This window comes from Adlercreutzia sp. ZJ304 (assembly GCF_011039075.1).
GTDB lineage: Bacteria > Actinomycetota > Coriobacteriia > Coriobacteriales > Eggerthellaceae > Adlercreutzia_A.
Genome location: NZ_JAAKEG010000009.1, coordinates 1 through 57,671, shown reverse-complemented (window position 1 = coordinate 57,671; position 57,671 = coordinate 1). Strand labels below are relative to the sequence as shown.

Sequence of the window (57,671 nt, the reverse complement as noted above, 5' to 3'; positions counted from 1 at the left end):
CATAGTTTTATTGGCTATAAGCGTAGGGGTATCCGCCATTGTTGTTACATCTACTGGTCTACAGCGCCAATTTGCCGAGGCAGAAACACCAGATGCGCAAACGCAAACTTGCACTCACATATTCCAGCCAGATACTAAGTTGGTTCATCACGACGCTGTAACTTACGAAGTGCAGCATCCGGCAACATATGAGACTGTTTCTGTACCACACACAGTTTGCAATATCTGCAATGAAACAATAGATGGCAAAACAGAAGAGCATCGCACATCAACAGGACATAGTGGCTACACCACAAATGTCCCCATTGCAGAAACACATCAAAAAACTAAGGAATGGACAGAGGTAGTAGTAGCAAATGAAGCCTACGACGAATTAGTAACCGAAACAGAAACCTGCACATCTTGTGGTGAAGTTAGGGCGGTAGAACAATGAATAACGCCGCTAAACTTACACGCAAAAACAAGATGATACGCTTTGGCTTATCAGCTCTTTTAGTTGCAAGCTGCATTCCTGTCGTTGCTCTATCGAGCATACAGGCGGCTGAAGCTGCCGCTGCACTTCCAACTAAGCTCGAAAACGGAAGATTCAACTATCCGATATTGCAGAGTGGCACCTCAGATGCGTTTACTAATAAAAATTGGAATTATCTACCTTTGCAGAATTTCTCTTATGACGGAGAAATTTGGTTAGACGATGTACCAGATGAAGACTTTGGATGGGACAGCTACGACATAGATATGGAGTGGTTTTACCACAAAGGTTCAAGCACCGATGAATATGGAATTTGGCCCTCACATGGTGTACGAATACAAAAATCCGAAGGTAATCAATACGCTTTACTGTTTGGTAATGATGGATACTCGCAAAGCTCCACAAATTACTGGAAAGGCTATGCGCTAAGCATGGAGCAAAAATTAGCAACTACTCCAGGAACACTATTTGTTTGGAAATTCAAACATCAAGCCCGAAATGCTACCCATGCTGAAAATGTATATATGACTATTGGATGGAATAATGCCGTAAAACAAGGAGCTTATAGAATAAGCCAAAATGTAGATAAAAGAGGTGCACTCGGATACGTTGGCACCACTATGACAACATACTGCCCAAGCAAAACATCGAACTATGCTCAGGGTGCTTATTGGGAAACATATCAGGGAAAATATCTTGTGCCTGATGGGCAAACGAGAACAAGTTTTGAAATATCAACCGATAGTTCAAGTACTGGCTCGATGATCGACGATGTTGAAATTGTTCCCTATGCTCCCCTAGTCTATAACCTGAATGGTGGCTCAAGTTCCAGCATCGTTACCAACATCTCTCAAGCACGCGCAAGCAACTATGCAGGCTATTTCGAAGAAGGTAAATCGCATACATTAACGTCTGCTAAGCCGACCAGAAGTGGCTATACATTCCTTGGATGGTCGAAAACAAAATATGGAGATATAAACAATAAAGCTACTTACAACAGCATTAAAACAAACATCGTATCTTCTGTAACAATTGCCGCAGGAACAAATACCATATATGCGGTATGGGGCAAAAATCCCACTGTCAGTTTTTACGACGGCATAGGTTCAGCGCTTAAAAGTCAAACGGTAGCATTCGGCGGAATACCTACTGCACCCGAAATTCCTAAACGTGAAGGCTATACGTTCGTAAATTGGGACAAAGAGATTACACGCACATACGAAAACACACAAATAACCGCGAAATGGGAAGCTAATAAATACGACATAGAATTCTGTGCAAACGGCGGGTCGGGAAGCATGCCAGTCCAACACATGACATACGATAAAGATGCAGAACTACTGCAAAATTTATTCAATAATAGCGAATCAACTTGGCAACGATGGAACACAAAACCCGACGGTACGGGCGATACTTACGCAAACAAAGAAAGTGTATCTAATTTATCTGCTACAAACGGTGCAGTTGTAAAACTATACGCCCAATGGGCAGATAATTGCATTGTCACATTTGATGACGGCTGGGGAAATACATTAAAAACCGAACCATTAAAGCCGGGACAAAGTGCTACCCCACCTGCACCTCCAACCATTACCGGCTACATATTTGACAGCTGGACCGATGGATACAAAGAAGTTGTAGAAGATTCAACCGTATATGCAAAATGGATTCCAATTAACTATCACATAACCTTTGATGCGAATAGCGGCTGCGGACAAATGGATAGACAAGCAATGAAATACGACGAGAGCAAGCCTCTTAACAAGTGTAGTTTTCAGCGCGATGGATGGATTTTTACAGGATGGAATACCGACATGAAAGGAGAAGGTATTTCCTTTGCAGATGCTCAATGGGTTAATAATTTAACAGATAAAAACGACGATGACATAACGTTATTCGCACAATGGACTCCCCTTGAATACGACATAGTATTTAACCCAAACGAAGCATATGGCGATATGCCTGCACAACATGAATATTTCGATCAGCCAGACACGCTAAATTATTGCAAATTCACCAAACCGGGCAATACCTTTCAAGGATGGGCATTAAGCAAAGATGGACCTATCGTCTTCAAGGATGGTGAAAATATCTGCAATATAGTAGAAGAGGGAACCAACACTGTAGAGCTTTACGCAGTTTGGCAGGAAAATGCACCTGTCCTTATAACCTACAAAGCGGAAAACCCAAACCAAACAAGCATCAACAATGCTTGCGAAGAATTGCTACCCAAAAGCGGATTAGCAAACGGCGCGCAAGCTATATCGAATACAGGATATAAGTTTCTTGAATGGCACGACATAGCGGGCAAAACAATAAGTACAACATCGAAAGTATTACCAGAGAGAAACTCTGATGGGCTTTATACAGCTGCAACATATATCGCAATATCTGAACCAATTGAATACACGATACGATATAACGCCAACGGTGGAATAGGAGACATGAGCTGCACAAAATGCGTTTACGACGAGCCGTTCAATATTGCTAGTAATGAATTTTCTCGTGAAGGTTACGAATTCTGCGGATGGAGCAAAAATCGTAGCGGAATAACTAATTGCTACGAACCGGGAGAACAAACTATCAATCTAGCTAGCAATGACAAAGCTGTAGTAAATCTATATGCAAAATGGAAACCGATGAACGCAGCCGACACAAATACACCAAACGAATCGGAGTTGCCAAACAATCCAGAACTTAAAGATGAACCGCAAAATACCTATGTCCCCGATCAGCCTAGCGACCCTGCAGAAAAAGGTGAAATAACTGACCAATCTGTAGACCCAGTGTCTTTAGACGCTTCCATAGATACCTTTGGAGATCCCACTATAAATACCGGATATGGTCAAACAGCCAACAATGGCGCAGTAGCCACATCAAAAATAGGAGAAACCTACGACAAGACAGGAGATTCCTCCCAAACAATAGTCCTATTCGCAATTCTGGTCACAACTATTGCTGCAATAGGAATAATTTACGGACACATATCTTTAAAAAGAAAAGAAACATGGTAAAGCGCAGCTACAAAATAAAAGCTGCACTAGGATTTTCTATAGCGGGATTATCTTTTGCGCTTTTAGGATGTGTACTTGCATGGCTGCTCTGGTGCGCTAGCAACTCATACACTGTGCCTAACCCCAATTTTCCAGAAGCGCAAGATGCTGAAGGATTTCCAGAGATAGATTGGAATTATTGGCAGAGCGTAAATCCAGATGTTATTGGCTGGGTAAGCATACCCGGAGCTGACCTTAGCTGCGCTATAGTACAAGCGCCTACAGATAATCCCACTTATTATTTAGAGCATGACATACGTGGCTACGCCAATTACCATGGTTGCCCGTACTTAGATGCAGACTGTGCAGAGCTGGGATTAAACAGCCAAAACGCTGTAATATTCGGACATAACATAAGAAATGGGAATTCCATGTTCGCCACATTTGCTAACTATTCTCAAGAAGAATTTGCTCAAAAACACTCTATAGTGCTGCTGCAAACCCCTGAATGGAAGAAAGTTCTACGAATTTCAGGCGCATCTATAGTAAAGGGAAATCAGCGCACAAAACGAACGTCTTTCGATACCCAAGAAGATTTTAATCTGTGGTTTTCAGAGCGCCTCGATGAATGCTGCGTAAAACTACAAGATAGCATACCCTCATCATGCATTACTTTTGTTACTTGTAGCTATAACCGATATTCAAACGAAAGAACTCTTGTCTATGCTGCAGTACAATCTGACAAATAATTCAGCGCACAACGACGCGCATCCATATCAACTTCTTGCAGCTGCTCTATGCTTTCCACACGCTGAACCTTGTGCTTTTCCATAGCATCTTCTACGCAAGCTGCTATATCCAAAAAAGAGCACTCTCCTTGCAAAAAAGCCCCAACAGCAACCTCGTTTGCAGCATTCATTACTGCAGGTAAAGTTCCACCTGTTTTGCCAGCCTCTCTAGCCAATGCAAGACAACGGAAAGTCTTAGTGTCAGGTGCAGCAAATTCCAAACTACCAAGCTCTCGGAAATCTAGTGGAGCTACAGGAGCATCCCAACGCTCAGGATAAGAGAGCGCAAATTGTATAGGAATACGCATGTCAGTAGTACCAAGATGAGCTTTAACGGAACCGTCTGTATACTCCACCATAGAATGAATTGCACTTTGCGGTTGCACTACCACCTCAATGCGTTCGTAAGGCATATCGAATAGATGATGCGCCTCTATAACTTCTAAACCTTTATTCATCAACGTGGATGAATCAATAGTTATTTTTGGTCCCATATTCCAAGTTGGGTGCGCAAGCGCCTCTTTTGCAGTTACATTTTTTAGCTGGTCGGTAGTCATACCCCTAAAAGGACCACCAGAAGCTGTAACCCACAAACGCCTAACATGGCTTGCTTCTTCCCCCATAAGGCACTGATATATTGCACCGTGTTCTGAATCTATCGGCATAAGACGACCGGGCTTGTCAGCCATAGGCATAAGCAAATCTCCGCCAACTACAAGAGACTCCTTGTTTGCTAATGCAAGCGTCTTGCCAGCCATTAAGGTTTTATAACTAGCACGTAATCCAGCCGCGCCCACTAATGCATTCACTACAATGTCAACACCATCTAGGTCAATCAAGTCTAAAGCATCATCTGCTCCAACAGCTGTATGCCTTACAGAAAACTTCTGTGCCTGACGTTGCATATCGGAAACACGAGTGCCACACGCTAAACCCACCACATGCAGCTTATCGGGATTTTGAGATACAACATCTAATGTTTGACACCCGATAGAACCCGTAGAGCCTAGTATTACAACCCCTTTAGAAGACATCATATGGAATGCAACCTCCTAAAATTAGAAGAAAGGCAGCCGAAACCGATGCCAAGAAAAGCGAATCGCATCTATCGAGCAGACCACCATGACCAGGCATTATGGTGCCCGAATCTTTGAAACCAGAATTGCGCTTAATACGGCTTTCCGCTAAGTCTCCCAAAACCTCTAAAAGACCGCATATAAGACCAAACAGCAATGCTGTAGGAATATCAAGATTTACACTTGGCACAAACGACATAACTACCCAAACAAGCATAGAGCCTACAAGCCCTGCCAAAAAACCTTCCCAACTCTTTTTTGGGCTAGTTCTTGGGGCTAACTTATGTTTTCCTATTTTGCTTCCAACGAAATATGCAAAGGCATCATTCGCCCACACGCTTAAAAACAGCAAAAACAATACAAGACCACCCCACGGCGGCTCAACCGACGCGCGTATAATCATTAAACCGCTAAGTAAAAGCCCAGTGTATGCGGCACCTAAAAAACTGACACTAACATCTTGAATGCGTGCACGCAGCCAAAAGACGTACCAAATAAGAAGCGCTATTAGCAACACTAGCGCAACCAACATGCCACCAGCCAAGCCACCGAAATACACCGCGGGAATAAACAGAACTGCCCCAGCTATTCCCAACATTTCATTTGGAAGTTTAGAGTCGGATCGCAACATGTAATAAAATTCACCAGCGCATATACCAGCCACCACCATTAGATAAATCATGGTTGGTATATTTCCAGCAAAAACGCACGCTATGGTAACTAGTGTATAAACAAGCCCTGTTCTAAAACGCACTTGAAGCCCAGATGGATTCTTCAATTTCTGGGGTGTTTTATCTAGTGCATTCTTTTTCATTTTCTGACGCTTCAGCGCACGCTGTTCTTTTTTTTGCTGCTTGGCAGCTGCCTCGTCAGGCGTAATATCATAATGCCAAGGCGGTCCTACAGGAGCCTTGTTTGAACTGTAAATAATCGCCGGATCTTCGGGTTCGCGCCCATTACCAAGTTCTTTAGTCGTAGGTCGAGCACTAAATGCCCCGGGTTCATCCCCAGCCGCATCAGTTAATTCTCGCACACGAGTTTTAAGTTTTGCCCTAGCCTCACGCTGCAAATCGGTCAATTCGTCCGAAAAGTTATCAGCGCAATCAGCATCACTTTGCAAAGCCTCATCAATAGCTTCTGTTGTTTCTTTAGCCATTAGATGGCTCCAAAACGTCTATCGCGAGATTGGTATTCCAAAAGACAACGCAAAAATTCATAGCGATCAAAATCGGGCCAAAGCACCGGAGAACAAACAAATTCGGAATAAGCAGCTTGCCATAGCATGAAATTAGACAAACGCATTTCCCCACTTGTACGAATAAGTAATTCAGGATCGGGTGCATCGGCGGTGTATAAATACTTTTGTAATGCTTCTTCTGTGAGTCGCGGAAATTCCCCATGCGCACCTAACGCAGTTTCCGCATCGCGAATGAACTCATTCGCAGCATGCACTATTTCTGCCCTGCCTCCATAATTCACAGCCACAACAAGCGTCATACCGTCATTATTACAAGTCTTTTTCCAAGCAAGTTCAAAAGCTTCTCGTGTATCGGACGGAAGAATGGACAAGTCGCCTATAGTCATAACTCGTACTTGCTCGGCGTGCAATTCATCCACCTCAGCAAGCATGGTTTTAGCAAACAGGTTCATCAATCCTGAAACTTCGTCTTCGGGTCGCTTCCAATTTTCGGTTGAAAAGGAATATATGGAAAGATATCGAACGCCTAAATCGTTAGCACAGCGTATAGTTTCGCGGACAGCCTCGATACCAGCATTATGCCCGCGCAAACGATTCAGCGCCCGCTTTTTTGCCCAACGTCCATTACCGTCCATTATTACAGCAACATGCTTAGGTATACGCGCAAGATCTAAATTTGACGGATTGGCATCAATTGGAGGATCTGGAAATATGTAGTTTAGGTCTTTCAATACTAAAAATCTCTCTTACCAATAAGATAAAAGCAAATCCGCTGAAGCGTTATACTTCCATAACCTCAGCTTCTTTAGCCTTCAGAACCGCATCTACCTCGGCAACATACTTATCGGTCAACTTTTGCACCTGCTCTTCAGCACGGCGCGCTTCATCTTCGGGCAAGCCATCGTTTTTCTCTGCTTTCTCGATAGCTCCATTCGCATCGCGGCGCACATTACGCACAGCAACACGCGATTCTTCTGCATACGTGCGACAATTTTTTGCAAGCTCGCGGCGACGCTCTTCTGTAAGCTGCGGGAAAGGTAGACGAATTACAGAGCCATCGTTGTTTGGCGTTACACCTAAATCGCTCTCAAGAATAGCTCTCTCTATATCTTTAAGCGAAGACTTGTCCCACGGCTCTATAACAAGCATGTGCGCATCGGGAGTTTTTACTCCAGCCATCTGGTTTATAGGAGTGCGCACCCCATAATAGTCAACCGTTATACGATCTAGAACCATTGCATTCGCGCGTCCTGTACGAACTGCCGCAAAGTTATCACGCAAGGAATTTATCGCCTTTTGCATACGATCTTCAGCGTTCATCAAAATTTCTTCTACATCAGCCATTGCGCTTCCCTTCAGTCAATAGTGGTTCCCACATCTTCGCCGCGCAACGCCCGCTGTATATTGCCGCGCTTCGTAAGATCAAATACTATCATCGGTACGTTATTGTCCATGCAAAGCGAAGTTGCCGTAGCGTCCATCACGTTCAGACCGCGGTTTAATACATCCATATAAGTTATATGGTCAAAACGCATCGCATTTTCATTCTTTGCAGGATCGCTGTCGTAAACCCCATCCACCTTTGTAGCCTTCATCAAACAATCAACATCTAGCTCGCAAGCACGTAGCGCCGCTGTGGTGTCGGTCGTGAAATAAGGATTGCCAGTTCCGGCAGCTAATATAACAACGCGACCCTTCTCTAAATGCCGCATAGCACGACGGCGTATGAAAGGTTCGCTGACTTCTTGCATATTGATAGCGCTTTGCACACGCGAAAATATGCCGTGCCGCTCGAAAGCATCTTGCAATGCCAACGCATTCATTACAGTAGCTAACATTCCAATATAGTCAGCCTGAGCACGATCCATACCCTCAGCCGAGCCAGCTAGACCGCGGAAAATATTCCCTCCCCCGACAACAATAGCCAGCTGCACACCATCTTGCACTATATCGGCTATCTCATCAGCAAGATTGTTCACAACTTTGGGATCTATGCCATACCCCTGATCGCCTGCAAGAGCTTCGCCCGATAGCTTCAAGAGTACGCGGTTGTACCTATAACCGTCTGCCATGCGCACCGCCTTCTTATAGAAACATGTTTATATACATATTACCCCGAAACCCAGCAGTTCTAAACGCAATATGCGGAATTCCAACACCGGGTCCAATTTTTGAAATTGCCAAAGCGCACCCGTTGAAACCATTAACAACCTTAACAAGTGACGCATTATTGTCAAAATAACAACCTACAAATATAGCAACGGTTACATTTCAACATCGGCAAAATTGCATATATCTCATAAGCCATACCTATCGCGAAATAGGCGATATGCTGGCAATGTAAGGTTTGAAGACATGAGGAGCAGAGCCTTCACTTAAAGCGAAAGGCTGCCCGATATGTCTACTGATATGTCTAAATACATACAGAATTCAAACCAGATATACGCCGTATCAGCAAAATTGGGAAGGCAAAACGAAAGCCGCCCAATTCTGGTGATACGAAAAAGTAAAGCGAAGGCTGCAGCGCTCGTAATTGCAGCGTTAACACTAAGCGTTGCGCTCTTAGCATTCCCCAGTTTGGCATACGCACAAACAGACAACGGCACAAGTATTCAGCATCCCATAGCTGTAGAGCAAAACGCTAAAGCGCAATCTCCGCTAGACGCTGGCATAACTTTCGCAATAAATAAAGCATGCGGAATAGCTACAGAAGAGGGGGCAAATCTTTTGAACGCACAAGCAGATATGGTAAGCGCTGAAGTTAAGCAAACAGCGCAGAGCGCTTCAACGAAAACCCAGAAATCAGCAACCAACACCTCTGCCTCACCAACAACATCCCCGCCTGCGCAGAAAACCTATAACGCCAACACCATAAGCGCAAAGGGTAATACCGTGCCCTACATTGACACATACCTAGCAAGCGCAGCGCCATCTTCAGGCGCTGGACTGTGGATGGGATCAGACAGCACAACCGATGGAACTTGGGGATATTTCATAGGACACAACCCCGGATCTTTCCATCATGTTATGAACCTAACATACAACGACGCAATAACTGTTAACGACAGCACCGGTAATTCGCGAACATATTACGTGATAGATGTATTCACCGTGCCCAACAACGCCTACTGGGAAGATATACAAGAGCGTGTTAGCGGCTATGGCGAATCTGTAATTTTACAAACCTGCTGCGGCGATAACGCAAATTATCGAATTATAGTAGCCCGGTAACTGCCTGCCTAACACCCGGTAACTGCCTGCCTAACACCCGGTAACTGCCTGCCTAACACCCGGGCACGCACCCACGCGCCTCTAGGGCACGCCCTCAGACCCGCCTGACGCAAGAAACACACGCCTGCCCTAAGCCATGCGCACACCTAGAAAAATGTTGCCGAAAGCCACGGACCATATTCGCCAGTCCACATGCTTCCTAGCTGATCAAACACATTCGCCCAGTCTATTTCCACTCCAAAAAGCATCTCTAGGTAATGCTTGTTTTCAATGCCGCGTTCGGGCGCAGAAAGATTTGCCTGCGCTATCGTGTATGTACATGTTGGACACATAGTAATCACGGTTTGCGCACCAGTAGCACGAGCCTCGTCTATAACGCGCCAAACGCGCGAATTTGTAATATCGGCATCGTAGCTGGCTACCGCACCACCAGCACCGCAACACAGTGTTTGCCGCTTATGGTTATCCATTTCAAGCTGAGCAGCTTGCGGAACATACTTCACCATTAATCTTCGAATGGCACGCGCATTGCGGCAACTGCTTCTGTCGTGGCATGAATCGAAGAAAGTAATCGCATCGCGCGAAAGTGGCGAAAAACCGCTTTCGCGACCCTCAGATTCACGCTGCGCCGACAATTGCTCTAACAACTCGGGCAGAGGCACTATATCAATTCCGGCAGGCATGTCTTCCACAAATTCATCGGCGCAGCCGGGGCAAACCGTTACCATGCGCGTTATGCCAGCCTTCTGCATTTGGTCTATAAACTTAGCTCGCAGCGCCGCCGCACGCTCAAACATCCCAGCGCTCATCAGCGGACTGCCACAGCATCCATCCGACAGCGCCCACGAAACACCGCTTTCGGTAAGCCACGCTCCTATGGCACGCATTACATCTGGCGCATAACTAACAAGCGAGCATCCGGGGAAAAACAGCGTATCCGCAAGCCCCGGACCATGCTCGGCAGCCGCATCTAGGCTAGTAAATTCCGGATACCCTATACCATATATAGCGCGATATGCACTAAAAATATGCCATTCTTCGTCTACCATAACCAAACGCGAATCTTGTGCTGGCATTATTTCGGTACGCATAAACAGCTCGCGCCAAACACGCATATCTTCAGGCGCAAGCACATGATGCGGGCACTCTGCCGTACAATGCCCGCAAAAGCAACATTGGCGAAGCGCGTTATACATAGGATAGTCTTCATTAAGAAGCTGCATTAGAGCAGCTGGCTGTTCATCTTCAGGCAAAGCAACTATACGATCGTAAGCCGCCGCTATACGCCCTATATCTAGCCCCGGGCCTTCAAGCACTTCACAGCGGCGCGTACATTTCCCGCAATGCGAACACGTTAACTGGCGCGCACTAAATTGAATCAGCGCATCCATCTTCGCACTATGGATACCCTCGCTTTGCTTGTATGCAGCCAGAAAATCACGTACCGACATAGCGCCTCCAATCAAATCGTTTTTTGATTATATAATTTATGTTGCTTCGTTCGCCGAAATGGATGCGCAAATCTCAACTTCCGCGTTATTCTTTTCGAATAAAAACTGCGTAAAGGAGAATGTTCGATGAATGTCGTTTGCCTTGATTTAGAAGGAGTACTAGTACCTGAAATATGGATAGCCTTTGCTAAAACGGCAGGCATCCCTGAACTAGAACGCACAACGCGCGACGAGCCAGACTATGACAAGTTGATGGAATACCGCCTAGATATATTGCGCGAACACGGCTTAGGACTAAAAGAAATACAAGAAGTTATCGCCAAGATAGACCCAATGCCCGGTGCGCGCGAATTTTTAGATGAAGTGCGCCAAATTGCACAAGTAATAATAATCTCTGACACGTTTTCGCAGTTTGCCAAACCGCTTATGCAAAAGCTTGGCTTTCCAACTATTTTCTGCAACGAACTTGTGGTGAATGACACTACCGGCGAAATAACCGGATACAAGATGCGCTGCCCCGAAACAAAATTAACCACTGTGCGAGCGCTTCATCAAGCCGGGCTTCAAACAATAGCTTCCGGCGATTCGTATAATGATGTGGGAATGATCCTAAATTCGAAAGCCGGATTTTTCTTCCGCACAATAGACGCGCTGAAAAAAGAATACCCGGATGTTCCCGCTTATACCGAATATTCCGAGCTGCTACAAGCTATAAAGGCTGCGCTTTAAGCTATCAGAGCAAGATCGGCTTGCGCTGATATAAACCGGCATCGCAAAATCCTAATGAGCGATAGTAGTTTCTGGTGCCTACAGCGCTTATAACGTTCATCTCGGTATAGCCGCACGCCGCAGCCTGACTGCATGCCTGCTCTATCAGCTTGCGTCCAAGACCTAAGTGCTGCGCGCTTTCTCCACTGTGATGCAGCGCAGCCACTTTGCCGTATACATGCACTTCTCGAATCATTGCTTGGTCTGGCTGGATAGGAGCTTCGCGCTTGTCGCCTGTTTCGCACACTATGCCCGAATTTTCAGCATTAGCGGCATGTAATTCGCGAAATATATCCTGCAGGCGTTGCACAGCATGCTTATACGGTAAAGATAATCTTAAAAACGCAGCCAAATGCCCGTCTTCAGTTACCCATTGCAAAAAACGCTCTTCGCTTACGGTTGTCTGATAGCTTAGCGTCTCTAAACGCAGCTGTTCTGCGCACACATCGCTTACGCCTATTTCGCGAAGGCGCATCTCGGCTGGGCGCACCGGCGTAGCGTCGCCGTCTGCGCTTTGTTGCAAATGCGCCTCTACCATTTGGCGCAAATTCGTTTTCTTGTTGCCGGCAAGTATGTCTTTGGCTGATATATCGCGAATCATCCGCGATATGCGCGAATACGGACGTGTATTCATTACATCGGCAGCCAATAGACTTATCAGGTCTTCCTCGGCATAGGGTTGCCACGTGCCATTGCGCATCATTTCGCCCAACCTAGAACTTTCCACCAAACAACACGGATACAGCTTTAGCTCGTCCGGCTGAAAGCGCGGATCGCTCATCAGCGTTTCGTATTCAAGTCGCTCAGATTCTAGCGTGGCATTCGGAAGATTCACCATCATATGAACATGCGATTTAAACCCAAACAGCCGCATCAGCTCAAAGGCTTGCTCAATCTGGCGAATTTTTGTAGGTCTGCAACTTGCAGCCAGCACACGTTCATCCAAACTTTGAATGCCTACCTGCAGCTTCGTGCATCCCAGCATGCGCAAGAAAACCAAATTGTTCGGCGTAATTGTTTCGGGACGCGTTTCTACCACAAGCCCCACGCATCTATGAGCCGCGCATTCGTTGCGCATCTGCTCGTGTTCCAAATCGTCCAACGTGGCGTGTTGAATACTGCACGCACGTTGCCATGCAGGACTTTCGCCATACAACTGTCGCCAAGCATCGTTATAAGACAGCTCGCCTTCATTCACGCGATTCTGAACATGCGCAACTTGTTCGCGCAATTCTGCAGGATCGCAGGAAAGACCGCATTCCTCGTAAAAGCTACGACGAGCCGCATCTTCAACATTGTTTGTTCCCGCGTCGTTTAAGGCGCGAAACACCTGCGATATAAACCACAGCTGGTATTCACGCGGGTAGTCGCTCCATGTGCCACCCAAAACTATAAGCTCTACCTTGTCGGTAACATGACCCATATCTTCAAGCACGCGCAACCTAGCAAGCACCTGTATATACGGGTCGAAAAAACAGCGCTCGGCGCGCTGGCATGCAGGCTCGTCAGACAAATAGCTTTTCGGCATGCGTATATCGTTTGGGCAATACACGCAATCGCCCGAGCAACACCACGGCTTTGTAAGCACAGTTATAGTTGCCACGCCAGACGCAGTCCGCCTAGGCTTTGCGCGCAAAAGCCGAATAACTTGAGTATCTACAGCACCGCCTACAGGCGCACCCCAAGCATTCAACTTCTCTGGCTCTTCGCGGCGCATGCGCATGTAAGCGGGCAGCAAACGCTTCTTCGCCACAGTGCGCTTCCCATCGTGCATTTCCCTATTCCGAGCACGCACAAGAGAATCCAGCCATGCGCTGTCCAAAGCGCTTTTGTGCGCATCTTGTGTAGAGGCAAAGCCAGATTGTTCAGCCTGAACGGCATTAACTATTTTTCGCAGCGTTTTATCCATATTTCTGATTATACTTTGCAATGCATGCAACTTGCTAAAAGTGTGTGCGCGCATCGGGAAGGGTGCTGATTCGGGACGTGCCTCAGCACCCATTTTCTGTAAGAACAATTTAGCGGTATGCCGCACTGCTGCTGTTATGTGATAATTTCGCTATGGATATTTCTACCGCCATAAAACTAAGCGACTTAACCAGCGCTTTCTACACCGAAAATGCCAATTCATTTTCGCAAACGCGCACGCAGTCTTGGTCTGGCTGGCAGCGCGCGGTGGCGAAATTTAGCGCCGATGCGAATGGCGCACCAAAAGTGTTAGACCTAGCCTGCGGCAACATGCGTTTTCTGCAATTCTTGAACGAAACTTTCACTATACCGCGCAAGTTCGAATACTACGCCGTAGACAATTGCGAACAACTTGCAAATTCGCTCAACATTGAAGACAAAACAAACCGCATAAACTTCCAGCAGCTAGATTTAATAACCGCACTAAGCGAAAGTGCGCTGAACGAGCAAGTGCACGCACCCGAATGCGACCTTTGCGTTTGCTTTGGGTTTATGCATCACATACCGCTTTTCGCTTGGCGCATACAGCTTATGCAAGCGCTAGCGCAGCACACGCGCAGGGGTGGCTATATAGTTATTGCGTTTTGGCAGTTTTTAAAAAGTGAAAGAATGCGCATGAAGGCAAACGAGAGTACGGAAGCAGCACAAGCGCAAACAGGCATTACATTTGAAGACCCAAACGACAAACTTCTAGGGTGGCAAAACACATCTAACACATTCCGCTACTGTCACCACTTCACCGAAAACGAAATTAGCGAACTTGTATCAGCGCTGCCAAACACACGCGAAATAGACCGCTTCTCAGCTGACGGTAAAGAGAATTTAAACCGCTATGTAGTGCTGCAAAAAATCTAGGTGAATGAGATATGCTGGCAATCGCCGCAGATCTTGTTAACGTCATGCACCTTTTAGGGCACGCAAGCGGCTACAGACCAAACGTGGCTGTTACGCCAATGCCACATCTACCAAATACGAACCTTCTTCGTTGTTTTCATAGACGAAGTAGCACGTATGCACCTCGGCACCTGCATCTTGCGCTACACGCGACCATTTCGGATTAAAAGCTAGCGACCTTTCGTCAGCATCTTCTATAAAATTACTGCACCCAGCCGCAACAAGCGCATCCTTTGTTGGCACGATATCTTGCCCAAAAACTTTCGCAGCTTTCAGGAAGAAATCTTCATTATCGAACACAATGCAAGGGTGCGTGTCTGCCGCCCTTTCATTCTTCTGACGAATTTCAGAGCGATGCTTGTTATCAAGCGAACAATAATGCAATCCCAGACTTAAACCCTCATCTATCGCCCACAGCATTAACTGCAATATAAGCTTCTCGCTGCCAGCCACCGCAAGCCCGCCCGAATATCCGTAGTCATACATCACATCGAACGGCGGGTTTTTCAACTTAAATCCACGCTTTTCAAACTCGTGCCAATTGCAAAACGGGAAACAAAATTCCAGCAAATTTATACCGTCTATGCCCACTTCATCAAATGAGCGAAGCAAATTGTGCATGTGTTCATCGGCGCCCGGAATAATTGGCATTTCCGCCATAACACTTGGAATGTAGCGCTTTGCAAGACGCATGGCGTCTAAAACGCGCTGCTGCATTTCGGGAGTATCGTCATCTTTCACACTGAAACGTATTTCATCAAGTCCCACATCACGCAGCCTGCGCGCTGCGTCTTCGGTAAGAAGATCGCCCGAGGTATACATACGTAAATGCGCTTTTGGAAACAACTCACGCGCACGTTGCAAAAAGCGCACCGAGTCATCTAGGTTTAGCAGAGGTTCGCCGCCCGTAAGTCCAATACACGCTAAATCGCGCTTGGACGCAACCGCAAGCCCATCTTCCCACGGACACCCTTCGCGCACAAACTTGTCGTAATCAGCCACGTTATGGTTGAAGCAAAAATAGCAATCCCGATGGCACTTAAACGTTGTACTGAAAGTTTCTGAGCCTTTTGCCCCAGTACATTCGACACACGCAGGCGAAAGATAGCCCCAAACAAGCGACGCGCCACCATTGCGCACACGCACGCCGCGCTTTGCCAACTGTTCGCGCAGCTCGGAGCATTCACGCTGGTTAGCCCTGCCCGCCTCGGCGTTTTCAAACATTAGCCCCTTAGCCTGCAATGCTTCCAAATAACGACGCTCTACAGCGCTGTATTCTTCTTGCGCTGCCTGAAATTCTATATTTTTAGCGGTCATAACGCCCCCAACGCATTAAACGTATCGCCTTCAGTTAATGCAATGATATCTTATCGGATCGCGTAAAAAACACGCCTTCTTGTAGGAGCGGTAGCACTCCGACTCTGACATTCCAAAGAATTCAAGGAGGCATAATGAAAGAATCAACAAATGTTGCAAAGGCTATATTGATTCCTCAACTTCGCAACGCAAAGCGCGAATTTCTACATATGCATCGCACACCAATAAGAAAAACAACTCAACACAATCAAGCCAATTCTTTACAAAAACAAAGACATCCTATATGTAGGCAAAGACATACTTTGAAGGTATCCCAAATCGTCTTTAGGATACCTAAAATTTCTCAACATTGGGCATCCGAACAGGAGGTTTTTGGTGAAACGGAGATTGGGGGCAGAGATGAACGAGAACTATAAGTTCATGCTGACCGTAATCGAAACGAAGCGAAAACTCTTGGGAATGTCTAAAGCAGAACTAGCAAGAAGGATGGATATGGACTCAGTAACTTTAGGCACCATGCTTCGCGGGCAACGCATTATATATGCCGACGAAGCGCTTCGGTTATGCGTCCATCTTGACATCAGTCCTACAGATCTTATGTCTCCCGAACTGCGAAACCACTATTACAGCTTGTGGGGAAACGAGATTTAAAAAGAATGGAGGAACAAATGACAGTAAGAAAATCGTATGGAACCCTGATCATAAAGACGCTTGCAATAGCGACCGCAATTTTAACAACACTAGCGCTTCTCGCCGGATGTTCTCAAGGACAAACATCAGAAAGTCAAACTGACACGCAAACGCCAACAGCGACCCCCGCAAAGGACTTAATAAAAGAAGATCAAATTAAATGGGAGGTCGGTTCTGCCATTATCGACAATTACCGTCGTGTGGTTTTTAGCTATACAAACAATAGTGATCGACCAATTGCAAATGTAAAGATGGTCTTCAAGCTCTCAGAAAACGCAACTAATGAGGAAATCAATGCAGCATACGGTTCCATATATGGATGGGGAGACATAGCACTAGAGGCGCTAAAAAATAACGGAATATGGGGAGAAGCAAGTGGAATAGTAGAGCCCGCTCAAACTAGCCTAACGACTAGACTTGAACTGGGAGCTATGTATCTTACCGACATGGCTCAATATGATTTAACTGAACCGGAATTTATGATAATCACCTACATTGACAATAATAAGCTATACGAAGAAACCTACGACTATGTATCAGACACTTATAGTCTGTCAAACAACGTAGAAGAATATGCCGAATGGCCTGATAATGAATTTGCAAAAACAATTCCCGAAATAACTGGCAAATATATTACAGACATATATTCATACGAGACTTCAATAAGCTTCGAGGTAAATGGCGTAACAAGTGAAGAGTATCAAAGCTACACAAAACAGTGTGCCGAAGCCGGCTATTCCGATCCAAATTATACAAACTACAGCTATTACGCCGACAGCTCTGATGGAAAGTATCGTCTAAATCTTAATTACAACGACGATGACCAATCCCTCCGCATCGAGGTAGACCTAAAGAAAACCGAATAATATCGTCAGACTTTCAGCCGACCCAAAAGTGCCGCTGCAATTTTGACAGCGGCACAAACCTTGTAAAAGTTTTTGAAATACTAGATATTACCTATGCCAGATATGACCACATAATCTTATCTGCACTGAATCTATTAATGGAAGAACGATTGCATGACCGTCGATATCAAAAGATATTTTCATAACGTCTCAAAAAGCCGCTGGAGTTTTTATCTTATTCGTGCATATGTCGTTGTTTTAATACTATTTGCTTTAAGTCACGCAGTTGCGTTTATTCCGGCACAAGTCATTTTTGCCTTATGGGCAATACTAAGCGCTGTTTCTGCTGTCGGGACAGAATATCGCGTTGTTATCCGAAAACTTCTCAAACAACATAAATACAAAGCTGGAGGCAAGCTAGCTGAATACAATAATGGACGGCTTATAAGTTTAATCATATGCTTTATTCTTTCGGCAATCTGTATTGCTTCCATGCTTATTGAAATTACAAGATGGAATTTTGAGGAATGGCTGCTTATCATCGCAGCAATACCACTGTTTATTGCCATTTATTCCTTCGTCAATAAAAGGGTTATTAAAGAAGTCGAATTGGAATTCCAGAAAGCAGAAACTATTAAGTTTACATATATCGTCATGACAATCGTAATAGTTGCTGTTTATTTCATCATCGTTTCTCTAGAACCTTCTTTCTCATATAAAACCGTGGAAGAGGCAATCCAAGCAGCAAACAACCCTCTCGCACAATCCTCATCAGTTCTTTTATCGGATATTGGAAAACTAATTTCTTTAAGCAACGGATTTACGGCATACGGCATATCCATTGTCTCAGGCGCGTCATTTTGGGTAAGCGTCATCATCCGCTTATTCGTCTGCGTAGCAGCACTCTACGGAATGATAAATCTGCTCGGAATGCTTCTTCTCAGCAAGGATGAGCTAAAAAGTGTATTTCTCCCACTAGAGTCATTGAAAGAACACAGCAATACATACAAACTGGTAAAAGGGCACATTGCGCTTGCCGTTCTGCTTCCAATATTGCTAACAGGCGGGATGATTGCAGTAGACAACAAAGTCGATCAATTATCAAAAACGGAAGAATACCAAGCTATCGAAGAAAGCATAGAAGAGCAAATTGAAGCTGTGGTATATGTCGTAGATGGCAAGTATTTCGATCAGAAATTTGTCAATCAACTTCAAGCAACAACGCGCACAAAAGTCAAAGAAATAACCGAAGAATACAGAAATCAAGTAGTTTCACTCGTCAATAAAATGTATGACCAACAAATCGAAAACGTCGACTCCTACCTAGACTGGTATTACAGTCCAAGCGCCGATTACGAACTTCTACTGCAGTTTCTCCAGCAACTTAGCGGCAAAGCAGTTGAAGACGCTATGAGTCAACAATTCGAGGAGACGATTAACAACAACATTGACACTACCGAACTAGACGCATTAAGAGATAACTACGTCCAACAAATGGAAAACATCAAGAATGATTATTGGACTCAGTTAGACGAACGCGAAATAAAGAATGTCGAAGACTTATCGTTTGTATCCGAGATACCGATTGATTCTGATTATTTCACAGAACCATTCGATCTCTCTCAAAACGAAATTGACAAATATGACCGCGTTCTCGGAATACCGATGGGAGCGGCTGCAGGTATTGGAACTAAAATTCTTACTAAGCCCTTTTTTAACACAATGGTCAGCAAACTAACAACTGCACTGGGCGCAAGAGGTCTTCTTACAGCTGGAGGCGCAGTGGTTGGCAATGCCGTAGGTGTTGTCGCAAGTTTAGGAGTCGGAGTTGTTACTGACTTTTTATTGCTAAAAACAGACGAGCTTATTAATCGAGACAAATATAAACAAGAAATCATAGCTTGCATTAACGAAAGCCGCAATGAAACCTTAGAAGAAATACAAGGTCAATAACGCATACCCAAAATCTATATCAATTTCATTTAGTTTAATCAGAATCAATTTTGAGTTTTAATACAACGCTATAAATGGATGTGCATATTTATATAGGTACTTGAAGAGATTTCATAGGCGAAATGCTACTTGTCCTCAAAGATGCGCACGAAAAGTCCATCCGACCCACATCTTGATGCGTTAGTTTCTTTGTCTTCAGGTCGATGAGCACAAAACAACCTATAATGCGTCCAGCACAATTCACGACGCAGTGTGTCACAAATTGGAAATACTCGATAAAACTGGCGCATATTGCGCAGATTGTCTGGTCTAAAGCCCTTCCCAAACTCTTTGAGTTACTTATGTACACTTTGCTAGCGTTTCGCCGAGCCTATGTTTTCATTACACAACAATAGCCGAAGAAGCAATTTCGCCCAAAAACGCAGCGAAAACACAGAATACACAGCTGGCAGTAGCATAAGCTATTGCCAGTAAGGTGTCTCCGGCTTCAAGCATAGCAAGCGTTTCCGCACTAAAAGTAGAGAAAGTGGTAAAGCCACCGCATAGCCCCACGCGCAAAAACAGCATTATATGTTCGTCCACCGGCAAGGTCTTGGCGAATATACCCGCAAAGAAAAGAATGGTAAAAGACCCCACAATATTTATTCCAAGCGTAACAAACGGGAAACCCCAAATATCTACTTTAATAAAACTGCAAAGATAACGAAGAACAGATCCGATAAAACCGCCACATCCAACAAACAGGCAATTAATTAGCACGAAAGCCTCCATCCAATATCCAAGCGCATTGCACTCGCATTTTAATAGAAGCCATCAGCTGTTTCGCGGTTCAGGCAAACGCCTTGGGAGAGCCTCATTCCCGAAGCTTATTATAACGAAGGTGGCAACAATAGGCAGCAATTCCTATCAATGCAACAACCGAAACCCCAAGCATAATTACTTTGCAGTAACGAGGGAAGTAAGTTTATTACCGATGCCGCAAGAAAAGCAATCGCAGAAAACAATTCGCAACAGATAGTTGCATTAACTATTGACACCTCAATACCATCTCGTAGCGCATCGATTTCCCTGAATGCTTTCTTGCCAATTGCCAATGTTTGCCGCACATCATTGGCTCATATTCTAATTCCGATTCATTTTTGCAATTCCGATTATAATTCGTAATTGCAAAAATGAATTACATTCTAGTGCCGAGACATAATAAATAGTTGAAATTTCATTCTGATATTATTCAGTTATTAAAACTAACCACCAAGGAGATTTTATGGAAAAGGAATTATTCGACTACGTTGCTAAGCGCGTTGATATTCTTTCAACCGCAAACAGTAGCAAACAGGCAACCAAGGAAGCAGCCCTTGCATGGAAAGACGCTGTTTCCAATGCAGACGACAAAGCCATTGAAGCTGCCACAGCTGAACTGATAGATTTTCTTGAAGGCAGACCCAATACGATTGACGGCGTAATTGCTTTTGCTCAAGGCCCTGCCATTGAAATGTTTGGTCAGGAAACCGCCGATCAAATTCTTGCCAAACATACAGAGCGCAAGAAACAGGGTGAGAAATATTGCGACTGCGAAGCTTGCAGCGCCGCGGTCGAACTTCTCTCCAAATTCAACCGTATCTAAACCGATAATTCCGCTGACTAGGGAAAACATATAGGCATATAGGCAGAAGTGTGTAAAAATTCATGCTGTTTTCCCTGTTCAGATACCAAATAGATGCCTCTGAAGTCGATGCCGCTCGACTTTCATATAGGCAAAAAGTGCGCCTAATTCTCACTTGACATCCCTGTTCAGGCAAGCTTTTTCTAAGAAAAAGTCAGTTATGGACAGGTGTGAGCGGTGTCTATCTCAAAATGCAGCATTTGCGGCAGCAAAATGTCAAAGAACAAATTCACTAAAGCCGGAAGGCAGAGGTGGAGATGTAGCTTATGCGGAGGCTCTAGTGTTGGGAAAAACGATACCTCTGCAAGATAGCCTAAAGTGTTTGTTGGATGGCTTTTGGGTAAACTCTCAACACCTTGACGCTAGATTACGATTCAACTCATCCGCATACTAGTTCAAAAAAGTTAGAAAAATGGTCAAAACTTCCGACTTTCCATGGTCATAGCGCCACATGGCTAACTTGAATTGTGGAGAACACTGGGCAAACAGGGTTCTTCAATTCTATTTTGATTCGTAATTGGCGTAATTTGGCATTGTAGACTGTGGAAAGTCGGAAGTTTTGACCATTTTTCGCCTAAAAAGTGACGAAGGCAACACACGGTCTGGTTTGGTCAGAATTCCACAACAGCATTCCTTACCCCTTTGCGATGGACTGAGTCTTACGCACTTTTCTGTCTATATGCAAATATATAGGTGGGTTGTCCGCATCCAAATGTCCGCAGGCAACCCACCTATTGCGCACAAAACGAAGCAATCATATTTACACGGCAATAGCCGAAGAAGCAATTTCGCCTAAAAACGCAGCGGAAACACAAAGCACACAGCTAGCGGCGGCATAAGCTATCGCTAGTAAGATATCGCCAGCCTCAAACACAGCAAGCGTCTCTGCGCTAAAAGTAGAAAAGTTGTAAAGCCATCAGCTGTTTCGCGGTTCAGGCAAACGCCTTGGGAGAGCCTCATTCCCGAAGCTTATTATAACGAAGGTGGTAACAGTGAGCAGCAATTCCTATCAATGCAACAGCCGAAACCCCAAGCGTAATGGCAGTAGATATTGCCATCATCTTTTTGGCAGAACCCACTTTGAAGGTTTCCATAGTTTCAAAATCAGTAGACTCAGCCGCGCAAATTAAATCTGCCTCGCTAGAATGTTCGCTTGCAGCACCGGGACTGTCGGACAGTAAATGCTGAGCATAAGGGAAACATACCAACTTTGCAGGATTAGACGAAAGCATACTTGAGTACCACGAAATGCTTTTCAGCGCGAAACTTTCCAGCGGAACGTCTAAGGCACTTGCCATTTCCTCTGGATAAAATGTCAGCGAAAAAATATCAGCTTGGTCATACGACAATGTTTTGCCGTAAGCGATAGACAAGTTGCCCTCTATCCACATGCGTTTATCAAGGCTGCGCATTTCCGAACCATCAAGAGCAGCGGAAAATGCAGCATACGACTGCCCATCACGTGCCGTCATATCAACCAGCATGCGTCCATCACTGGTTGTAGTAACAACAGAATGGCTGACGGAAGGTCCACGCAAACCAAAAGCTCGGTCATAGCTAATGGTGTCGCTAAGGTAATCAATAATTACCCAACTCATAAGACCAGTTGCCTCGTCTTCAGCCATCACATACAGCTCGGCACGACTTCCCCAAAATGCGCTTGTATGTACGCGGAAGAAGCTCATAATTGCGTAATAAGCGGGCTCATCTCCCGCAAATACGCTACATTGCGCCAATTTAAACCCAGACGGAAGAAGCTGCGTGGCATACGTTTTATCCGTAATTTCATAAACAAGAAAGAAAGCGTATGGCTCTACTATAAATCCCATATGCGGGGTTTTCTTGGTGGTACGTGCCATAATTTTGCGCTGAATACCCTTCGGGACAACATCAAAAAACTGCTGCAAAAAATGTATGGAACCAACAGTCATCGGATCGACAAGTCGCTCGGTGCCTTTTGCGAATTTGTCATGGTTTGCGTTATATGCCATGGAAGTACCTTTCGTAGTGCCTACACACATTTTAGAAACGCAGGCAAACGAAAGATTTAGGTGCGCAGCGTTGATGCGCAAGCGTGACTATAACGTTACCGTAATGATGATATCTTCAGCCGTTAATTACGTGCGCCTTGCGAAGGCTGGAATTGCTTCATCCGGCGATAAAAAGTTGCTCGACTTACTTTTGCCATCTCCAAAGCTTCTTCCATTTTTATTTCGCCATTTTTGTACCGATCAATCGCGTCGATAAGTTTTATTTGATCTACCGCCTTTAAGGGGCGACCCAACTTTTGCAGGTTCATTGCAGTCTCAATACCCTCTCGGCGCCTATCATCAATGTATCTCTTTTCTTTCAAATAAATTGGAGTTAGCAATGCATAAAATTCGCCACGATTAGAATCGTCTATACGAAAGCCATCGCCATCTATAATGCGCCCAGCACAAATCGCTTCCAATATAATCCGTAGTGTTTCTGAAGATCTCAAACCAACATTACTTAAATCAGACACACTAAAAACCTCATCGTCTGTTTCTGATGCCATACGAACATATAAATTGTCACCCGAATAGCGCGTATTAGTGCGTATTAACCACTCGAGACGATTTAGATATTCCATCCCTTCAGCGTCTAGTAGTTCTCGAATATCCTCACGATTTTCCGCAGGCGTTCTTTCGCTAATAAACACAGGCGTAACATTTTTGCGAATGTATTCTTCTCTGTGTAAGTCCAAATTAATCCCGGGAATTCCTTGAAAAGAAGGGGGTTCAAGTAAATCTATAACGCTATAGTTAGGCTTGATTGAGTATTCAAATGTTTCGTCTTCGTATTCAGTGTAACCAATCCGAGCAATGCAGTATTCAAATAGCACCTTAGGGTCCCGCAAGCAAATTACCCCTTGGGTTGTAATGCTTTTCATAAAGCCTCACCCCTAAAGGCGATGTACGCATCATGCAAAATAATCTTATAGCGCAAATCTATCATCTTGATATAAAAATCTCGCCGAATTTCACTAATGCCCGCAATATTGCCGACAAGCGCGTCAATAATATACATGCGCCAAAAGGTACTTATAGTTTCCGAAACATTTGTTAATTTACTATTGTCATGTAGCATACGCATAATATCTGTGTATTCATATTGATATCTTGCGTTCGCTGCCTGAATAATATCTACCACTATCTGGAAAAATGGCAAATTCCATATCCAATTCCTTGTCTCATAAATACTGGCATATATTTATGAGATTATATATCAAACAATGTTTGTCTCATAATTAATAACTAGTATTTTTGAGAATTTAAGCAGGCAAAAGCAAGGGTATAATTCTTATCGAAAATATACCCAAAGGCAGCCAAAACATTATCAAGCTGCTCGATATAATCGCTCATATAAGTTGGAATGTGCCTCTGCGCCATGAATTGCCGTATGTCCGTACGCGCCGTAATGCAATTTATTTTGAACAATTTTGAAGAACTTGATTGACTCAGTTGCATAGGGATTGTAGTCAACAGCAGTCGCGTACAGATTGAACACCTGACGATACAGCATCTTTTCGGAGGAACGAATGTTGCGAATGTGATCGAAAAGTTCTTCGGCATCCTACATGTTAATAAAGCGCTAAGCGCACCAATCACAAGCTTTCTTATGCAGTCTAGTCAGACCAACTCAATTCGGCACGCAGCGCGTGCCGAATTGAAAATCTTCGATAAAACCGACGCATGTTACGCAAGACTAGTGCACCCCACGCACATACCATCGGCGCTTCACTAAGCGAAAGATTCACTCTCTAGCCAACTGTGCACAGCGCGCACAAGCACAATTAGCATCCAAAGCTTTGCATCTCCCCTATCGGTTGACTCGTCTTCGAGCACAATCAACATGCCCTCCAACACTTCTAACGCTTCCAAATTGTTCCTAATCATAATTGCCCCCTATGTTGAAGCTTTTAGCTTTGACGCTTTTTTTGAGCTTTGAAAACACGGGCAATGTATTGCGAAACCACACGTTAACTTAAAATGGCTAGAATCTTAGATACAAACGCTTGTCACTATTATTACCCAAATTGCTTAGGAGGAAGCGTGTACGAATTAAAAACCGAAGCATTCTTCGACTCGGCGCACTTCTTAGCCGACTATTACGGCAAATGTGAAAATCTACACGGGCATCGCTGGCGTATCGAAGTAACTATTAGCTCTCAAACACTAGGCGACGAAGGTACCGAACGCGATATGGTGTGCGATTTCTCGCAGTTCAAGCGCATAGTTCGCAGTTTGGCTGACGAATTCGACCATACATTTTTAATTGAAGAGGGCACGCTGAAGAAAAAAACCATCCGCGCACTTGAATCCGAAGGCTTCAGCTTAAAGATGCTGCCGTTTCGCACTACCGCAGAAAATTTGGCACGTTTCTTTTTCGACTGCCTTATAGACATAGGATTGCCAGTTACGCGCGTGGAAGTTGACGAAACGCCGAATAATTGCGCCATATTTTACAAATGACACATACATGAAACGAACTGTTGCGAAAATATAAACGACTAACTTATGCATGTAACTAAAAGGAGAACCTTCGATGGCAAAAATAAACGAAAATTTTGCGAAATTACCCGGTAGCTACCTCTTCGCCGAAATTGCACGGCGCACCGAAACATATCAGCAAGCCCACCCAGATGCGAAACTAATAAAGCTAGGTATAGGTGATGTAACCCAGCCGCTTATTCCCGCTGTTGTAGAAGCAATGCACGAAGCAGTAGACGAACAAACATCTTCCGACACGTTCAAGGGTTACGGTCCTTACGAAGGCTATGATTTTCTGCGTGAAGCAATTGCGGAAAACGATTTTCGGGCTCGCGGTGTAGACATATCGCCCGACGAAATTTTTGTAAGCGACGGCGCAAAAAGCGACTGCGGCAATATAGGTGACATATTCTCGCGCGACAATAAAGTTGCCGTTTGCGACCCAGTTTACCCTGTATACGTTGACAGCAATGCCATAGAAGGACGAGCTGGCGAATACGACCCCAGCGCAGAGGCGTGGACAAACCTTGTATACATGCCCACCACAGCTGAAAACGATTTTTGCCCCGCGCTGCCCGACACAGATGTAGACCTAATTTATCTTTGCTCGCCCAATAACCCAACAGGAACCGCTCTTAACACCGAACAACTACAACGCTGGGTAGACTACGCAAACAACCACGACGCCATAATCATGTTCGACGCAGCCTATGAGCGCTTCATCACCGAAGACAATCTACCGCACAGCATTTACGAAATCCCCGGCGCAAAAACATGCGCCATCGAATTCCGCAGCTTCAGCAAAACCGCCGGCTTCACCGGTATGCGCTGCGGTTACACAGTTATCCCGCGCGAACTAGAGCGCCAAGGTCAAAGCCTAAATTCGCTTTGGATGCGCCGACAATCTACAAAGTTCAACGGCGCGTCATACATAATCCAAAAAGGTGCCGCCGCCATTTATACGCCCGAAGGCGCACGCCAAATACGCGAGGTAATAGATTTCTACCTGAATAATGCGCGCATAATTAAAGAGGGGTTGGAAAGCGCAGGACTTCACGTATATGGTGCCGTAAACAGCCCGTATATATGGTGCAAAACGCCAAACGGAATGGGCAGCTGGGATTTCTTCAATAAGCTTCTTGAAGAAGCGAATGTCATAACAACTCCTGGCGCCGGGTTCGGACCAGCCGGTGAAGGCTACATACGCCTAACCGCATTCGGCGGTGCCGATGCCACCCGTGAAGCAGTAGAGCGCATAAAGAATATTCTTTAATAGATGACACTAGCGCAAGCCAGCAAAATACTAACAGCCATTGGATACATAGCCTATCCTTTGCTGTTAGTTTTGCTTGCTATTTTCGACCGCCAAATGCTGTTGCGATGCATTGTTGTACCAGCTATAGGGTTTGTGGGCGTAAGCATATTTCGCAACATAGTAAACGCGCCGCGCCCCTACGAAGTAAATGACACAGCCCCGCTTATACCGAAGAACACTCGCGGTCATTCATTCCCCAGCCGACACACATTTAGTATGTTCACTATTGCCTGCACATGGATGCTCTATCAACCAATTGTGGGAACTGCATTGCTTGTTCTAGCGTGCGCAATGGCAGTAATTCGCGTAGTAGGTGGCGTACACTTTCCACGCGATGTTATAGTTGGAGCAATTTCCGCTATTGTTGTTTGCGCCGCGGGATATCTGCTTATCCCTTGGTAGCACTATAGAAAGACCAAATATGTCTGATAAAAAGAAAAAGAAGCATGCGAAGAAAAACAAAGGCACGAAGCCAAAGAAGTTAAAAAACATGCATTGCACAGGCTGCAAAAAGCATTGTCCGCTAACTAAGCCAAAATGCAAGAAGGGCGAAAATCAGGCGGAAGCGGCGCTAGAAATTTTGCGCAAAAAGTGAAAAGCAACAGCCATTATTACTAAACCTATCGCATCGAAGCCGACAAAGCGCGCAATGCTTTGGCTTAACACTTGAAGGCTGGCATCTAGCGTGGAAGCGATAAACAATTCGCCACAAAGCCCTATAGCCTGCTGAACCAAAATTACAACGCCAAGCGCCTTGAACCGAAGTGGTCTCCAAATAAAAGCCGGATATGTGGCATTCCACATAAGAAACGCCACGCCTAATCCTTGAATGGCAGCCGCAGCGCCACCACCCTGCAGCTGATATGCACCTATATAAGCCGAAGGCCAACAAATGAATTGCACAGCGCACATCACATTCCACGCAAAAACAATAAAAAACGCTATGCGCACCACCCAAACAGCAACTTTAGTGTTCAAACGCCACTCCCAGTTCAAATTCGCGCTAGTATTTTAACTAGTAACTTAGCTAGCCTTTTATAAGCATGTCTTCCATTACTTGGCTGGCAACAGCATTGCCCGCCAACGCACGCAGCAGTTCTACGCCGAATTCCAGCGCATAAGCAGGACCACTAGCCGTAATAAGATTGCCATCTTTACATACGTCCTGACCGCAATATACGCCTTCGGGAAAATCGGTTTCACATCCGGGATAACACGTTGCTTTGCGTCCATGCAGCAAACCGAGCGAACTCAAAATTGTTGGTCCGGCACATATGGCAGCCACCATACGACCGCCATCATCCATAAACTTTGGCAGCGCTGCAGTCAATTTGTCGCACTTGGTCAAATTCTCCACGCCGCCCATACCGCCCGGCAGGCATATCGCATCGAATTCCATCAGGTCGGTGTCTGCCACAACCACATCAGCCACAACCGTAATTCCCTGCGCTGCAATAACGTGCTTCGTTGGCATTACAGAGACTAATGTAACGTCCACACCACCGCGCCGCAGCACATCAGTTGGACACATAGCTTCTATTGGCTCGAACCCATCTCCTAGCATTATTGCCAGTTTCATCTATATCGTCTCCATTCATGTGTTCGCTTACCTAAACATTATTAGTACAGTAGCTATAATAGCTTGACTGCGAATCTTGAAAGGAATCGAAATGACAAAGGACAAGAAGATGCCAGAAAACCCTGTTGTTGCTGTGGCGGGAGCCACCGGTGCTGTAGGCGCTGAATTCCTCAAGGTTCTGCATGATGTAAATTTCCCGGCATCTGAAGTGCGCGCCTTGGCAAGTGCGCGCTCCGCCGGTAAAGAGCTGGAATTTGAGGGCTGCGGCAATGTTTCTGCCGGCAAACTTGTTGTGCAGGAAATGACGCCCGAATCTTTCAAAGGCGTAGACATAGCGCTGTTTAGCGCGGGCGCTAGCGTGTCGAAGGCAATGCGTGAAGCTGTCGTGAATGCCGGTGCCATTATGATAGACAACTCCAGCGCTTTTCGCATGGACCCAGATGTGCCGCTAGTGGTGCCCGAGGTTAATCCACAAGACATTCAGTGGCATTCGGGTGTTATAGCTAATCCGAATTGTTCAACAATTCAAATGGTAGTGGCGCTAAAGCCCCTTTACAATTTATCGCGCATTAAGCGCGTAGTAGTTTCTACCTACCAAGCGGCAAGCGGTGCAGGTGCACCCGCTATGGCAGAGTTGTACGATCAGACTCGCGAATTTTTAGACGGAACACCGGAAGACGAACTTACCATTAACGCTTTCCAGCATCGCATAGCATTTAACTGCATTCCCCATATAGACGTGCCGATGGAAGACGGCTCGACTAAAGAGGAATGGAAAATGGTGGTAGAAACGAAAAAGATTATGGGCGATGCCGATTTAGCCGTTTGCGCCACATGCGTGCGTGTGCCCGTGCTGCGCTGCCACGGTGAAGCCATAAATGTAGAATTTGAAGACGACGTTACAGTAGAACAGGCACGCACAGCGCTCAGTTCCGCGCATGGCGTACAAGTTATGGATAATTTGGAAAACTGCGAATACCCAATGCCCGGCATTTTGGCAGGTACCGACGGTGTTTTTGTTGGTCGCCTGCGCCGCGACAACAGCGTAGAGCATGGTCTTGCTTTCTGGAATGTAGCAGACCAAATTCGCAAAGGAGCAGCGCTGAACGCAGTACAAATTGCACAGCTGCTAGTTTCTTAGTACAAGTTGTCCGCTAGGTACATGGGTGAGGGTGTGCTCACAAAGCGAGTTCCGCAGCGAACAGAAATGTCCTGTGGACATTTCTGCCGAGCGAGGACTGTAGAGCGACTGAGCCTTCCTCACCCATATACCCAGCAGGTGTCCGGATGATATAAAAACATATCTATAGTTATGAAGTTGTTCCACCCTAGTAGTTACAGTCTCTAAAATTTAGATAGGCAGTATTTTGGCTCAGAAGAAAATACGTTTAGACGAACTGCTAATTAAACGAGGCATTTGCGCTGATGCTGAAGAAGCGCTGCGCCGCGTATTGGCGCGCGAAGTTCGTGTAGAAGACGTATACGCATCAAGTGCCGCTATGATGGTGCCACCAAATGTAAATCTATTCGTAAAGCACGAAAAGCAATTTGTATCGCGCGGAGGTCATAAACTACAAGGTGCGCTAAACGCATTCGGGCAAAACGTTAGCAACATGCGCTGCATAGATATAGGATCTTCTACAGGTGGGTTTACAGATTGCCTTCTACAGGCTGGCGCAAAAAGCGTTACGTGTGTAGATGTAAATTACGGACAGCTTGCGTGGAGCATCCGCACAGACCCACGCGTTGAAGTATTTGAGCGCACAAATATAAAATTGGCAAATCCGCAAGAGCTAGGCGCACCATTTGACCTAATAGTGATAGATGTAAGTTTTATTGGGCTTGCTAGTTTAGCGCCCATATTTCCCAAGCTAGCCCAACGCGGCAGCGTTTTTATTGGGCTAGTGAAGCCGCAATTTGAATCGCGCCACGAAGAAACCGACCGAGGTGTTGTGCGCAACGAAACAATTCGTGTTCGCACAGTGGCAGAAGTAAAAGAAGCCCTCGAAAAAGAGGGCTTCCGCGTAACCAACACGCAAAAATCTTCCATAACCGGACCTAAAGGCAACGTGGAATACCTAGTGCATGCCGTTTTTGAAGGCTAGAATTACAAACCCATTTCGGCTTTCATCTTCGCCAACGCATCATCTACCGCAGCCGTGCTGCCAGCCTCTTCGTATTTGCGGGCTAGTTCATCAGCGCTATCTTTCGGCTGAGCGTTCAATTCTGCCATCGCGTTGCTCTTATCCAGCATTGCGTCAGCCTTGCTCTCCATGCGATTAAACGCATTCATAGCACCTTCAGCCTTAGCACCCGACGCAGAAATGTCGTTTACTTTATCCTGCGTCTTCGCAACAGCCACTTTCGCCTTTATTGCCTCTTGCCTACCCTTTAGAAGCTCTATGTCGGACACAAGCTTGTCATGCATTTGACGCATTTTATCAGCATTGGCTTTTGCCGCCTCATACGCCGAAGTTAAGCCTTCATTCTTTGCCTCTAGCTGCTGTTTCTTTGCTAAGAACTGACGCGCGTCATCTTCATTTCCCGCCTGCAGCGCTTTGCGTGCAAGACCATCGTATTTAGCCATCTCGCCAGCATTTTCATCCACCAAGCGCTTGCATCTAGTTTCTTCAGCCATAACGCCAGCTGTGGCTTCCTTAACTTCAGCCAAGCTTTCAGTAAGTTCGCGCATATACTGATCTACCATTTTCGCCGGATCTTCGGCTTTATCCAGAAGATCGTTGATATTCGCCTTTATGATCGAAGCGAATCTATCCAGTATTCCTGCCATTTTCAACTCCTATTCCGGCTTATCAGCCTTATTGTCCGCCACAGCGGTATTAACACCATCGTTATGCGCCCCTGATGCCGCAGCGCCATCCTCGTACTTTTTCTCAAGCTCTTCTAAATCTTTGTCGCCAAATTGATCAAGCGGCGTGTTCAGTATGCGCTCCATTCGATCGGCTTCGCGCTTTTTCGCATCGCGCCCGCGCTTTATAAGCAGCGCCACTATAACAACCACAATAACAACGCCGGCAACAATCGCTATCGGAATAACCGGATTTATAGTTTTGCTCATTATATGATCGGCGGTCTGAGAAAACGTGTTGCTAAATATTTGCTCTTCGCTTAGCGACATATCGTCGTAGTTAATTTCTAAATAAGCGGCTAATATTTGCACCGCTTCATCGTCTATAACCGATCGAGCCGCTTGACCACCATAGTAGCCGCAGTTGTAGCCACCAGAGTTGTTGTCGCAAAACACTAGCAAGAAATGCGCATCGTCGGTAAACAACTCGCCGTAAAGCTGCTGCGCCATATCGGTTAACTGCTGACTAGATGTGGTATAGCCATTCGGAAGAATATACACATAGGGCCACACACCGGTTTCATCATAGAAATGGCGAAGACCCTCTTCCAGTTTCGCAGGAGTATGTATCCAGTCGCCATCTTCGTCGGTGTAGTATTCGCTAACCTCGGCAGCTCCTGCAGGTAAAGGAGTGCGATCTACCGTAGAAGCCGGCACAGACGATGTGCCCGAGAACACCGCAATAATAATTGCAAGCACAACTACTGCAAGCACAATCCAAAGACAGCCCAAGTTGTTTGACTGTTTGGAATTAGGATCGCGCATTCCGCCATCCGACGGACCGCCAGACCCCGGACCACCCGGACCGCCAGACCCCGCGCCGCCGCCGCCACCGCCTTGCGGCTGCTGAACCACAACGGTTTGACCGCGCGATGAACCTAAAAGGTTTCCCCACAGAAAACCGCCAAGCCAACTTCCGCCGCCGTGATAGCCGCCGCCATAAGACGGACCGCCACCCGCGCTTCTGCCGCCGCCTCTGTTACCGCCACCAAAACTTCCGCCAAAACCGCCGCCTCCGCTAGAGAATCCGCCACCGAATCCTCCGCCGCCGAAGCTGCCACCACCTGATCTGCCCATATTTAAGCACCTTTCGCGTGTGTCTATATTATTATGAGCGAAATTTCGGATATTTGTCTAATAAGATGCATTATCCAGATACGTTACATGCAATAGCGCCTATTATCCAGATACGTTACATGCAACAGCGCCTAGCATGTTTTCTCTTTTTAAGCGCAAACGTAGGGCTTGCGGGCATTATAATAGTGCGTTGGTTTGATTAACTGCGAGAAAGATTTGGAAGAGCGTTGACTCTTATAGTTGCAAAATTCGGCGGCACATCGGTTGCATCGCCCGAGCGCATTAAAAACGTTGCAAAACGCCTAGCGCGCATGAAAGAGCGCGGCGACAAGGTTGTAGCCGTAGTATCTGCCATGGGCAAAACAACTGACGAGCTTATGGGGCTAGCGAATGCCGTAAACACAAACCCGCCGGCACGCGAGCTGGATCGCCTGCTATCAACCGGCGAACAGGTTTCTATGACACTGTTGGCGCTATCGCTTGAAAGCATGGGGCTGCGTGCCATGAGCTTCACAGGTCGCCAAGCAGGCATAGAAACGAATGGCACGCACAACAAAGCCAGAATAGTGAAAGTACACAACGAACGCATACTTAACGCACTAGAGGCTGACATAATACCGGTTGTAGCGGGCTTTCAGGGAATTGATGCGAATGGCGATATAACAACGCTAGGTCGCGGTGGTTCTGACACCACAGCTGTTGCTGTTGCTTGGGGTATCGGTGCCGATGTTTGCGAAATATATTCCGACGTAGATGGCGTATACACAACCGACCCGCGCATTGCACCGCGCGCACGCAAACTTAACGAAATCTCTTACGACGATATGCTGGAGTTATCCAGCGCAGGCAGCGGCGTGCTTCAAAGCCGCGCCGTGGAATTCGCCAAAAAATGGGGCGTAGTAATACATTCGCGCTCGGCTTTTTCCGATGCGCCCGGCACCTATATCAAGGAGGATCCAAAAATGGAGGAAGCCGTTATAACCGGCATTGCACACGACACTTCCGAGATAAAGGTGACTATACGCCACGTGCCCGACGCTGTGGGCGTTGCGGCAAAAGTATTCAGCGCACTGGCTGCTAACATGGTGAACATGGATATGATTATCCAAAACACATCCCGCGATGGGGCAACCGACATTTCATTTACATGCCCCGCATCCGATCTTGCACGCGCCCGTGAAACGCTTGACGTAATTATTCCGGAAATTGGTGCCGATTCGGTAGACGTGGAAGAAGACATTGCCAAGATAAGTCTGGTGGGAACAGGCATGAAATCTTCACCGGGCGTATCGGCGCTAGCTTTCCGCACGCTGGGCGAAAACAACATAAATATAATGGCAATATCTACATCGCCGATTAGGCTTTCTATGGTTATAGATTCTGCCGAAACTCAGCGCGCGGTGCAGTTATTGCATACCGCATTCGACCTAGATTCCGACAGCATATTTGAAGAAACGCAGCTATCCGCCGAAGAAATTGCTGCCAAAATGGCAAAAGGTCGCTAGCGGCAACAACAGCAACAGGCAGCCATTATTACCACTCTAGGGTTTCAGCGCTATCTGGATTGTCGTTTACAGTTACAGCAGCCACATGACCTTCATGTACGCGAATTACCCTATCGGCTATGCGCTCGAACGCCTGATTGTGGGTAATAACCATAACAGTTTTGCCGGTGTTGTGGCATGTGTCCTGCAGAAGTTTTAGGATAGCCTTACCAGTTTCATAATCAAGCGCACCTGTGGGCTCGTCGCAAAGCAGCAACTTAGGGTTCTTCGCTAATGCACGCGCAATGGCTACGCGCTGCTGCTCACCACCAGAAAGCTGCCCGGGGAAGTTGTCTATCCTGTGCCCAAGACCAACAGAGCGCAGCGCATCGCCCGCATCCAGTGGGTCTTTGCATATCTGATTAGCCAACTCTACATTCTCTAGCGCGGTCAGATTAGCCACCAGATTGTAGAATTGAAAAACAAAACCTATATCGTAGCGGCGATAAAACGTAACTTCTTTGGGTGTGTAGTCGCTAACACGCACGCCGTCCAACTCTATGCTGCCCGACGTTACGGTGTCCATACCGCCTATCATATTCAAAAGCGTAGTTTTTCCACTGCCCGAAGGTCCAACCACCACCACAAATTCACCGGCGTTAACGTCGAAAGTCATGCTGCGCACAGCGGGTACTTCCACCTCGCCCATCTTGTATGTTTTGCAAAGGTCGCGCACTTCCAAAAATGCCATTTCTACTCCCTACTGTTGCGCCCTAATGAATAACTGCCACAAGTCTTGTTCCGTAAAGCCCGGCGAGGCGAACCACGAGTCTTGCTCCGTGAAGCGGAGTGAAGGCTGCGAAGCCCGAGGATGCGAACCACAAATCTTGCTCCGTGAAGCGGAGCGAAGGCTGCGAAGCTTCTGAACACAGCTTCACGGGGCAAGATTTCCAAAACTCCCTATTCATTCGACTTCAAACTTTCAACCATATCTATATTGGCAAGTTTGCGCATCATGACCAGCATAACCAAAACAGTGAACAACATTGTTAGCAAGAACGCGAAAACGAAACTTAGAATATGGATATCACGACCAAACATAACTTGATTAACCTCAGCCGTAACAACCACAAAATTCTCTAGGAAAATTCCCAGCACAAGCCCTACAAGTGCGCCTAAAACAGACAGAATAATAGTCTCGCGGAATATGTATATCTGCACTTCGCGAGCCGTAAATCCTAAAACTTTCAGCGTGGCTATTTCGCGCACACGCTCGGTAATGTTTATGTTAGTAAGATTGTAAAGCACAATGAAGGCAAGCATTGCCGCTGCCAAAATAAGCACAACCACAACCATATTCACAGAGCTTAGTGCCGATTTGTAGCTATCTATTGTTTCGTCGTTATAAGCCACCGTGCGCACGCTGTCTATTTGCTGCATTTCAGCATCCAACTTGCCGCGCACATCGGCGTCTTCGGGAATATTTGCATACACAGTGCTGAATTGCGGGTTGGCGCCAAAAGCCTTTTCGTAAGCTGAAGCAGACATAAAAACGCTGTGTCCCACATAGTTTTCAACTATGCCCGTTACTGGCACAGCAAATACCTGATCTGTAGCGTTACCCATATCGTCTTTCACAGCCAGTACAACATTGTCGCCCACACTTATTTCGTTTTCGGCAGCCAACTTTTCAGTAACTACTGCACCTTCATCTTGCAAGTGCACATCTTCCCCAGAAAGGCGGTTCTTCAGCGCCCATATCTTGGAAAATTCCTGTTCGTTTTCGGGCACAATAACTTCAGTGGTTAGGTCTTCCTTATTCGGGTTTGCCTGCACAGCGCCCGATCCACCACCCACAGTAACCATCAGTTCCACGTGTGCATCAACTTGCGTATCGGCACCTACGCTAGCTATAGCGTCGTTTACAGCCTGCTTATCGGCATCGGAGGCATCTTCCTCTTCTGTAACAACCACTGTATATTTCACTATTTGCCCATAATGCTTATCTATTATGTCGTTGATGGAATCTTGCAAACCGAAGCCGGTTAGCAGCAGCGCGGTACAGCCCGCAATGCCGACTATGGTCATTATCAAACGCTTCTTATAACGGAAAATGTTGCGGCATGTAACCTTCCATAAAAACGACAGCTTATTCCACACGGGGCGCACGCGCTCTAACAAAATGCGCTTACCCGCTTTCGGCGCAGGCGGCAGCATAAGAGCCGCCGGAGATTCCCTAAGTGTGGAAATGGCGGCAGCGGCCGTAGCGATAAGCGTAATGCCCACGCCCATGCCTGCCGACAAAAGCGCAACCTGCCAATCCATCTGCAAGCCAGCAGTAGGCACAATATAAACTATTGAATATGCCGACATAATAATAGCCGGCAGCGTAAATGCCAGCGCCGCAATGCCCACAACAGAACCCGCAATGCTTGCGGAAGCCGCATATATTAGGTATTTCGATGTTATGCGCGACCGCGAATAACCCAACGCTTTATATGTGCCTATAAGCATGCGCTCTTCATCGACCATACGCGTCATGGTGGTAAGTGACACAAGGGCAGCCACTAGGAAAAATATTAGCGGGAATACGGCGGCAATGTGCCCTATACGCGTGGAATCTTGAGCGAAACTTTCAACACCGTAATTCTTCGTGCGGTCCATAACAAGCCAATCGGGCTTCTCAATAGCATCTATGTCAGCTTGAGCATCCGCTAGTTCGGCTTCAGCATCAGCAAATTCCGCATTTGCCTTTTCGCGATTTTCCTCGTATTCCGCCAAACCCGACTCGTAATCTGCTTTTCCCTGTTTTAGCTGCGCGCGCCCGCTAGACAAATCGGATGCAGCTTTATCTAGCTTTTTTTGCGCGGCATCAAGCTGCGCATTTGCTTGCGCACGCTGTTCTTCCAGCTGCTGTCGTCCAGCAGCTAGCTGCGTTTCGCCCTGCGCCACTTGATCTAAACCCGCATTGACCTTTGCAAGCCCTGCCTGCACTTCGGCTAGCTGCTGCTGGAGCGCCGGGTTGGTTGGATCAAGCACAAGAGCCTGCTGAAGTTGCACCTGCGCCTCTTCTAGCTGTTGTTGCTGTGCGGTAAGTGTGGTCTTTGTTGATTCCAGCTGTGCCGCCTGATTATCAATTTCGATTTGCGCATCAGCCAATTGCTTCTTAGCCGCGCTGCGCTGCTCTTCCAGCTGCACCTTCCCGCTGTCGTATTCGCGCTGACCTTGATTTATCTTGCGCTCGCTTTCCTGAATTTGGGAAAGCGCATCGTCAAGTTTGCGCTGCGCGTCAGCCAACTGGTTTTCCGCATCAGCCCGCTCGGCATTGTATTCGCTTCGCGCATCGTCAAGTTCGCGCTGCGCGTCGGCTTTCAATTCGTCAACCCTAGCCTGTTCGCGCGCATCGGCTATGGACTCTATGCGGCTTAGCACGAAAGCCACCGTATCGTTATAACCTTCGCTGCCAGACTCAAGCTGTTTCGCACCCGAAACGGATATAAATGCCTCGGTTATGGGATAGTCGGCAGAAAAATCGCTAGCAGGAATATACATAAACTGTTGAATAACGCCCGAACCGAGCGAAGTTGAACCCATAGAGGTAGACGATGTGTAATACGACGAACTTACCGTACCCACAATTGTGAATTGCGTCCGGTTCAGTGTGTCGGATAATTCGGTGGTGCCTTCAATAAGCGTTATGGTGTCACCCAACCCCACAGGACCATTCATTATGCGGTCGGCTGAAATAACGCATTCGCCCGATGCGCTAGGCATACGACCATCTACCAGAACCAAATCGTTAATGCGCTGTTCGTTGGCACTAGAATCATCCAGCGAATGAATGCGAAACGTGTAAGGCTCGCTATTCACTTCGCCTTGAGCATCAGTCTCCCAAGCTGCCTGCACATCTTCTACGCCTTCAATTTGCCGCAACGCTTCAATATCGGAATCGGAAAGACCCATAGTAGACACAACACGTATGTCAAACAGATTGGTTTCGTCGTAGAATTTATCAGCAGCAAGGCGCATGTCGGGCGCGGTCATTTGAAGACCTGCGTAGAAACCCACCCCCAGCGCAACTATTGCAAAGATCGCAATAAAGCGCCCAAGTGAATGGGTAATAGAGCGCCACACCTCTTTATTAAAAGCCGTATGCTTCATGTTTGAATGATATCGTACATTTAGCACGCTTCCGCATTATTCTTAATAAAAGTTTGCCATGCCACTAAAGTGCCGTTACTTTGCCTATTAAAAGTTGCCAAGGATGCCAGCTTTCTGCAAGATTTACATTCATTAAAAGTTGCAACTATGAAGATTTGAGATATCAATAGGTGTTGTACACAGTTGGTTTTGACATGAAATCTGTATGTCACTTGATATCGCATTTTTGATACACAGATATAAGGTTTGCAATCTAGTCTTGATTAGAAGATTTATAAATCTTCTAGAGAAAGAAAAGACAAACATGGATGAGCAAGCTACTGTTTCTATTACTAATCAATTTATGTTTAATCGCGTAATGATTCAAAAAGAAATATGTAAAGACTTTCTAGAGTGTGTATTAGGTAAACAAATAGATGATCTAATCTATAAAAACGCTGAACAAGCAATAGAACCTAGACTAGACTTTAAGAGTGTTAGGTTAGATTTGTTTGCTAAAACAAAACATGAAGTTTTTGACATAGAACTACAAATTCAACAAAGAGCAGATATCGCTAGGAGATATAGATACTATCAAGCATCTATTGATACTGCATCGCTTGATAAAGGGGCAGACTACGATAAGCTAGACACAAGCTATATTATCTTTGTTTGCAATCACGATCCTTTCAAAGCAGGACTTCCAATTTATGAAATAGAACCAATATGTAGACAAGACACATCTTTAGATATAGACAGCGGTATACACTGGATTGCTCTTAACTGTAAAGATTATAAGAAGACAAAAGATAAGCACCTGCTTTCTTTTATGGAGTATGTCTCCACTGGTAAAATAGATAAACAAGACAAACTAGTTACATCTATTGCTTGCGCAGTAGATAGAGCCAATGAAGATAGAGAGTGGGTGAATAAGGTGTTTTCTGTAAGTACAATAGGGGAAGATTGGGAGCGAGAAGTACGTATAGCCCGCAGAGCTGCTCTAAAAGAGGGAGAAGAACGGGGGTTAGAGCGAGGACGAACTGAAGGCTTACAACAAGGACGCACGGAAGCCGCACGCTACGACTCTCTTATCGAACACCTATTTGCCGCTGGACGTGAAGCTGACGTTCTTAAAGCCTCTAAAGACCCAGCTTATCGTGATCAGCTTTTTACCGAGTTTGGCATTTAATACAAAGCTAAATACATTAAGTATAAATTCATAGATCCAAAAAAGAAAATAATGCCCTTTATTGGCAGTTGTACCAACAAAGGGCATTTTAGTTAGGCATATACAAGTTCGGTCAATTGTCATAACTGGCAAACTATTGCAGCTCATTAACCGTTGTAGCTTTCCATCAGGGCTCGGAATGCAGGCATACTGCGCTCTATGGTGCTGCGCGCAATGCAATACGACAGACGCACCCAACCTTTAACGCCAAAACTGTCAGACGGAACTAGCAAAAGCTCATAGTCTTTCGCGCGTTCAGAAAATGCTATCGCATCGGGCTCTAAAGCGCGAACCCATAAATAGAATGCGCCTTCTGGCTGCACATATTCGTAACCCAATTCGCTAAGTCCTTGCGTTAGCAGTTCTCTGTTGGAGGCATACGTAGCCACATCGCTTGGCGTGCCCAAGCATTTCGCTATAACGCGCTGCAACATAACGGGCGCACAAATGTAACCTAACGCCCTGCCCGCACCAGCCACAGCTGTGCTTATTGCTTGCGCATCGCCCATGCGGTCGCTAACGTAAATGTACCCTATGCGCTCGCCCGGCAGCGAAAGCGATTTGCTAAACGAATAACACACTATAGTGTCTGCATACAGATTCGGAACATATGGTATATCGGCACCGTAAGTTATTTCCCTATAGGGCTCATCAGCCACAATGAATATACGCCGACCTAGCTCTTGTTCTTTAGCAGCTAACATCTTGGCAAGCGCTTGCAAGTTTTCGCGCGTATATACAGCGCCGACCGGATTATTCGGGCTATTAATTATTATGGCACTTGTACGCTCATTTATCGCCGCCTCTATTGCCGCTATATCGGGCTGGAAGCTGGGCACACTTGCGGGAATTTCCACGAGAGTACAATCTGCGGTGTGCGTCCACGTGCGATACTCCGGAAAATATGGCGCAATAGCTATAACCTCATCGCCCGGCTCGCAAATAGCCGAAAGCGTTATAGCAATGGCTGACGATGCCCCAGATGTAACATAGACATTGCCAGCAGTAGCCGAAATGCCAAATTCACTTGTTATGTAGTCAGCAATAGCTTTTCGCACCGCTGGATCGCCGGGGCTGGGCGTATATTCATGCGCCACTACCGGGTCTTGTTGTAGTTGCTCAACAAATGCCTGATGCACGCATTCCGGCGCCGGCACACTGGGGTTGCCTATGCTGTAATCAAACACATTCTCAGCACCAATTTCAGCTTTGCGCTTAAGCCCGTATGCAAACAATTCGCGAATTTTATTAGGTTCAGCACCTAAGTCGAACATTTTTTGATTAATCATAAATACAAATCCTCCGTTTGTGCCATATCCCCAAATAACGCCAGCAGCAACCTGTCGCTGTGTCGCTGGCGGAATACTCAAATCTAATTGTACTCTCGCTTATAGCACGCAGAAACCACGCAAACGTGAAGAGTATAATTCCATGGCATAAACTGCAAAACAAGGAGTTAACATGGCTATTAAAGTAATGCTCGTAAATGGTGGTCCGCACAAAAACGGTACTACAAATCGCGCACTAGATGAAATAGAAAAAGCGCTTACGGAAGACGGCATTGAAGTAGGGCGCTTTTGGGTGGGCGCAAAACCCATAGCTGGATGCATTGGCTGCCAATACTGCGCAACGCACGAAGGCGAATGCACTTTCCACGATGTAGTAAATGAATTTAATCATATTGCAGCCGACTACGACGGGTTCATATTCGGAACACCGGTGCACTATGCCGCAGCATCGGGCGCAACAACCTCGTTTATGGACAGGTCGTTTTATTCGCAGGCGCTAGGCGGTGTAAACATTTATCCGTTCAAACCTGCAGCTTCAGTTGTTGTGGCGCGCCGCGGTGGTTGCTCGTCTACATTCGATCAGCTTAACAAGTACTACACCATCGTGCAGATGCCGATTATATCGTCATCCTATTGGAATATGGTTTACGGCAACAGTGCTGAAGATGCCGAACAAGATGCCGAAGGCTTGCGCACAATGCGCGTGCTTGGGCACAACATGGCATATCACCTGAAGTGCCAAAAAGCCGGAGAAGCCGCAGGCATTCTGCCACCCGCGCCTGAGCCTGCTGCACGCACAAACTTTATCCGCTAGTTATAAGGAAAACGTAGTTAAAGCTACAAGATTCTGGCGATGCGGAAGAGCGTAGTGAAGGCTGCGCAGCTTCTGAACGTAGCTCTTCCGTATCGTCAGAATCTAAGTGGAGACTGCGCAGCTTCTGAACGCAGTCTCCCCGGTTTCGCGCGTTGGATATCGTTTACATATAAATGTTACTTCGCGCCCGTCAATTCCCTATTTCGTCTAAGTGCTTGTGACTGTTCTCGTGCGACAAAATCATAGCCACCAGCGCCACAACAGCAACCACCACCATATACCATGCCGGTGCCAAATTAGACCCGGTTGCCGATATAAGCGCTGTGCCTATCATAGCCGCGGTACCGCCAAATATAGCATTCGCCAAATTGAAGCTTAATGCAAAACCGGTGTAGCGCACATCGGTAGGAAATGTTTCGGTAAGATAGCTGGAAAGCGTTCCGTCGTTAATGGTTAGCACAAAGCACATAACCAGCTCTACCCCAAGAACTATTATGAATTGTGCCGTATTCAGCAACATAAACGCAGGAACCGTAAGCACGATAAAAAGCACACAGGCGCTAATAAGCATTTTCTTGCGCCCGAAGCGATCGGATATTTTGCCCGATATGAATATGAATGCAATGTATGCCACAAGCGATATGGTGGTAGCCAGCTGCGATTCGTCGGCAGGCATGCCCACAGCCGTTTCCAAATATGTAGGCAGATATGTTAGAACTGCATAAAAACCAACTGCATTCAGCATACAAGCGCCAAACGAGACAATAAGTTCGCGCAAATGGTTTTTACACAGATCGCGAATAGGATGCTGCCCTTCGCTATGAGTAGTCGCCAAATTTTCCTGCATTGACTGATATGTGGGCGAATCTTCAAGCCTAGTGCGAATGTAGTGCGCAATAAGCCCAAGCGGACCAGCCAATAAAAACGGAATGCGCCATCCCCACATATTTACGGCTTCTTCAGGCATAAATATAGTCATTATGGTTGCCAGAGTAGAACCCACAAGCAAGCCAACAGCAGTAGATGCCGGAACTAGCGAACAGTACAAGCCGCGTTTATCTTGCGGAGCGTATTCAGCCAAAAACGTTGCCGCACCAGCATATTCTCCTGCAGCTGAAAAGCCCTGCACCATGCGCAGAAGCAACAACAGCAGCGGCGCACCTAAACCTATCATTGCATAGGTTGGCAAACAGCCGATAAGAAATGTTGCGCCAGACATAAGGAATATACTTACGGAAAGCGCCCATTTGCGACCTTTTTTATCGCCCAAGCTGCCCCAAAATAGTGCACCAACAGGGCGCATAATGAACGACACCGCAAACACCGCAAATGTACTAATAAGCGCTGCAGTCGGGTCTTCCGAAGCGAAAAACACCGCGGCTATTACAGTTGCAAAATAGGAATACGACGCATAGTCAAACCACTCAATAAAATTACCCAAAAACGATGAAACCGCAACGCGCCTTATAGTTGCGCCATTATCTAAATTGGGATCCAATGCAGCAGTATCTGCAGTAGCATCTGCCATGATCTCCCCTTCTCTTCTTCGGGCTAAAGGCTTGCCCGGAGGAAATGATACGCCAAAACCACTTCTTCTACGCGCATCTTTACATGCTTGAAACCTATAACGCGTGCGAACGGGGCATATCTACTAGCGCTTCACTTTATACACCATATAAATTGCGGGCACCCATACGAGCGCCCGCAATTCACAATAACTGTTAAAACTGGCAGAATTTACGCATGTTTGCCATAACTTTTGCGACGGCGACCGCGCCCGTTAGTTAACAGAGCCACGCCTAGTGCCGCGCACGCAACACCAGTTAGCACCAAAATGCCGGGAACGGTTAAATCGCCAGTTTGCGCCAAAGACGTTAAGTGGCGAAGCGCCTTAGCAGGAGCACTATTTGACCCCGCCGGAGCCAAAGCCGAGAAATTAGCCACCACAGTGCAATCCGACTCCACTGTTAAAACAAACGAAGTAGGAGTAGTGGGTTTCAGTGTCTGTGTTTGTCCTTTACTTGTCAGAGTAATGCTATCGGCTTGCCATTGCGAAGACTCTGGAGTAAGCGTAAATTCAACCCTAGTACCAGCAGCATATGTATGCTTACCAGATGGCGTTATGCTGCCGTGCCCAGAAGACGAAGCGTCAACAACACATTCAACCCCGGGAGTTGGCGGATTAATAATAGGATCGTCTTTCTTTTCGTTAAACGATGCAATTATGCGACCGCCCGACGCGCCCACCGTGAACGAATGCACCTCGGTTGCGCGTGCCTCGGTTGCGCGTGCCTCAGTTGCACGTGCCTCAGCTGCGCGCGCCTCGGCATCAACGCCGCCCGCTTCAGAACTATCCAACGCCATCATCTGCGGTGCTTCGGCAACTCCATCGTAGCTAATCATGTACCCTTTCGTGCGGAAACCATCAAACGTATAACCTTCGTCAGCCCGTTCAGTTAGCAGTAGTTTTTCTCCTGCCGGCACGCTAAGCGTAGCGCTAACTTCACGCCCATCGCGTGCAACTGTGCCGCCCTCACCAACAGTTACATCTACCGTAAATTCATCCACTACAAAAATACCGCGCACCCACAAGTTTTGAGATATACCCGACAGCACAAGACAATTTCCCATACTGCGCAATTCGTCAAGCGTGTAAGTTTTTACCACGTTTCCGTTGGCAGATCCGCTGCGCACTTCGGCACCCGTAAGCATATACCCATCGTTTGCGCGGAATGTAAATGCTTGGCTTGCAAGTTTGTCGCCCTGAACGCTTATGCTAGACGGACACACGCTGCCGCCCGCATCGCTAACGCCAACCACAGTGTAGAAGTTACCGGGTGTTTGCGGGTCTTGCCAAGTGGTATTACTGGGACTAGTTGCACTACCCTGCGCAAACGTTACCTCTAAGCTGGTGAAATTGCTATCAACATTCGGATATGTATAACTTTGGGCAAATTTATCTATAAATACCTTAGTGCCATTTACCTTCAGTTCAGCAATATATGCTTTGTCGTTATCGTAGGTAAACGTGAATGTCTGCGGCTTATCAATTATCGCATCAAAGACTCCCTCGCCGGGGCTTACCGCGCCACCTTGCCCATTCACTATTATTTCCACAGGAGTAGTATTTGCCAAAACCGGTCTGGTCTTAAACACAACATAAACAGCCGCTAAATCGCTAGTTGTATACTTGCCGTCTAATACAAAAGCGCCGTCATTCACATTGTTATCTTGCAGAATTTTGCGACTTCCATCGTTATAATGCAGTGAAATATACGAGATAGTTTTACCCTCGTCGGGTTGCAAATTCATAGGAATATCGCTTCCCACCGGAACACGCATTGGACTAGCTGCACCCAGCACACTGCCACCGGTTACAAATAAGCTAGCATTTGTTAGTTCACCCTGAGTGCCAAGTGCGTTGTCTTCCTTGTTGCCTATTGGCTCTACAGTAGGAATAAGTTCCACACTTGTAGCGTCCACATATTGCAACCCAGTTTTATAGTAGCGAATGCTCTGCTCATTGGTCGCCGCTTTACTTTGCGCCTGTGCACCTAAAGTCGCGCCAACGTTTTCAGCACTACGAACATTATTCACTAAGCCACCAGACCTCATGCTCTTCAAATTGGCTATATTGTTCATAAATTCGCCGTGACTTATCTGCTCGAAATCTAGGTCTATCAGATTAGAGCTACCATCTAAACTTGCCTGCAAGCGAGTTACAACATAACCCGCCGCCGGATAGAACAAGAATATGTTCTCATCGGCTGTGTAGTAAGGAACGGTGGTGTTTTCAGGCCATGCCGACACATTCTTAGTAGAAACCTGCACCCACACAGGCACTTCCTTAGGCGCTATAGGCGCAAACGACACTACTAAATTGTTGCTGCCGTCGCTAAGAGCATTGTAGTTTACGAAGAATACATTGCCCGGCTTGGTTGTAATTGATGAGCCATTTAGCGTAATGCCTTGCACTTTATATCCATTTGCAGGCTCGGCGCTTATCTGCAGAAAATCGCCTTCAGCCACTTGAGCCGTACCACTTGCAGGCTGAATTATCCTACCCATACTTTCGCATCCGCTGGCTATGCTTACGGTTGCGCTGCGCAATTTCGCTGCCGGGGCATCTGCGCTGCGCTTGTCAAATACAGCATGCACGCCCACTATGCGGTCAGTAACTACCAGCGAATAGCTGTATTGATTCTTAGCCGGAATGGTTTGCACTTCAGTTGTGCCGTCGTCGCCCAAATAGGTAATTTGTATTTCTTTCATCATATCGCTTGTGGCATTTTCGGGCACAAACGTTAGATTCAGCGTCTCGCCAATTGTGGCGTTATATTTGCCTGAGGGCGATATGGTGCCACCGTTAGTACTAGATAGATTTATTTCCACCTTAGTAGATTTTACAGGCTCAAACATCACCTTCACATCTACCGCAGCACTACCAGATGAAAGCTCTGCAATTAGGCTGCCGCTAATATTGATGGTACTGCCGCTCATTTGCTGCGTTATATCGCGGCTACCTACAAGTACCTGCCCTACTTTGTAACCCGCATTCGGCGTTGCAGTTATCGTTATAGAACTATCTGCGCCCACAAACTGATTTCCAGAAGGCGACACGCTTCCACCTTCGCTACCTTTAATAGTTACAGGATAGCTAACCGGCGGCTTTGAGTTGCCATCTTCCTTAAACGCACACTCAATCCAAGTTTCAGCTGTAATTTTCATAGTGTGCGAAAACGCGCTATCCAACGATAAATTCGCTATAACATTGCCATTGGCATCTACTTGGCGCATGAAATCGGCAGTGTATCCTTCATCGGGCTTCATGGTGAAAGTTTGCTCTTTACCAGCTGCTATAAGCGAACTACCCGAAGGGCTTATAGTGCCGCCAACGCCCAACACCTGTGTGTGTACACTTACGCGCGTATCGTCTGGCACAAACCGCACAACCACAGCATGTACATCACCGGTACCCGTAAACGGCAACTGCAAAGTAGCACCATAAACGCTACCCGAAAGCACGCTGCCAGCTCCAGAAAGCGCCTGTTCGCGCCCGTCAATTAATACTGCACCAATAACAAACCCGCTATTCGGACTTACGGTTACCTGCGCTGGCTGCTTAGCGCTAGCGTAAACATTTCCGCTGTTGCTTAGTGTGCCGCCATTAACACCGCCCTGCGTAACAGCCTCAAGTGTATACTTCGTCAGATTATTGTTCGGCGCAGCTGCGAACACCGCATGAATGCTATGTGATTGTTGCACGTTGCCGAATACATATTCTCCAACTGAATTCAGTTCTATGCCAACAGGATTACCATCTACTATCAACTGGCTAAGTTGCATGCCTGCACCGGGCTGGAATGTGAAAGCCTGATTGCCATTTTCTGCCACTTGCACACGATTCTTACCAGTGGCATCAGGCGTACCAGCAGGATCTATGCTGCCGTCACCCTCGCTAGACACCCATATATCGAAGTATTCTTTCTGGTCAGGCGGATCGCTGTAATCAGACTGTTTGAATTCTATAAGAATTTCTTGGTCGCTTGTTATGCCCATTATGGTATGCGTTTCGCCCACCTGCGTGCGCACACCATTAACGGTCATGTACGTAACATAGCCCGTGCCCGGCTTAAATGTAAACGACAAGCTGCCACCATAGTTCACAAGTTTGCCCCGAGACGTGAAAATGTCATCGCCAGATGCAGGATTTAGCACCCAAGCTTGCTGCTCGGCCGACGTACCCACTGCAAAAGACACCTTCGCAGTAAGCTTTTCACCAGTATGGTCTTCGCTAAAGAAAGCAGTAACAGTGTCGTAGCCTTGCGTTATTAGTGCGCGACCCAACATGTAGGTATAAGCAGCGCCGTTTGCGCTTTGAGCATTTAGTTGTATATCGCCGCCTGTCCAAGTAAGCACCGGCAAAGATGAATTTGCGCCAGAAGACACGGCAACGTTTGCCAACTTGCTCTTCTGACCTTGCGTTCCATCTTCGGGTGTTATGGTGAACAACACTCCGGCATCTGCGCTGTTAGAGGTATAAGTTGCATTTGTTGGATTTATGGTACCTGTACCGCTGAAATTGGCAGTAGTTTCCACCTTGCCACGCAGCTGATACGTTATAGGTGCAGGCGGTTTTGGTGAAGATGCGCGTGTAAACGTTACCGTTATGGCACCGTTTTCAGCCTTCACTTTGTCGGCTGGAATTGAATAGGTGCCATTTGTGGAGTTCAAGATATCGGCACCACACTTCACAACAACCGAATAGCTGTAATAGTTATTGCTGTCTTCGTCGCTAGCCTTAGGCGTAGCCGTAAAATCTATAGTGGAAGTGGTGAATTCCACCGTGCGCTCTTGAAGCGACGATGCGCTGGTCAAACTTTTGCCCTGTACTGCCACGGTTCCATAAGAGCTATCGCCTTCTATTGTGAATATAGCTGTAACCGGGTTTTCTATGGGCTTATCGCCCTTGTCTTTAAACTCAATTTCAATTTTGGCACTGGCATCTTCAAGTGCGCTGCCAGCTATAGTAAAGCTGTTGTTCACACCTGCCACAACACCATCGGTAGCACCATTTACTTTAACAATAGCCTCGTAGCCGTTGTTGGGCACCGCAGTTATAACAACATCTCGACCATGCAAATACGTAACCGTGCCATTTGCGCCCGATGAATCCATAGTAACGCCAGTTCCAGAAACAGTGCCATTTGCGCCGCCCGTTACCACTATGTCGCGCGTCTGCTGCACAAGCCTAAAATCAGCCTGAACATCAACGTCCGCCAAAACATCGGTAATTATGTAGCTGCCGGCAGCAGTCATGCTTGGTGTAACAGCCACACCATCAACCGTTAGCTTCGCCAAATAATACGTATTTTGATTGCCTTCCATGCTTATTATTTTCGATCCGCCATGCACAACGGTAGAAGATGCTGGTCCCACGCTTACGCCCGCATCCGTTGCTGTAGTCTGGGGAGTGTAATTATTTGTAACAGTAACCGTGTGGTTCGGATAAGTAATTTGCGTGCCATACCTAAAATGCGCCACCACAGAGGTAGTGTTATTTATTCCCGTTAAGGTAAGTGTGTCGCCAACAACATTTGCGCGTTGCTTGCCGGTGCCATTCAGGTCAACCTCGACGTAGTCAAGCACGCTGCCGCTAACTCCATTAAATTGGAAAGTGGCAACACCCGACAGCGTGGAATACACCCCTTTAGGATTGCTTTCCGTATTCGTAGAATCTGCCGTCTGGGACATTTCGCCAGAAATAACCGTAACGGTACCTGTAGCGTCTTCTTCGCCTGCTCCAACTGAAACATTAATCAGCTTACCCTGCGCTGCTGTTGTTGCTTTGAAGTACGCCGCTATAGTGTATTCATTGCCCAATGTAGGAACTGTGAAATCGAGATAATTCAAACCGGGAAGCGCTTGTAAGCCGCTGCCTTGCTGCGCAGCAGGTGCGTAAGATTCAATAACCGAACCAGCCGTGCCCTGTAAAACATCGACGCGAGCCAGCTCGTAGCCGCTGAACGGCAAAAACGTATACTGAACTTTGGTGCCCGGCGCATAGTTTATTTTGCCAGACGGAGTAACTTTGCCGCCCACATCTGGGAAGTTGTATCCAGCGCTGGAATCTACCTTTGTTGCCGCTATAGCCGATACGGCTACTTTCTTTTCGCTTGCAACAGAAACGGCAAAAACGCCCACACCTGCGCTTAGCGTGTTCGCATCGGTTATAACTACACTTCCGTTGTCCAGATCGAACGAATTTACAGGCACAACAGAAGTGTTACCACCATTTTGTACAATATGCCAAACACGTATTTTGTCTTTCTGCGCGCTGGTGTTCGCGGGAATGCGTACTTCGTTTATAGTTGATATTGCCTGCGGAGCTTTGTCATCTACCGCCAACTGATTTGTTATTGCTAGGTCTAACGCGGTGGTTATTTCATCTCCATCCGCTGCATTTAGAAGCTCATTATATATAGTTGCGTTGCCGCCATTTTGGGAAGGGATAATGTCGGTTGCTTTCAATGTAGCGCCACCACGATACGTCCAAGCACTTACGCTGGCGTTGCTTCCTGCATCTGTCATTTTTTGGAATTCGAAAGTTGCGCCGCAAACCACAGTTTGGGAATTCGATGTAACAGTGTAGCCTGTGCTGTCCTTCGCGACTAAGTAGAAATTATACGTAGGCGCTGCAGACGCATTCCCAAAATCAAGTATATCTTTTACAGTTTTGCCGCTAGCGTCTTTTACGTTTGCATCGTTTAGCCAAAGCGCAACGCTAGCATTTTTACTAGCATCGGCTGTTGCGGCAAATTCCGTACTTTCAAAAATGGCAGTTTGCGCTTGTACGCCGCCATTCATTTCATAAACTACCCACTTGTAGGTGTATTCATTATTGCTGTTCGGAACACCACCAGTAAGCTGGGCGTTTATGGTGTAATCAGCCTTGTGCACATCTTGCTCTAGCAGCGGTTCACTCTCTATTTGAACAGGAGCCGCATTCGTTATAGTAGCCTTGAAGTTACTGATTACTTTAACGCTTACGGTTGTAGATACCTGATCGCCGCCAGCGCTAAGTTGGCTGCTTTCTGTACTTACACCAGAGCCGTTTTCCTCCCAATTCATTCCATCGGTAGCGCGGCTTTCCTGTTTCTCGCCGGTGTCTATGTTACGTATTGCCCCATCTGTCTGCGCTAATGCCGACGCGGGATTCAATCCCAGCACCATACAAACAGCCAGCACTACTGCTAGCGCCCGTTTCAGCTGTTTTCCCATTGCACTTCCCATAGTGAACCCTTTTCCCTTTACTTATTTGCACTCTTGCACTCGCAACTTAATAAATGCTGCACGTAAAGCATTTCTTTGTTTCTTTGTTGAAAATGTTTCATGTGAAACATTTAGTTAAGTACTTCTATATCTATCTTTGCTGCTGCTTGACCTACTAGCTCTTCTGTATCTTTGTCATATGCTGAAAATGTAGCTGTACAGGCATAGCTTCCTTTTGGAAGCGCCACATCTAGCGTGTCTGATTGGATGTGATAGTTTGGCTCTATCATGTCTGTTTCGTATATCTTTTCCCCTGTGTCATCTCGCGTTATTTCTACGCGCATCAGATAGTTGTTGGCAGGTACGTTTTCTATACGCAACTCGCCGGGCGCGGTGCCGTTTTCAAACTCTACATAAGAGGCAATAGATATGTTGAACATGCCCTCTTCAACCACGCGGTCTAGTTCTGCTTGTATCTCTTCTGGGGTTTTGCCTTCTAGCTGACCAAGGTCGCCTTGACGGGCGCTTTTGCTTGAACCGTTACACAGGGTAAAAGCAAGCAAGATTGCCACAACAATAGCCACAATGGCTATAACAATGCACACCCAGAAGCGTGCTTTATGTTTGCGTTTAGATGCCGGCACAGACTGAGACGTAGCAGGCTGTACGTACCCTCCCTGAGACTGCATGTTAGACTGCGTGGGCATTTGGGGTGCCACAGGCGACACCCCAGACCCCATCCCATAACCGCGCACCCTATTTCCCGCACAATTTTGTTGCAGGTTGTTCTGGTCAAAATTAGCCTTTTGGTTATTTCGAAATGCATCAGTCATAGGATTTCCTTATTAGTACAGTTACGCAGTTTCGCGACTTACAGAGAGGTTGCAGCTACGGTAAAAGTGATTCTGAAAGCATCTACACCTGTAGTAGTCAAAGCACTGCTTACTCCCTGTAACTCAGAGCCGCTGCCGCTCATTTTTAATCCCATAATTGATGCGGTCTGTTGCTCATTAGGTTTAGCCGCAACAGTCCACTTCGGATCATTACTACCGGTAGCTAAATCGATTGGAGTAGCTCCTGTTGCTTTATTTCCTTCATTCTTGGTACCAGTAGTTAGATCAGAATCTTCTGAATCTTTATTAACGGCGTCACTGGGTTCTAGCTTTATAGCCAAGTCGCCAACTGCACCTGTAATGCTTGCATTATTTATAGTGCTAACAAGCTTCCAGTCGCCACTCGATGAATCGGTTGTAGCAATATTTGTAATCGCTACTGGGAAAGAAGACTCATTCTCAATACGGTAGCCAGAAATATCAGCAGTATTTTGCGCAGTAAAGGTTTTGATGCCCTCACTTGGAACGCCAAGAGGTCCGCCTGCCGCATCCGCAACAATAGTTACATTCAGAGGAACAGTCACATCAATTTGACTGATTCGAGCTTTTACTTTCACATCGGTAGATACAGCACTGTTAACAACTGGATTGTCGGTTGAGGCATCAACAGTACCATCGCCCGATCCTAAGTCGGCTGCGAATGCAGGTACGGCGCATCCCATTGCTAGCGCTGCGCTAAGCGCTACTGCACCAAAAATCTTACTTGTCTTTTTCATGGCTTTTCCTCCTTTATTGTTTAAGCCATCTGTCCACTGCTTGCGCGGTCCTCAAATGCCCTTTCCCAATAGGCTCGGACCATGTTCCGTTTGTCTACTAACATTCGGAACAAACCGACATTGCGGTCTATTCACTCCACCCGTTAAGGCGGGGTGGCGGAATGCTCAGCTGCTCTGCGGTCCTCGCTCGGCAGAAATGTTCACAGAACACTTCTTTCGCTGTGGAACTCGCTTTGTGAGCACACCGCCGCACCGCCTTAACTGTTCAAATGCATTTCTCACCCCTTTCTAATTCAGCACGTTTATCGTTATCTTGGCGGCAGCTTTTCCTACCTCTTCGTAGGTCTGTTCGTCTAATGCTGTAAATGTGGCTGTAGCCTCATGTGCCCCAGCATCTAAGTCTTTCGCAAGCGCAATGTTTTCGATGTATTGGTCGGGCTTTAGTACTCCAGACTCATACAAAACATCTCCCGTATCGTCTTCTGTAATGGTTACTTTCATCAGGTAGTGGTTGCCGGGCACGTTTTCGATGTATGCAGTACCAGAAGACGTACCATCTTCAAACTGAATTACAGACGCAATTGATATGTTGAACATGCCTTCTTCAACTGTACGGTCAAGTTCTGCCTGCATTTCTTCTTGAGACTTATAAGGCGCTTGTCCAGTTTGCGCATTAGGATCAAATAAGCTGTTGCCGTTACAAGCAAATAGCCAAACTAAAAGCCATATAGCCAAAGCTACAACAACAATGCCCACAACCAAAAGGATTGTTTTCTTTTTACTGCTATGGTTAGCGCTATTTTTGCGACCATTGTTGCTGCCGTTGCCGCCCGCATTTGCGGAACCCGAGGTTTGCGTTTGCGGCGGCACTTGCGTTTGCGCTTGCGCCCTAGTAGGTCGTGATGAACTATTTGCACCAAAACGCGAAGACGACACATTGGGTCTTTGCACGCGATTCGCATCTGCCCCGTCTACTCGCCTTACCTTTGGTCTTTGCTGGTTGTTCAGGTTCTCGTTTGCCATCAATCTATTCCTAATCGTCGTCTTATAAAACCCAAGACAACCGAATAGAAATAAAATAACCAACCCTGATATACTGCAATTAAGTCAAGCGTCCGACTGGAATGCATCGTTTATACTCAGGCGCTTTCTTACGCCTAAACTACATAGTTTTACAGGCAAAACTTTCTTGCTAAATAATAAAAAACATGATAGTCTTTTGCCTGTAAGAAGCCTGGCGCCGAGGTCACAGAGCCTCACATGCGAGGCTTTTTTCATGCCTATTTCAGCGGAAACACTGACATAAAGTACTTCTGATTCTTTGAATTGCGCTTTATTTGAACCGCAAAGTTAACCCCATCAGAAGATGTGCCAAAAAATCTAAAGTATTTGTTTCCTGAATCGTGAATAGATTCCGGAGCGCATGTCGTCTTTCTTATCAGTTCTATTGCGCAAGGATACAACATTAGGCGTCTCTGGCGTTCTGCACTGTTTTTCTGCTTCAAATGCGCCCAAAATAGATCTAGAAATACTTTATCTCCACCAAAATATCGTGAACGTACATAAGCCATCCTACGGTTTGATTTCACAATACTGTTATAGACGGCACGAGCCTTACGAAACAAATCACTTGTTCCGCTAGCTTTCAAACACGCAGCAGATGTCTTATAGAAATTTGGCATGCATGCAAGTATAGTGCATTTATCATGCAATAGGAAAGATTCATTATTCTATTCGGTTGTCAAGGTGCGGTGGTGCCGCTTTGCCATTTGCATGGCATATTGCATACGTCGGGAATTAGTGGCTGCGTTTTGCTGTGGTGCAGCCACAAATTCCTAAAACGTGTGGTTTATAAATTCGCTAAAGCTGATTGCGCACTTGCAGCTTTCTTTGCAGCAGAAGTGCTGCTATCGAATGTCCAAATGTCGTTATCGGTTGGTGCACTACCACCTGTACCGTCGGTAGCAACATTGACTAAATCAATCGTCCAAGTAACCTCAGCCACATTATCAGCCGTTATGCCCGTATCAGGATGCTTAGCTAACTCATTCATAACAGCTTGAACTGCAGCACCGTTAAGCTTCATGGTCATGTTGCCGGAAAGTGGCGGATGATTGGAATCGCTAGTCGCTGCTCCTACTACTTGCTGGAAAGTAGTATCGCCACCGTCTAGGCTAAATTCGCTTCCAACAAATCCAAGCGTCACGCCATTTACAGCACTACCAAACACTGAAGACGCATCTGTGCCTACAGCCGATTGTGCACCCACCTTAATTTGCAAAGGAGTTCCGTTATTGACACTTATAGTTTCTTCTGATGAAACAGGTATATCTGCTTGCGGCGCACTTAGATCAAATGTAGCCACACTGTTGTCAGGTACTTCCACGCTGTAAACTGCAGTCCATCCAGCATACAGATTAATGTTGCGAACGCCATTCTTGTCTGTTGCAACATCAGATGTATCCCCTGCCGCAGTTTGCACTAGTGCCCGCAGCTTAGTATTGTCAAGAGTTGCGCCAGCATTATGCACAAGCGGTGTACCCGTTTTATCGTCTATACGCCAGTCGCGCAAGGTAAAGCCATACATCTTAGCGCTATCAACCACATCACCTGCTGCCGGCAAGGTTAAGCTGCTATCGTCCACACTAAACGTCTTATCCGCTATGCCTAAATCTCCGCTTCCATCAGCATATTTAGCAAAGTTAAGCGTATAGGTATTTGGCGTAGATGCAGCATATACCGTAGCCACTCTGTCATTTGCATTTCCAGATGCAGCATTCGGGAACAACTTGTCAAAAGTGCTGTTAGTACCAAGCGATACATCAGCCACACTCTCATAATTGTTGGACGCATTCTTAGCATCCCAGCCGCTAAGCGTATACCCCGTGTTGGCTACAGCTTGCTTAAATGCCACTTTTTGGTCTTTGTTTGTACCGAAATCATCAACTATGAACGTTGTTATATAGCTGCTATCCGCATCGGTTAGCTGCGTAGCCACACGACCAGTTTCGTTATCTTTTTCGGCATAACGCACGGTGTAGATGTTCTTATCCCATACCGGATGAAGCGTTAAGCTGTCTTGCAGTACAGGTGTTGCTGTAGCCGCGTATTCGGCAGAGCTGTCTGCCCAAGCTTTAAACGACACCCACTTATTACCTTCATCTGTAAGTGTCATGCCGCCCATGTCTCCAAGTGCAGCCGGCACAGCAGTATTCCATGCCACATGCTTTATGCTGTCTTTTGTACCTTGCGAATATCCATCCGCATTGTTAACAAATTCCACTTTCAGAAGCACGTTATAGTAAACATCTATCTTGGCATTTTTGTCAGCAGTTAGTGTTGCTTGCGTACTAACCGAGCTGCCCCCATGGTTTGCATCTAGCAAATACACATACTTTTCAACGTGGTTGTCATAAGCCGTCGCGTCATATTCGCGACCATCTTTCTTGCTAATCTTTTCTTTGTAGTAATCTTTCAGTGTATTGTCAGTTACTGTTGTGCTGCCGTGTTGCACCGTGCCAGCTTTTATGTCCACCACATCGCCCGTTGTAAGGCTAGAACCGCCTGCCTGCGCTATGGTTTCTGTAGTGGTAACACTGTCATAGTCCCCCGTTGCTGGGTCTTGCCAGTGATAAACCACCGTAAGTTGATTATCTCCAGCTACCCACTTGGCATACATTACCATAGCCGTGCCATCGCCATAGGCTTTCACCGCATCACTCATCTTTGTGAAGTTCACGGTGTTAGTGTCGCCCGCAGCTTTCAGCCACCCGCTAAATACGTGCCCCACCTTACTAAAACCAACCTGCTCAGCTGTGGGCAACGTTATATTGGCTGTGTACTTCACATCTTCAATAAACGTACTGTTTACTGTACCCTGCCCACCATTCGGATTAAACGTTATGGTGTAGGTCTTGGGAGTCCATTTACCGCTAAGTACTATTGTTGTAGCCGATCCATTGCCTATCAGTTCTTTGAAAGTTTCCGTGTTTAAAGTGGTGTTTACAGCATAAGTCTTATTTGCATTGCCGCCGGTAAAACCACCGAATGTGTAGCCCATAAGACTAGGCTCTGCAGTATAGAGCTTCGCTGGTGTAGCCGTCGCAGCTTCTTCTATGTTTGTAGATACAGACGCTGTTTGGCTAGGTGTGTCAATCAGTACTGCGCCATCAACATCTTTGCTATTCGCGAAACTGAACGTGTATGTAACCAAATCCCAGTTAGCCGTAATATTTATGGTTGCCCCATTCGCAGGGAAACTGTTTGCGGGCAATATATTGGATATGTGTGTACTACCAGTTGATATCTGTGTGCCGTTTGGTCCGGTGTAGTTTTTGAAGCTGTAGCCTAAGTTCGTCGGGTTTGCAGCACTTATATTTATAGGTGCGGAAGCATACGCAACGTTAGCTATGTCTGCCGGAAGCCCTGTTGCACCTGCCTTAGCGCTGATGAAGTGTAATTTATACTTGTTTTCAGCCCACTGTGCATTAAGCACTATGGTGTTATTGGCACCCACATTGCCGTTGGAAACAAGGTCTTCTACATTAACTGTATTTGTATATGTATTTGCCGCAGTACCAGTAGTTGCAGGCTTCCAACCAGATAATGTATAGCCTTGGCGCTGACGCACATTTGTATCTGTGCTCTTAGGTAATGTGATAGCTGCGCTCTCTACAGTAACCGTCTCATCTGCGGGCCATGATGCGCTATTGAATACACCCGATGCTCCATCAGCAAAATGTAGGGTATAGTTAATAATCGCCCATCTTGCATGATAGGTTGTATTAGTATCTGGCAAATAGCTATTCGATGTTATTTGATCGCCCTCACCAGATGCTGTTGTCCACCACCCAGCAAAGGTATACCCAGACTTTGATGGATCTGCAGGCAACTGAACTTTAGTAATAGTTCCACCAGCTTGCGGCGTATCGGCAATCGTGCCACCACCATGTGTATTCCACGAAATAATAACTGGCTCAAAGTTAGCCCATACATCAGAAGTCCAGCGATATATAACATTACCATCGCTGCCCAACTGTTCTAAAGCGGTACCAGCAGGAGTTAGTGACCAGTTCAAGAAGTCAGGTCTACCCTCCATGTTCCATAAATGGAAGTTGCAATAAGAACCGTTTGCGTAGTTCACACCTATGCAGCTAAAGTTTTTATTTTCTCGGTATTCAACATGCCAAGAGACTACACCGTCTGTCCATCTTGGAGTGTTGGGATATATGATCCAAGGTGCATCCTCTTGACGCCAGCCACCCTCTACACTTGAATCCGCCCACATAGGCATTAACTCCACATAAGAAGCTGAATTTAGGTTGAGAGTAAACGGCGTTGTATTTGCATACACCTGATTGTCCCAGCGATATATAACATTACCATCGCTGCCCAACTGTTCTAAAGCGGTACCAGCAGGAGTTAGTGACCAGTTCAAGAAGTCAGGTCTACCCTCCATGTTCCATAAATGGAAGTTGCAATAAGAACCGTTTGCGTAGTTCACACCTATGCAGCTAAAGTTTTTATTTTCTCGGTATTCAACATGCCAAGAGACTACACCGTCTGTCCATCTTGGAGTGTTGGGATATATGATCCAAGGTGCATCCTCTTGACGCCAGCCACCCTCTACACTTGAATCCGCCCACATAGGCATTAACTCCACATAAGAAGCTGA

General features: G+C 46.4%; 45 protein-coding genes, 1 pseudogene and 1 riboswitch (1 of these 47 running past the window's edge). Of the genes and pseudogenes, 19 read left to right on the top strand and 27 right to left on the bottom strand.

The window, feature by feature from the left end; genetic code table 11:
• The 3 genes in view from G7Y46_RS06340 to G7Y46_RS06330 are tightly spaced (each overlapping or abutting the next) and all read left to right on the top strand, a layout consistent with a single transcriptional unit that may run on beyond the window.
• A protein-coding gene (locus G7Y46_RS06340; protein WP_165253365.1) for a hypothetical protein crosses the window boundary here: on the top strand, positions 1-433 show its 3' portion. The gene continues 56 nt to the left of window position 1, outside the view; 433 of the gene's 489 nt are visible here — the last part of the coding sequence; the start codon falls outside the window, past its left edge; the stop codon is at positions 431-433.
• Positions 430-3,486, top strand: coding sequence for an InlB B-repeat-containing protein (locus tag G7Y46_RS06335; protein ID WP_165253363.1), 3,057 nt, complete (start codon positions 430-432; stop codon positions 3,484-3,486). Before G7Y46_RS06340 ends, G7Y46_RS06335 begins: the two co-directional genes overlap by 4 nt.
• Complete coding sequence (locus G7Y46_RS06330) at positions 3,480-4,214, top strand: class B sortase (RefSeq protein WP_165253361.1); 735 nt, start codon at positions 3,480-3,482, stop codon at positions 4,212-4,214. Before G7Y46_RS06335 ends, G7Y46_RS06330 begins: the two co-directional genes overlap by 7 nt.
• Here the strand turns inward: G7Y46_RS06330 and dxr are convergent.
• Genes dxr through pyrH form a run of 5 tightly spaced genes read right to left on the bottom strand, consistent with a single transcriptional unit; the run spans position 4,187 to position 8,599 of the window.
• Positions 4,187-5,290, bottom strand: a complete 1,104-nt coding sequence (gene dxr, locus G7Y46_RS06325) for a 1-deoxy-D-xylulose-5-phosphate reductoisomerase (protein WP_165253359.1) — start codon at positions 5,288-5,290, stop codon at positions 4,187-4,189. The genes G7Y46_RS06330 and dxr overlap by 28 nt on opposite strands.
• Entirely contained in the window at positions 5,277-6,485 is a 1,209-nt protein-coding gene (locus tag G7Y46_RS06320) for a phosphatidate cytidylyltransferase (protein ID WP_241157076.1), read from the bottom strand. Before G7Y46_RS06320 ends, dxr begins: the two co-directional genes overlap by 14 nt.
• On the bottom strand, positions 6,485-7,258 hold the full coding sequence (locus tag G7Y46_RS06315; RefSeq protein WP_165253357.1) for an isoprenyl transferase: 774 nt from the start codon (positions 7,256-7,258) through the stop codon (positions 6,485-6,487). The genes G7Y46_RS06320 and G7Y46_RS06315 overlap by 1 nt, the downstream gene beginning before the upstream one ends.
• A 49-nt stretch (positions 7,259-7,307) precedes the next feature.
• Positions 7,308-7,871, bottom strand: a complete 564-nt coding sequence (gene frr / locus G7Y46_RS06310; protein WP_165062424.1) for a ribosome recycling factor — start codon at positions 7,869-7,871, stop codon at positions 7,308-7,310.
• Between the two features lie 11 nt (positions 7,872-7,882).
• On the bottom strand, positions 7,883-8,599 hold the full coding sequence (gene pyrH, locus G7Y46_RS06305) for a UMP kinase (RefSeq protein ID WP_165253355.1): 717 nt from the start codon (positions 8,597-8,599) through the stop codon (positions 7,883-7,885).
• 325 nt (positions 8,600-8,924) lie between these two features.
• Here pyrH and G7Y46_RS06300 point away from each other — a divergent pair, with 325 nt between their 5' ends.
• A complete protein-coding gene (locus G7Y46_RS06300) occupies positions 8,925-9,758 on the top strand; it encodes a sortase (RefSeq protein WP_165253353.1) in 834 nt (277 codons plus the stop codon).
• 146 nt (positions 9,759-9,904) lie between these two features.
• Here G7Y46_RS06300 and G7Y46_RS06295 read toward each other — a convergent pair whose 3' ends face one another.
• Positions 9,905-11,209: a (Fe-S)-binding protein gene (locus G7Y46_RS06295; RefSeq protein ID WP_165253351.1), complete on the bottom strand. Its 1,305-nt coding sequence runs from the start codon at positions 11,207-11,209 to the stop codon at positions 9,905-9,907.
• A 126-nt stretch (positions 11,210-11,335) separates the two neighbouring features.
• Between G7Y46_RS06295 and thrH the strand changes: the two genes are divergently transcribed.
• On the top strand, positions 11,336-11,938 hold the full coding sequence (gene thrH / locus G7Y46_RS06290; protein WP_165062420.1) for a bifunctional phosphoserine phosphatase/homoserine phosphotransferase ThrH: 603 nt from the start codon (positions 11,336-11,338) through the stop codon (positions 11,936-11,938).
• 4 nt (positions 11,939-11,942) lie between these two features.
• Here thrH and G7Y46_RS06285 read toward each other — a convergent pair whose 3' ends face one another.
• Positions 11,943-13,886: a radical SAM protein gene (locus G7Y46_RS06285; protein WP_165253349.1), complete on the bottom strand. Its 1,944-nt coding sequence runs from the start codon at positions 13,884-13,886 to the stop codon at positions 11,943-11,945.
• 152 nt (positions 13,887-14,038) lie between these two features.
• Here G7Y46_RS06285 and G7Y46_RS06280 point away from each other — a divergent pair, with 152 nt between their 5' ends.
• Positions 14,039-14,800, top strand: coding sequence for a class I SAM-dependent methyltransferase (locus tag G7Y46_RS06280; protein WP_165253347.1), 762 nt, complete (start codon positions 14,039-14,041; stop codon positions 14,798-14,800).
• Positions 14,801-14,890: 90 nt separating this feature from the next.
• Here G7Y46_RS06280 and G7Y46_RS06275 read toward each other — a convergent pair whose 3' ends face one another.
• Positions 14,891-16,156 carry a radical SAM protein gene (locus tag G7Y46_RS06275; RefSeq protein WP_165253345.1) on the bottom strand — a complete coding sequence of 422 codons (1,266 nt, stop codon included), beginning with the start codon at positions 16,154-16,156 and terminating at the stop codon, positions 14,891-14,893.
• A gap of 134 nt (positions 16,157-16,290) precedes the next feature.
• Between G7Y46_RS06275 and G7Y46_RS06270 the strand changes: the two genes are divergently transcribed.
• The 4 genes from G7Y46_RS06270 to G7Y46_RS06255 all read left to right on the top strand — a co-directional run bounded on the left by G7Y46_RS06270 (position 16,291) and on the right by G7Y46_RS06255 (position 19,644).
• Positions 16,291-16,572 carry a hypothetical protein gene (locus G7Y46_RS06270; protein ID WP_165253343.1) on the top strand — a complete coding sequence of 94 codons (282 nt, stop codon included), beginning with the start codon at positions 16,291-16,293 and terminating at the stop codon, positions 16,570-16,572.
• Positions 16,556-16,807 (top strand): helix-turn-helix domain-containing protein, encoded by a 252-nt coding sequence (locus G7Y46_RS06265; protein ID WP_165253341.1) that lies wholly within the window; start codon positions 16,556-16,558, stop codon positions 16,805-16,807. The genes G7Y46_RS06270 and G7Y46_RS06265 overlap by 17 nt, the downstream gene beginning before the upstream one ends.
• A gap of 17 nt (positions 16,808-16,824) precedes the next feature.
• On the top strand, positions 16,825-17,712 hold the full coding sequence (locus G7Y46_RS06260) for a DUF6591 domain-containing protein (RefSeq protein WP_165253339.1): 888 nt from the start codon (positions 16,825-16,827) through the stop codon (positions 17,710-17,712).
• Positions 17,713-17,865: 153 nt separating this feature from the next.
• A complete protein-coding gene (locus G7Y46_RS06255) occupies positions 17,866-19,644 on the top strand; it encodes a hypothetical protein (RefSeq protein WP_165253337.1) in 1,779 nt (592 codons plus the stop codon).
• A 125-nt stretch (positions 19,645-19,769) separates the two neighbouring features.
• Here the strand turns inward: G7Y46_RS06255 and G7Y46_RS09075 are convergent.
• Both G7Y46_RS09075 and G7Y46_RS06245 read right to left on the bottom strand, forming a co-directional pair.
• Positions 19,770-19,964 (bottom strand): annotated as a pseudogene (locus tag G7Y46_RS09075) (DUF1016 N-terminal domain-containing protein); the annotation flags it as partial.
• Between the two features lie 61 nt (positions 19,965-20,025).
• Positions 20,026-20,415: a CrcB family protein gene (locus G7Y46_RS06245; RefSeq protein WP_165253335.1), complete on the bottom strand. Its 390-nt coding sequence runs from the start codon at positions 20,413-20,415 to the stop codon at positions 20,026-20,028.
• 26 nt (positions 20,416-20,441) lie between these two features.
• Positions 20,442-20,514: riboswitch (Fluoride riboswitch) on the bottom strand.
• Between the two features lie 394 nt (positions 20,515-20,908).
• On the opposite strand from G7Y46_RS06245, the gene G7Y46_RS06240 reads away from it, so the two are divergent.
• The gene (locus G7Y46_RS06240) at positions 20,909-21,268 is read left to right on the top strand and encodes a 3-hydroxyisobutyrate dehydrogenase (protein WP_165062415.1); all 360 of its coding nucleotides are present in this window, start codon (positions 20,909-20,911) and stop codon (positions 21,266-21,268) included.
• A 995-nt stretch (positions 21,269-22,263) separates the two neighbouring features.
• Here G7Y46_RS06240 and G7Y46_RS06235 read toward each other — a convergent pair.
• The 4 genes from G7Y46_RS06235 to G7Y46_RS06215 all read right to left on the bottom strand — a co-directional run bounded on the left by G7Y46_RS06235 (position 22,264) and on the right by G7Y46_RS06215 (position 25,227).
• Positions 22,264-23,298 carry a hypothetical protein gene (locus tag G7Y46_RS06235; protein ID WP_165253333.1) on the bottom strand — a complete coding sequence of 345 codons (1,035 nt, stop codon included), beginning with the start codon at positions 23,296-23,298 and terminating at the stop codon, positions 22,264-22,266.
• Positions 23,299-23,420: 122 nt separating this feature from the next.
• Positions 23,421-24,221: a recombinase family protein gene (locus G7Y46_RS06230; protein WP_165253331.1), complete on the bottom strand. Its 801-nt coding sequence runs from the start codon at positions 24,219-24,221 to the stop codon at positions 23,421-23,423.
• Positions 24,218-24,499 carry a hypothetical protein gene (locus G7Y46_RS06225; RefSeq protein WP_165253329.1) on the bottom strand — a complete coding sequence of 94 codons (282 nt, stop codon included), beginning with the start codon at positions 24,497-24,499 and terminating at the stop codon, positions 24,218-24,220. The genes G7Y46_RS06230 and G7Y46_RS06225 overlap by 4 nt, the downstream gene beginning before the upstream one ends.
• A gap of 572 nt (positions 24,500-25,071) precedes the next feature.
• Positions 25,072-25,227, bottom strand: coding sequence for a hypothetical protein (locus tag G7Y46_RS06215; RefSeq protein ID WP_165253326.1), 156 nt, complete (start codon positions 25,225-25,227; stop codon positions 25,072-25,074).
• Between the two features lie 156 nt (positions 25,228-25,383).
• Between G7Y46_RS06215 and queD the strand changes: the two genes are divergently transcribed.
• The 3 genes from queD (at position 25,384) to G7Y46_RS06200 (ending at position 27,538) form a co-directional block, all read left to right on the top strand.
• On the top strand, positions 25,384-25,803 hold the full coding sequence (gene queD / locus G7Y46_RS06210; protein ID WP_165253324.1) for a 6-carboxytetrahydropterin synthase QueD: 420 nt from the start codon (positions 25,384-25,386) through the stop codon (positions 25,801-25,803).
• Positions 25,804-25,876: 73 nt separating this feature from the next.
• Positions 25,877-27,094, top strand: coding sequence for an LL-diaminopimelate aminotransferase (locus G7Y46_RS06205; protein ID WP_165253322.1), 1,218 nt, complete (start codon positions 25,877-25,879; stop codon positions 27,092-27,094).
• Positions 27,095-27,097: 3 nt separating this feature from the next.
• The gene (locus G7Y46_RS06200) at positions 27,098-27,538 is read left to right on the top strand and encodes a phosphatase PAP2 family protein (RefSeq protein WP_165253320.1); all 441 of its coding nucleotides are present in this window, start codon (positions 27,098-27,100) and stop codon (positions 27,536-27,538) included.
• Positions 27,539-27,691: 153 nt separating this feature from the next.
• Here the strand turns inward: G7Y46_RS06200 and G7Y46_RS06195 are convergent, their stop codons facing one another.
• Both G7Y46_RS06195 and G7Y46_RS06190 read right to left on the bottom strand, forming a co-directional pair.
• Complete coding sequence (locus G7Y46_RS06195; protein ID WP_241157075.1) at positions 27,692-28,114, bottom strand: hypothetical protein; 423 nt, start codon at positions 28,112-28,114, stop codon at positions 27,692-27,694.
• Positions 28,115-28,163: 49 nt separating this feature from the next.
• Complete coding sequence (locus tag G7Y46_RS06190) at positions 28,164-28,715, bottom strand: DJ-1 family glyoxalase III (protein WP_165253316.1); 552 nt, start codon at positions 28,713-28,715, stop codon at positions 28,164-28,166.
• A 91-nt stretch (positions 28,716-28,806) separates the two neighbouring features.
• Between G7Y46_RS06190 and G7Y46_RS06185 the strand changes: the two genes are divergently transcribed.
• Positions 28,807-29,856: an aspartate-semialdehyde dehydrogenase gene (locus tag G7Y46_RS06185; protein WP_165253314.1), complete on the top strand. Its 1,050-nt coding sequence runs from the start codon at positions 28,807-28,809 to the stop codon at positions 29,854-29,856.
• 226 nt (positions 29,857-30,082) lie between these two features.
• On the top strand, positions 30,083-30,820 hold the full coding sequence (locus G7Y46_RS06180; RefSeq protein WP_165253304.1) for a TlyA family RNA methyltransferase: 738 nt from the start codon (positions 30,083-30,085) through the stop codon (positions 30,818-30,820).
• Between the two features lie 2 nt (positions 30,821-30,822).
• On the opposite strand, the gene G7Y46_RS06175 is transcribed toward G7Y46_RS06180, so the two are convergent.
• Positions 30,823-31,506, bottom strand: coding sequence for a PspA/IM30 family protein (locus G7Y46_RS06175; protein WP_165062403.1), 684 nt, complete (start codon positions 31,504-31,506; stop codon positions 30,823-30,825).
• Positions 31,507-31,515: 9 nt separating this feature from the next.
• A complete protein-coding gene (locus G7Y46_RS06170) occupies positions 31,516-32,661 on the bottom strand; it encodes a hypothetical protein (RefSeq protein WP_165253302.1) in 1,146 nt (381 codons plus the stop codon).
• Between the two features lie 227 nt (positions 32,662-32,888).
• Between G7Y46_RS06170 and G7Y46_RS06165 the strand changes: the two genes are divergently transcribed.
• On the top strand, positions 32,889-34,166 hold the full coding sequence (locus G7Y46_RS06165) for an aspartate kinase (protein ID WP_165253300.1): 1,278 nt from the start codon (positions 32,889-32,891) through the stop codon (positions 34,164-34,166).
• A 28-nt stretch (positions 34,167-34,194) separates the two neighbouring features.
• On the opposite strand, the gene G7Y46_RS06160 is transcribed toward G7Y46_RS06165, so the two are convergent.
• Positions 34,195-34,896, bottom strand: a complete 702-nt coding sequence (locus tag G7Y46_RS06160) for an ABC transporter ATP-binding protein (protein WP_165062400.1) — start codon at positions 34,894-34,896, stop codon at positions 34,195-34,197.
• A gap of 209 nt (positions 34,897-35,105) precedes the next feature.
• Complete coding sequence (locus G7Y46_RS06155) at positions 35,106-38,306, bottom strand: FtsX-like permease family protein (protein WP_165253298.1); 3,201 nt, start codon at positions 38,304-38,306, stop codon at positions 35,106-35,108.
• A gap of 304 nt (positions 38,307-38,610) precedes the next feature.
• Between G7Y46_RS06155 and G7Y46_RS06150 the strand changes: the two genes are divergently transcribed.
• Complete coding sequence (locus G7Y46_RS06150) at positions 38,611-39,474, top strand: Rpn family recombination-promoting nuclease/putative transposase (RefSeq protein ID WP_165253296.1); 864 nt, start codon at positions 38,611-38,613, stop codon at positions 39,472-39,474.
• 146 nt (positions 39,475-39,620) lie between these two features.
• On the opposite strand, the gene G7Y46_RS06145 is transcribed toward G7Y46_RS06150, so the two are convergent.
• A complete protein-coding gene (locus G7Y46_RS06145) occupies positions 39,621-40,802 on the bottom strand; it encodes a pyridoxal phosphate-dependent aminotransferase (RefSeq protein WP_165253294.1) in 1,182 nt (393 codons plus the stop codon).
• A 172-nt stretch (positions 40,803-40,974) separates the two neighbouring features.
• Between G7Y46_RS06145 and G7Y46_RS06140 the strand changes: the two genes are divergently transcribed.
• On the top strand, positions 40,975-41,616 hold the full coding sequence (locus G7Y46_RS06140; RefSeq protein WP_241156031.1) for a flavodoxin family protein: 642 nt from the start codon (positions 40,975-40,977) through the stop codon (positions 41,614-41,616).
• A 190-nt stretch (positions 41,617-41,806) separates the two neighbouring features.
• Here G7Y46_RS06140 and G7Y46_RS06135 read toward each other — a convergent pair whose 3' ends face one another.
• The 6 genes from G7Y46_RS06135 to G7Y46_RS06110 form a co-directional block, all read right to left on the bottom strand.
• The gene (locus G7Y46_RS06135) at positions 41,807-43,144 is read right to left on the bottom strand and encodes an MFS transporter (protein WP_165062497.1); all 1,338 of its coding nucleotides are present in this window, start codon (positions 43,142-43,144) and stop codon (positions 41,807-41,809) included.
• Between the two features lie 209 nt (positions 43,145-43,353).
• On the bottom strand, positions 43,354-50,409 hold the full coding sequence (locus G7Y46_RS06130) for a hypothetical protein (RefSeq protein WP_165253292.1): 7,056 nt from the start codon (positions 50,407-50,409) through the stop codon (positions 43,354-43,356).
• A gap of 110 nt (positions 50,410-50,519) precedes the next feature.
• A complete protein-coding gene (locus G7Y46_RS06125) occupies positions 50,520-51,221 on the bottom strand; it encodes a hypothetical protein (RefSeq protein ID WP_165253290.1) in 702 nt (233 codons plus the stop codon).
• Positions 51,222-51,259: 38 nt separating this feature from the next.
• Complete coding sequence (locus G7Y46_RS06120; protein WP_165253288.1) at positions 51,260-51,997, bottom strand: hypothetical protein; 738 nt, start codon at positions 51,995-51,997, stop codon at positions 51,260-51,262.
• Positions 51,998-52,285: 288 nt separating this feature from the next.
• On the bottom strand, positions 52,286-53,020 hold the full coding sequence (locus G7Y46_RS06115) for a hypothetical protein (protein WP_165253286.1): 735 nt from the start codon (positions 53,018-53,020) through the stop codon (positions 52,286-52,288).
• A gap of 826 nt (positions 53,021-53,846) precedes the next feature.
• Entirely contained in the window at positions 53,847-57,650 is a 3,804-nt protein-coding gene (locus tag G7Y46_RS06110; protein WP_165253284.1) for an InlB B-repeat-containing protein, read from the bottom strand.
• Positions 57,651-57,671 lie beyond the last annotated feature (21 nt).

Bases quoted from the DNA above. Each gene is read 5' to 3' on its own strand.
- G7Y46_RS06335 (WP_165253363.1), top strand. From the start codon at position 430: ATGAATAACGCCGCTAAACTTACACGCAAAAACAAGATGATACGCTTT.
- G7Y46_RS06330 (WP_165253361.1), top strand. From the start codon at position 3,480: ATGGTAAAGCGCAGCTACAAAATAAAAGCTGCACTAGGATTTTCTATA.
- dxr (WP_165253359.1), bottom strand. From the start codon at position 5,290: ATGATGTCTTCTAAAGGGGTTGTAATACTAGGCTCTACGGGTTCTATC.
- G7Y46_RS06320 (WP_241157076.1), bottom strand. From the start codon at position 6,485: ATGGCTAAAGAAACAACAGAAGCTATTGATGAGGCTTTGCAAAGTGAT.
- frr (WP_165062424.1), bottom strand. From the start codon at position 7,871: ATGGCTGATGTAGAAGAAATTTTGATGAACGCTGAAGATCGTATGCAA.
- pyrH (WP_165253355.1), bottom strand. From the start codon at position 8,599: ATGGCAGACGGTTATAGGTACAACCGCGTACTCTTGAAGCTATCGGGC.
- G7Y46_RS06300 (WP_165253353.1), top strand. From the start codon at position 8,925: ATGTCTACTGATATGTCTAAATACATACAGAATTCAAACCAGATATAC.
- G7Y46_RS06295 (WP_165253351.1), bottom strand. From the start codon at position 11,209: ATGTCGGTACGTGATTTTCTGGCTGCATACAAGCAAAGCGAGGGTATC.
- thrH (WP_165062420.1), top strand. From the start codon at position 11,336: ATGAATGTCGTTTGCCTTGATTTAGAAGGAGTACTAGTACCTGAAATA.
- G7Y46_RS06285 (WP_165253349.1), bottom strand. From the start codon at position 13,886: ATGGATAAAACGCTGCGAAAAATAGTTAATGCCGTTCAGGCTGAACAA.
- G7Y46_RS06280 (WP_165253347.1), top strand. From the start codon at position 14,039: ATGGATATTTCTACCGCCATAAAACTAAGCGACTTAACCAGCGCTTTC.
- G7Y46_RS06275 (WP_165253345.1), bottom strand. From the start codon at position 16,156: ATGACCGCTAAAAATATAGAATTTCAGGCAGCGCAAGAAGAATACAGC.
- G7Y46_RS06270 (WP_165253343.1), top strand. From the start codon at position 16,291: ATGAAAGAATCAACAAATGTTGCAAAGGCTATATTGATTCCTCAACTT.
- G7Y46_RS06265 (WP_165253341.1), top strand. From the start codon at position 16,556: ATGAACGAGAACTATAAGTTCATGCTGACCGTAATCGAAACGAAGCGA.
- G7Y46_RS06260 (WP_165253339.1), top strand. From the start codon at position 16,825: ATGACAGTAAGAAAATCGTATGGAACCCTGATCATAAAGACGCTTGCA.
- G7Y46_RS06255 (WP_165253337.1), top strand. From the start codon at position 17,866: ATGACCGTCGATATCAAAAGATATTTTCATAACGTCTCAAAAAGCCGC.
- G7Y46_RS06245 (WP_165253335.1), bottom strand. From the start codon at position 20,415: ATGGAGGCTTTCGTGCTAATTAATTGCCTGTTTGTTGGATGTGGCGGT.
- G7Y46_RS06240 (WP_165062415.1), top strand. From the start codon at position 20,909: ATGGAAAAGGAATTATTCGACTACGTTGCTAAGCGCGTTGATATTCTT.
- G7Y46_RS06235 (WP_165253333.1), bottom strand. From the start codon at position 23,298: ATGGCATATAACGCAAACCATGACAAATTCGCAAAAGGCACCGAGCGA.
- G7Y46_RS06230 (WP_165253331.1), bottom strand. From the start codon at position 24,221: ATGAAAAGCATTACAACCCAAGGGGTAATTTGCTTGCGGGACCCTAAG.
- G7Y46_RS06215 (WP_165253326.1), bottom strand. From the start codon at position 25,227: ATGATTAGGAACAATTTGGAAGCGTTAGAAGTGTTGGAGGGCATGTTG.
- G7Y46_RS06205 (WP_165253322.1), top strand. From the start codon at position 25,877: ATGGCAAAAATAAACGAAAATTTTGCGAAATTACCCGGTAGCTACCTC.
- G7Y46_RS06200 (WP_165253320.1), top strand. From the start codon at position 27,098: ATGACACTAGCGCAAGCCAGCAAAATACTAACAGCCATTGGATACATA.
- G7Y46_RS06190 (WP_165253316.1), bottom strand. From the start codon at position 28,715: ATGAAACTGGCAATAATGCTAGGAGATGGGTTCGAGCCAATAGAAGCT.
- G7Y46_RS06185 (WP_165253314.1), top strand. From the start codon at position 28,807: ATGACAAAGGACAAGAAGATGCCAGAAAACCCTGTTGTTGCTGTGGCG.
- G7Y46_RS06175 (WP_165062403.1), bottom strand. From the start codon at position 31,506: ATGGCAGGAATACTGGATAGATTCGCTTCGATCATAAAGGCGAATATC.
- G7Y46_RS06170 (WP_165253302.1), bottom strand. From the start codon at position 32,661: ATGGGCAGATCAGGTGGTGGCAGCTTCGGCGGCGGAGGATTCGGTGGC.
- G7Y46_RS06160 (WP_165062400.1), bottom strand. From the start codon at position 34,896: ATGGCATTTTTGGAAGTGCGCGACCTTTGCAAAACATACAAGATGGGC.
- G7Y46_RS06155 (WP_165253298.1), bottom strand. From the start codon at position 38,306: ATGAAGCATACGGCTTTTAATAAAGAGGTGTGGCGCTCTATTACCCAT.
- G7Y46_RS06150 (WP_165253296.1), top strand. From the start codon at position 38,611: ATGGATGAGCAAGCTACTGTTTCTATTACTAATCAATTTATGTTTAAT.
- G7Y46_RS06145 (WP_165253294.1), bottom strand. From the start codon at position 40,802: ATGATTAATCAAAAAATGTTCGACTTAGGTGCTGAACCTAATAAAATT.
- G7Y46_RS06140 (WP_241156031.1), top strand. From the start codon at position 40,975: ATGGCTATTAAAGTAATGCTCGTAAATGGTGGTCCGCACAAAAACGGT.
- G7Y46_RS06135 (WP_165062497.1), bottom strand. From the start codon at position 43,144: ATGGCAGATGCTACTGCAGATACTGCTGCATTGGATCCCAATTTAGAT.
- G7Y46_RS06130 (WP_165253292.1), bottom strand. From the start codon at position 50,409: ATGGGAAGTGCAATGGGAAAACAGCTGAAACGGGCGCTAGCAGTAGTG.
- G7Y46_RS06125 (WP_165253290.1), bottom strand. From the start codon at position 51,221: ATGACTGATGCATTTCGAAATAACCAAAAGGCTAATTTTGACCAGAAC.
- G7Y46_RS06120 (WP_165253288.1), bottom strand. From the start codon at position 51,997: ATGAAAAAGACAAGTAAGATTTTTGGTGCAGTAGCGCTTAGCGCAGCG.
- G7Y46_RS06115 (WP_165253286.1), bottom strand. From the start codon at position 53,020: ATGGCAAACGAGAACCTGAACAACCAGCAAAGACCAAAGGTAAGGCGA.
- G7Y46_RS06110 (WP_165253284.1), bottom strand. From the start codon at position 57,650: ATGCCTATGTGGGCGGATTCAAGTGTAGAGGGTGGCTGGCGTCAAGAG.